At 60.4% G+C, this 57,671-nt stretch carries 45 protein-coding genes and 4 tRNA genes (1 of these 49 running past the window's edge); 20 read left to right on the top strand and 29 right to left on the bottom strand.

Going from position 1 to position 57,671, the window contains the following annotated elements; translation table 11 throughout:
• A protein-coding gene (locus tag KL786_RS15210) for an FNR domain-containing protein (protein WP_215518138.1) crosses the window boundary here: on the bottom strand, window positions 1-755 show its 5' portion. It extends 523 nt beyond the left edge of the window; 755 of the gene's 1,278 nt are visible here — the first part of the coding sequence; the start codon lies at window positions 753-755; its stop codon lies beyond the left edge, outside the window.
• Window positions 752-2,359: an AMP-binding protein gene (locus KL786_RS15205; protein ID WP_215518137.1), complete on the bottom strand. Its 1,608-nt coding sequence runs from the start codon at window positions 2,357-2,359 to the stop codon at window positions 752-754. The genes KL786_RS15210 and KL786_RS15205 overlap by 4 nt, the downstream gene beginning before the upstream one ends.
• A 204-nt stretch (window positions 2,360-2,563) precedes the next feature.
• Between KL786_RS15205 and KL786_RS15200 the strand changes: the two genes are divergently transcribed.
• The 4 genes from KL786_RS15200 to KL786_RS15185 are packed head-to-tail and all read left to right on the top strand — an operon-like array spanning window position 2,564 to window position 6,277.
• Complete coding sequence (locus KL786_RS15200) at window positions 2,564-3,070, top strand: RNA polymerase sigma factor (RefSeq protein ID WP_215518176.1); 507 nt, start codon at window positions 2,564-2,566, stop codon at window positions 3,068-3,070.
• Window positions 3,067-3,813: an anti-sigma factor family protein gene (locus KL786_RS15195; RefSeq protein WP_215518136.1), complete on the top strand. Its 747-nt coding sequence runs from the start codon at window positions 3,067-3,069 to the stop codon at window positions 3,811-3,813. The genes KL786_RS15200 and KL786_RS15195 overlap by 4 nt, the downstream gene beginning before the upstream one ends.
• A 12-nt stretch (window positions 3,814-3,825) precedes the next feature.
• Window positions 3,826-4,938, top strand: coding sequence for a cell division protein ZapE (zapE, locus tag KL786_RS15190; protein WP_215518135.1), 1,113 nt, complete (start codon window positions 3,826-3,828; stop codon window positions 4,936-4,938).
• A gap of 34 nt (window positions 4,939-4,972) precedes the next feature.
• Window positions 4,973-6,277 (top strand): protein kinase, encoded by a 1,305-nt coding sequence (locus KL786_RS15185; protein ID WP_215518134.1) that lies wholly within the window; start codon window positions 4,973-4,975, stop codon window positions 6,275-6,277.
• 71 nt (window positions 6,278-6,348) lie between these two features.
• Here the strand turns inward: KL786_RS15185 and KL786_RS15180 are convergent, their stop codons facing one another.
• Both KL786_RS15180 and KL786_RS15175 read right to left on the bottom strand, forming a co-directional pair.
• Window positions 6,349-7,056, bottom strand: a complete 708-nt coding sequence (locus KL786_RS15180; RefSeq protein WP_032860264.1) for a YebC/PmpR family DNA-binding transcriptional regulator — start codon at window positions 7,054-7,056, stop codon at window positions 6,349-6,351.
• 118 nt (window positions 7,057-7,174) lie between these two features.
• Window positions 7,175-8,500 carry an MFS transporter gene (locus KL786_RS15175; RefSeq protein WP_215518133.1) on the bottom strand — a complete coding sequence of 442 codons (1,326 nt, stop codon included), beginning with the start codon at window positions 8,498-8,500 and terminating at the stop codon, window positions 7,175-7,177.
• A gap of 266 nt (window positions 8,501-8,766) precedes the next feature.
• Between KL786_RS15175 and KL786_RS15170 the strand changes: the two genes are divergently transcribed.
• Window positions 8,767-9,642, top strand: a complete 876-nt coding sequence (locus KL786_RS15170; protein ID WP_090290805.1) for a LysR substrate-binding domain-containing protein — start codon at window positions 8,767-8,769, stop codon at window positions 9,640-9,642.
• A 90-nt stretch (window positions 9,643-9,732) separates the two neighbouring features.
• On the opposite strand, the gene KL786_RS15165 is transcribed toward KL786_RS15170, so the two are convergent.
• Complete coding sequence (locus tag KL786_RS15165) at window positions 9,733-10,593, bottom strand: LysR substrate-binding domain-containing protein (RefSeq protein WP_215518132.1); 861 nt, start codon at window positions 10,591-10,593, stop codon at window positions 9,733-9,735.
• Between the two features lie 112 nt (window positions 10,594-10,705).
• Between KL786_RS15165 and KL786_RS15160 the strand changes: the two genes are divergently transcribed.
• The 3 genes from KL786_RS15160 (at window position 10,706) to KL786_RS15150 (ending at window position 13,452) form a co-directional block, all read left to right on the top strand.
• On the top strand, window positions 10,706-11,815 hold the full coding sequence (locus KL786_RS15160; RefSeq protein ID WP_215518131.1) for a 2-aminoethylphosphonate--pyruvate transaminase: 1,110 nt from the start codon (window positions 10,706-10,708) through the stop codon (window positions 11,813-11,815).
• 149 nt (window positions 11,816-11,964) lie between these two features.
• Window positions 11,965-12,792, top strand: coding sequence for a phosphonoacetaldehyde hydrolase (gene phnX, locus KL786_RS15155; RefSeq protein WP_032860269.1), 828 nt, complete (start codon window positions 11,965-11,967; stop codon window positions 12,790-12,792).
• 114 nt (window positions 12,793-12,906) lie between these two features.
• Window positions 12,907-13,452 carry a cytochrome b gene (locus KL786_RS15150; protein WP_032860270.1) on the top strand — a complete coding sequence of 182 codons (546 nt, stop codon included), beginning with the start codon at window positions 12,907-12,909 and terminating at the stop codon, window positions 13,450-13,452.
• Here the strand turns inward: KL786_RS15150 and KL786_RS15145 are convergent.
• Window positions 13,449-14,339, bottom strand: coding sequence for a 1-aminocyclopropane-1-carboxylate deaminase/D-cysteine desulfhydrase (locus KL786_RS15145; protein ID WP_215518130.1), 891 nt, complete (start codon window positions 14,337-14,339; stop codon window positions 13,449-13,451). The genes KL786_RS15150 and KL786_RS15145 overlap by 4 nt on opposite strands.
• A 57-nt stretch (window positions 14,340-14,396) precedes the next feature.
• Window positions 14,397-16,436 carry an NADPH-dependent 2,4-dienoyl-CoA reductase gene (locus KL786_RS15140; protein WP_215518129.1) on the bottom strand — a complete coding sequence of 680 codons (2,040 nt, stop codon included), beginning with the start codon at window positions 16,434-16,436 and terminating at the stop codon, window positions 14,397-14,399.
• Between the two features lie 211 nt (window positions 16,437-16,647).
• On the opposite strand from KL786_RS15140, the gene KL786_RS15135 reads away from it, so the two are divergent.
• On the top strand, window positions 16,648-17,778 hold the full coding sequence (locus tag KL786_RS15135; RefSeq protein WP_215518128.1) for a carbon-nitrogen hydrolase family protein: 1,131 nt from the start codon (window positions 16,648-16,650) through the stop codon (window positions 17,776-17,778).
• A 4-nt stretch (window positions 17,779-17,782) separates the two neighbouring features.
• Window positions 17,783-18,823: an AraC family transcriptional regulator gene (locus KL786_RS15130; RefSeq protein ID WP_215518127.1), complete on the top strand. Its 1,041-nt coding sequence runs from the start codon at window positions 17,783-17,785 to the stop codon at window positions 18,821-18,823.
• Between the two features lie 267 nt (window positions 18,824-19,090).
• Here KL786_RS15130 and KL786_RS15125 read toward each other — a convergent pair whose 3' ends face one another.
• Window positions 19,091-19,852, bottom strand: coding sequence for a DUF2242 domain-containing protein (locus KL786_RS15125; RefSeq protein ID WP_215518126.1), 762 nt, complete (start codon window positions 19,850-19,852; stop codon window positions 19,091-19,093).
• Between the two features lie 44 nt (window positions 19,853-19,896).
• A complete protein-coding gene (locus KL786_RS15120; RefSeq protein ID WP_215518125.1) occupies window positions 19,897-20,841 on the bottom strand; it encodes a LysR family transcriptional regulator in 945 nt (314 codons plus the stop codon).
• 127 nt (window positions 20,842-20,968) lie between these two features.
• Between KL786_RS15120 and KL786_RS15115 the strand changes: the two genes are divergently transcribed.
• Window positions 20,969-22,153, top strand: a complete 1,185-nt coding sequence (locus KL786_RS15115; protein WP_215518124.1) for an MFS transporter — start codon at window positions 20,969-20,971, stop codon at window positions 22,151-22,153.
• A gap of 156 nt (window positions 22,154-22,309) precedes the next feature.
• On the opposite strand, the gene KL786_RS15110 is transcribed toward KL786_RS15115, so the two are convergent.
• From KL786_RS15110 to KL786_RS15060, 11 genes are all read right to left on the bottom strand, one after another.
• The gene (locus tag KL786_RS15110) at window positions 22,310-24,181 is read right to left on the bottom strand and encodes a SurA N-terminal domain-containing protein (RefSeq protein WP_215518123.1); all 1,872 of its coding nucleotides are present in this window, start codon (window positions 24,179-24,181) and stop codon (window positions 22,310-22,312) included.
• 229 nt (window positions 24,182-24,410) lie between these two features.
• On the bottom strand, window positions 24,411-24,683 hold the full coding sequence (locus KL786_RS15105) for an HU family DNA-binding protein (protein WP_215518122.1): 273 nt from the start codon (window positions 24,681-24,683) through the stop codon (window positions 24,411-24,413).
• Between the two features lie 146 nt (window positions 24,684-24,829).
• Window positions 24,830-27,226, bottom strand: a complete 2,397-nt coding sequence (lon, locus tag KL786_RS15100; RefSeq protein ID WP_032860280.1) for an endopeptidase La — start codon at window positions 27,224-27,226, stop codon at window positions 24,830-24,832.
• A 160-nt stretch (window positions 27,227-27,386) separates the two neighbouring features.
• Complete coding sequence (gene clpX / locus KL786_RS15095; protein ID WP_159936188.1) at window positions 27,387-28,670, bottom strand: ATP-dependent Clp protease ATP-binding subunit ClpX; 1,284 nt, start codon at window positions 28,668-28,670, stop codon at window positions 27,387-27,389.
• Window positions 28,671-28,782: 112 nt separating this feature from the next.
• A complete protein-coding gene (gene clpP, locus KL786_RS15090; RefSeq protein WP_029298421.1) occupies window positions 28,783-29,418 on the bottom strand; it encodes an ATP-dependent Clp endopeptidase proteolytic subunit ClpP in 636 nt (211 codons plus the stop codon).
• Window positions 29,419-29,510: 92 nt separating this feature from the next.
• Window positions 29,511-30,821, bottom strand: coding sequence for a trigger factor (gene tig / locus KL786_RS15085; RefSeq protein WP_215518121.1), 1,311 nt, complete (start codon window positions 30,819-30,821; stop codon window positions 29,511-29,513).
• A 129-nt stretch (window positions 30,822-30,950) separates the two neighbouring features.
• Window positions 30,951-32,654, bottom strand: a complete 1,704-nt coding sequence (ltrA, locus tag KL786_RS15080; protein ID WP_060765696.1) for a group II intron reverse transcriptase/maturase — start codon at window positions 32,652-32,654, stop codon at window positions 30,951-30,953.
• A gap of 1,424 nt (window positions 32,655-34,078) precedes the next feature.
• A tRNA-His gene (locus KL786_RS15075) sits at window positions 34,079-34,154 on the bottom strand.
• Between the two features lie 76 nt (window positions 34,155-34,230).
• Window positions 34,231-34,315: transfer RNA gene (locus KL786_RS15070), tRNA-Leu, on the bottom strand.
• Window positions 34,316-34,376: 61 nt separating this feature from the next.
• Window positions 34,377-34,452: transfer RNA gene (locus KL786_RS15065), tRNA-His, on the bottom strand.
• Window positions 34,453-34,484: 32 nt separating this feature from the next.
• Window positions 34,485-34,561: transfer RNA gene (locus KL786_RS15060), tRNA-Arg, on the bottom strand.
• 280 nt (window positions 34,562-34,841) lie between these two features.
• On the opposite strand from KL786_RS15060, the gene folD reads away from it, so the two are divergent.
• Both folD and pbpG read left to right on the top strand, forming a co-directional pair.
• On the top strand, window positions 34,842-35,696 hold the full coding sequence (gene folD / locus KL786_RS15055; RefSeq protein WP_032860284.1) for a bifunctional methylenetetrahydrofolate dehydrogenase/methenyltetrahydrofolate cyclohydrolase FolD: 855 nt from the start codon (window positions 34,842-34,844) through the stop codon (window positions 35,694-35,696).
• A gap of 706 nt (window positions 35,697-36,402) precedes the next feature.
• On the top strand, window positions 36,403-37,326 hold the full coding sequence (pbpG, locus tag KL786_RS15050) for a D-alanyl-D-alanine endopeptidase (protein ID WP_215518120.1): 924 nt from the start codon (window positions 36,403-36,405) through the stop codon (window positions 37,324-37,326).
• Between the two features lie 48 nt (window positions 37,327-37,374).
• Here pbpG and KL786_RS15045 read toward each other — a convergent pair whose 3' ends face one another.
• Window positions 37,375-38,061: a peptidase C39 family protein gene (locus KL786_RS15045; RefSeq protein WP_215518175.1), complete on the bottom strand. Its 687-nt coding sequence runs from the start codon at window positions 38,059-38,061 to the stop codon at window positions 37,375-37,377.
• Window positions 38,062-38,273: 212 nt separating this feature from the next.
• Here KL786_RS15045 and KL786_RS15040 point away from each other — a divergent pair, with 212 nt between their 5' ends.
• Entirely contained in the window at window positions 38,274-38,435 is a 162-nt protein-coding gene (locus KL786_RS15040; RefSeq protein ID WP_215518119.1) for a hypothetical protein, read from the top strand.
• Window positions 38,436-38,471: 36 nt separating this feature from the next.
• Here the strand turns inward: KL786_RS15040 and KL786_RS15035 are convergent, their stop codons facing one another.
• Both KL786_RS15035 and KL786_RS15030 read right to left on the bottom strand, forming a co-directional pair.
• Window positions 38,472-39,752, bottom strand: coding sequence for a Zn-dependent hydrolase (locus KL786_RS15035; RefSeq protein WP_215518118.1), 1,281 nt, complete (start codon window positions 39,750-39,752; stop codon window positions 38,472-38,474).
• Between the two features lie 66 nt (window positions 39,753-39,818).
• A complete protein-coding gene (locus KL786_RS15030) occupies window positions 39,819-41,306 on the bottom strand; it encodes an NCS1 family nucleobase:cation symporter-1 (RefSeq protein WP_032860287.1) in 1,488 nt (495 codons plus the stop codon).
• 599 nt (window positions 41,307-41,905) lie between these two features.
• On the opposite strand from KL786_RS15030, the gene hydA reads away from it, so the two are divergent.
• The 3 genes from hydA to preA all read left to right on the top strand — a co-directional run bounded on the left by hydA (window position 41,906) and on the right by preA (window position 46,135).
• Entirely contained in the window at window positions 41,906-43,345 is a 1,440-nt protein-coding gene (gene hydA, locus KL786_RS15025; RefSeq protein ID WP_215518117.1) for a dihydropyrimidinase, read from the top strand.
• 147 nt (window positions 43,346-43,492) lie between these two features.
• Window positions 43,493-44,860 carry an NAD(P)-dependent oxidoreductase gene (locus KL786_RS15020; protein ID WP_215518116.1) on the top strand — a complete coding sequence of 456 codons (1,368 nt, stop codon included), beginning with the start codon at window positions 43,493-43,495 and terminating at the stop codon, window positions 44,858-44,860.
• A complete protein-coding gene (preA, locus tag KL786_RS15015; protein WP_215518115.1) occupies window positions 44,861-46,135 on the top strand; it encodes an NAD-dependent dihydropyrimidine dehydrogenase subunit PreA in 1,275 nt (424 codons plus the stop codon).
• Window positions 46,136-46,246: 111 nt separating this feature from the next.
• Here preA and KL786_RS15010 read toward each other — a convergent pair whose 3' ends face one another.
• The gene (locus tag KL786_RS15010) at window positions 46,247-46,867 is read right to left on the bottom strand and encodes a TetR/AcrR family transcriptional regulator (RefSeq protein ID WP_029298440.1); all 621 of its coding nucleotides are present in this window, start codon (window positions 46,865-46,867) and stop codon (window positions 46,247-46,249) included.
• Window positions 46,868-46,982: 115 nt separating this feature from the next.
• Between KL786_RS15010 and copC the strand changes: the two genes are divergently transcribed.
• Both copC and copD read left to right on the top strand, forming a co-directional pair.
• Window positions 46,983-47,348, top strand: coding sequence for a copper homeostasis periplasmic binding protein CopC (gene copC, locus KL786_RS15005; RefSeq protein WP_215518114.1), 366 nt, complete (start codon window positions 46,983-46,985; stop codon window positions 47,346-47,348).
• Window positions 47,349-47,351: 3 nt separating this feature from the next.
• Complete coding sequence (copD, locus tag KL786_RS15000) at window positions 47,352-48,200, top strand: copper homeostasis membrane protein CopD (protein WP_215518113.1); 849 nt, start codon at window positions 47,352-47,354, stop codon at window positions 48,198-48,200.
• Between the two features lie 111 nt (window positions 48,201-48,311).
• On the opposite strand, the gene KL786_RS14995 is transcribed toward copD, so the two are convergent.
• The 3 genes from KL786_RS14995 to KL786_RS14985 all read right to left on the bottom strand — a co-directional run bounded on the left by KL786_RS14995 (window position 48,312) and on the right by KL786_RS14985 (window position 52,749).
• Window positions 48,312-49,463: an HlyD family secretion protein gene (locus KL786_RS14995; protein WP_215518112.1), complete on the bottom strand. Its 1,152-nt coding sequence runs from the start codon at window positions 49,461-49,463 to the stop codon at window positions 48,312-48,314.
• Complete coding sequence (locus KL786_RS14990; protein WP_215518111.1) at window positions 49,460-51,121, bottom strand: MFS transporter; 1,662 nt, start codon at window positions 51,119-51,121, stop codon at window positions 49,460-49,462. Before KL786_RS14990 ends, KL786_RS14995 begins: the two co-directional genes overlap by 4 nt.
• A gap of 149 nt (window positions 51,122-51,270) precedes the next feature.
• Window positions 51,271-52,749, bottom strand: coding sequence for a DASS family sodium-coupled anion symporter (locus KL786_RS14985; RefSeq protein WP_065943647.1), 1,479 nt, complete (start codon window positions 52,747-52,749; stop codon window positions 51,271-51,273).
• Window positions 52,750-53,015: 266 nt separating this feature from the next.
• Here KL786_RS14985 and KL786_RS14980 point away from each other — a divergent pair, with 266 nt between their 5' ends.
• A complete protein-coding gene (locus KL786_RS14980) occupies window positions 53,016-55,178 on the top strand; it encodes a TonB-dependent siderophore receptor (protein ID WP_215518110.1) in 2,163 nt (720 codons plus the stop codon).
• On the opposite strand, the gene KL786_RS14975 is transcribed toward KL786_RS14980, so the two are convergent.
• Window positions 55,179-55,616, bottom strand: coding sequence for a carboxymuconolactone decarboxylase family protein (locus tag KL786_RS14975; protein WP_215518109.1), 438 nt, complete (start codon window positions 55,614-55,616; stop codon window positions 55,179-55,181).
• Between the two features lie 104 nt (window positions 55,617-55,720).
• Complete coding sequence (locus tag KL786_RS14970; RefSeq protein ID WP_215518108.1) at window positions 55,721-57,163, bottom strand: mechanosensitive ion channel family protein; 1,443 nt, start codon at window positions 57,161-57,163, stop codon at window positions 55,721-55,723.
• Window positions 57,164-57,671: the final 508 nt, after the last annotated feature.

Here is a 57,671-nt window from a genome sequence, read left to right as displayed (position 1 = left end):
CTGATCGCGGTGGACGACCCCGCAAAGGGCGTAGTGTGGCGCAATGTGCTGATCACAGCATGGCCACTAGGCCGCTGATGACTGACGGCCACTTTGCGCAAGCGTATCCAAGGCAGCGCAATACTCAGGGTCAGCACCAGCAATACCCAAACCGCCCCCGCGGGAGCCTCGGCCAGCAGTGTCTGCACCCAGAACAACAGCAAGGCCGCCCACCCCGCAAACCGGTGCACGCGCTCAAAGCCATTGTGAAAGCAGCGGCGAATCCCCGGCTGCGCCATCACCACCATCAACAGCAACACACCCAGCAGCGCCGCACTGACCAGCAACCACGGCACCGACACACTCGAAGGCTGTTGCAGATAGCGCCAGCCCTGGCTGCCGACCAGCACCACGAACCACACCGTGGCCGCCAGCGCACCACCGCTGTGCAGCCCGCCCAGGTGATAGACCTTGGCGGCGCGGCGGCGTATGTACAGCGGCCAGCTCACGGGAATACGCGTCGCCAGCCAGAACAGCCCGTTGATTACATACTGCTGGCGCACCAGGATCGCCAGGGACAGGTTAATCATCACCAGCAGCGACACCTGTTGCACGTCGATCAAGGGCAGGGTCAAGCCCGCCAGCGCAAACCAGCCGTTGCCCATCAGCACTAATGCCACCAGACAGTTGTAATGGGAAAATATCGGCCTGCCACGCCAGCGCCGCCACCCGCCAGGCCGGGCGGGCAGCACCGTGGCCATCCACCGTTCAATCATGCTCGGCCACCGGCGTTCAGGAGCAACTGGCGCCCCTCCTCACTGTCACGGGCCCATTGCAGCAGCAAAGCCTTGTCGACCTTGCCACGCGCCGTGAGCGGCAGGTGGTCCAGGGCGAAAATCACCGCGGGCACACAGTAGTAGGCCAGCCGTTGCGCGCAGTACTGCCTGGCTGCCGGGATATCCACCGTGGCCGGGGTCACGAATGCCACCAGGTGCTGGCTGTCGAATTTCAACGCCACCGCCCGGCTACAGGCACCGCAGGCCTCAAGCGTGGTGGCAAGCGCATCCAACTCCACGCGAAAACCGCGGACCTTGACCTGATCGTCAACCCGCCCCAGATGCTCCAACGCCCCTTCGTCCGTCCAGCGGCCCAGGTCGCGGGTCTGAAACATCATCCGGCCCGCCCCCAGGAATGGATCAGGTCGGTAGCGTTGCGCAGTCAACAACGGGTTGTGCAGATAACCGGCCGTCACCCCATCGCCCCCGGCCCACATCTCCCCCACGGCCCCTGGTGCGCAGGCCTGGCCATGCTCATCGAGCACATACACGGTGTTATTGGGCGTCGGCTTGCCGATGGTCAATCGCGCCCCTGGCACATGCCGATGCAGGGTATTGACGATGGTCGTTTCAGTCGGCCCGCAACCGTTGTAGAACGTGCAATGAGCCGCCCAGCGGTCCGCCAGGGCCTGGGGGCATGGCTCGCCCGCCACCGCGACCACCTCAAGCGTGGGGCATTGCTGGGGATCCAGGGTCGCGAGAATCGACGGCGTGGCGATCAGCACCTGGCAATGGCGTGCCGTTTCCCCGATGTCTTGCTGACGGATACGCAACGTCGCCCCATGGGCCAGACAACCGAGGATCTCCCAGGCCGCCATGTCAAACGCGATGTTGAGTATCTGCCCAACGCTCATGCCGGGCTTGATGCCGAGGTTTCCCGGCGCCGTCAGCAAGATATTGCAGACATTACGGTGGGTCACCCGCCCCCCATTGGGCCGGCCTGTGGTCCCGGAGGTAAACAGCACAAAACACAGGCTGGCAGGGTCTGACGCGGCGACGTCCAGCAGGCATTCCTCGGCCACCCAGGGCTGTTGCGCCAGAAACTCATCCAGGCACACGCACGGCTGGCCCGCCGCCAGCGGCAATCGGTCCTTGAGCCCGGACAGGGTCAGTACTACGGCACTCGACAATGTCTCAAGGATCATCGTCAACTGGGCCGGCGGAGTGATCCTGGCATCCTGCGGCACGTACGCCGCGCCGATTTTCAACACGGCCAGCATGCCCACCAGCATGGGGATCGACCGCTCGACAAACAGCGCCACCGTGTCTCCCGCCACCACGCCCTGCTCGATCAGATGCCGGGTCAGCCGATTGGCCTGGCGGTTCAACTGCTCATAGCTGATGCTCTGCTCCAGACAGAGCGCGGCTATCTGCTGGGGAGCTGCTGCGGCGTGCGCCTCGAAGGCCTGGTGTATACACGCGTACGGCAGTGGCCGTGCCGGCCCGCATCCCCAATTTTCAAGGTTATTACGTTGAATGATGGGCAAATGGCCCAGTGCCTTGGTGCAAGCAAATCCGCTATCTGCTGCTGTCGCCGATATCATGTGTCAACTCCTCATCTGGCGCCTGCCTCACAGTGATCGGGCAGGCTGGGAGCTGGACTGAGGACGATTCACGACATTACAGGGCTACGGGAGCCTACAAACGATAAAGACCAAGGCCATTTGTAGCGTTTATTTTTCCTACAAATGGAACAACCTTTGCCGGTAGGCGTCTCCCTCAACACCGCCCACGACACGCAGGCCCCCATGCACGAACTCGACGAACAGTTGCGTGAACTCCTTCCCAGGCTGCGGCGCTTTGCCCTGTCCCTGACGCGCAACCCCAGCAGCGCCGACGATCTGGTGCAGGCCAGCCTGGAGCGCGCCATCGTCAGTTGGCGTGACAAGCGCGTCGACGGTGATTTACGCGCCTGGTTGTTCTCGATCCTCTACCGGCAGTTTCTCGACGCGCACCGGCGTTCGCGACGCTATGCACGGATGCTGGAGTTCTTTACCGGGCGCGATGACACGCAACCCTCGGTCGAACGCGAGGTGATCGCCCAGTCGACCCTGCAAGCTTTCGACCAGTTGACCGGCGAGCAGCGCGCCCTGTTGCTGTGGGTCTCGGTGGAAGGCTTGAGCTACAAGGAAGTCGCCCATATCCTCGACGTGCCCATCGGCACCGTGATGTCACGCCTGTCCCGCGCCCGCCAGGCCTTGCGCCAGCTCAGCGACGGCGACATCAACCGCCCCTCCCTGCGGATACTCAAATGATCAGCCTGCCCCCCAACGAACGCGACCTGCACGCTTACGTCGACCACCAGCTCTCGGAGGTGGACCGACGCCAGTTGGAGATCTGGCTCGCCGCCCACCCCGAGGTCGCGGCCCAGGTCCACGCCTGGCAACAGGATGCCCAGCACCTGCGCGCGGCACTCGGCGCTGCGCCAGCGGCTAATCCGCAGCTGGATCCGGCACTGATTCGCCAGCGTCTCAAGCACCAGTCGCGCCGCCAACTGGCCACTGCCGCCATGCTGGTGCTCGCCGTCAGCCTGGGCGGCCTGGGTGGCTGGCAAGCACGGCAGGCAACCCTTGTGGCCACGGCACTGCCGATGACCGACGCCATGCAGGCCTATCGCCTGTTCGCCCAGGAGCGGATCATGCCCGCCGATTACCAGGTGCAAGGCAGCGGCGCTATGCAAGCCTGGCTCGACCGTTACTTCACCCAGGCCCATCGCCTGCCAGACCTGAGCCAGGCCGGTTTCAACCCGGTCAGCGGGCGCCTGCTCACCACCGACCAGGGCGCAGCGGCGATGGTGCTCTACGAGAACCCGCAGGGCCGGCGCATCAGTTTCTACATTCGCCCGCCGGGCCCGCAGAACACCTTGCTGCCACCGGGCAGTCGCAATGCCGACGGGCTCCAGGCCCAATACTGGTCCAGCCCCGGCTACAACTATGCGATGGTCAGCCAAGAGGACGAGCCGACCACCCAATTGCTCAAGCAGACCACAAGGTTCTAGGACGCCAACGCCATGCCTTTTCGAGATAGCCGCCCCCGTCGCCTGCCCTTGTTCAAACGGCTGCTGGGCAAAACAACCACCACCGATAATGCCCCAGCCATTCAGCGGTTCTTTGAAGACAAGGCCCGGCAACAGGGCTACACCCTCAGCCCCAGCCAATTGCAGGTGATCGCAGCCATGACCCGGCAAACCGCGCACTTGCAGGCCCGGCGTCCGACCCGCAGCCTGTACCTGCACGGGGCCGTCGGCCGGGGCAAAAGCTGGTTGCTCGACGGGTTTTACCAGGCCTTGCCGTGGCCGGACAAACAGCGGGTGCATTTCCACGACTTTTTCGCCCGCCTGCACCGAGGCATGTTTGCTCACCGCCAGCAGGCCGACGCCCTGGCCGCCACCCTGGATCAATTGCTCGACGGCTGCCGGGTGCTGTGTTTCGACGAATTCCATGTGCATGACATCGGCGATGCGATGTTGATCACCCGGCTGTTCAAGGCGTTGTTCCAACGGGGCATCCTGGTGCTGCTCACCTCCAATTACCCGCCACAGGGCTTGCTGCCCAACCCGCTGTATCACCAGCGTTTCAAGCCAGTGATCGACTTGATCGGCGCGCGCATGGACGTCATGCAAGTCAGCGCGCCCCACGACTATCGAGGCTTGGCACAGAACCATCGGCAACAGCGCTTCACCCATGGCCTGTACGTTTGGCCCGCCACCCCGGCCCAACGCAGTGAGCGGGGGCTGCCCGACACCGATGGCCCGCCCCTGGCCCTGGCAGTGGGAGCACGGCAACTGCAGGTGCGCTGGCATCAGGCGCGCACCCTGGGCGCCACCTTCAACGACCTGTGTGAACAACCCACTGCCGTGATGGATTACCTGCTGCTGTGCGAGGACTTCGACCACTGGATCATCGACGGCCTGCCCCGGCTGGACGACTGCCCGATTGCCGTGCAACAGCGGTTTATCAACCTGATCGACGTGCTGTACGACCAGGACAAGCACCTGACACTGCTGGGCCAACAGCCACTGGACGATGCCCTGGAGGGCCAGGCGATCGACTTGGCGCGCACCCGCAGCCGCCTGGGCCAGTTGCAACAAATCAGCTCGATCGCGCCCAAGCCGTTATCATGAGCGCCTTTGCCTTTGTCGAGTGATGCTGCTGTTCATGGATACCCTTGCCCAACTCAAGGCTGGCCAACTGGCTGGCATCAAGCGCCTGGACCTGTCCTGTGGCCTGACGCAGTTCCCCCGGGAAATCTTCGACCTGGCCGACTCCCTGGAAATCCTCAACCTCAGTGGCAATGCCCTGAGCAGCCTGCCTGACGATCTGCACCGCCTGCCCCACCTGCGCGTGCTGTTTTGCTCGGACAACGCCTTTACCGAACTGCCGGTATGCCTGGGCCAATGCCCGCAATTGAGCATGGTCGGCTTCAAGGCCAACCAGATCGAGCATGTGCCCGCTGCCGCGCTGCCGCCGCAGCTGCGCTGGCTGATCCTTACCGATAACCGCATCAGTCACTTGCCGGACGAACTCGGCGAGCGGCCGCGCCTGCAAAAACTCATGCTGGCCGGCAACCGCCTGGAGCAACTGCCGGCGAGCCTGGCCCAGTGCCATAACCTCGAACTGCTGCGCATCGCCTCCAACCGTCTGGCGCAATTGCCGCAATGGCTGCTGACGCTACCGCGCCTGACCTGGCTGGCCTATGCCGGCAACCCGGTGGAAATGGCGGTGGACGTGGCCAATGACGACGACACGCCGACTATTCCCTGGGCCGAACTGGCGCTGGGCGAAGTGCTGGGCGAAGGCGCCTCAGGCGTGATCCGCAAGGCGCTCTGCAAACCTTCGAATGCGCCTGTCGCCGTCAAACTCTATAAGGGCAGCATCACCAGCGACGGTTCGCCGCTGCACGAAATGCAGGCCTGTATTGCCGCCGGGCTGCACCCCAACCTGATCAGGGTGCAAGGCCGCGTGGTCGGCCACCCCGATGACCAGGCCGCACTGGTGATGGACCTGATCGAACCGAGCTACCGCAACCTCGCCGGCCTGCCAAGCCTGGCGTCCTGCACCCGGGACATCTACGACCCCGCCACCCGTTTCAGCGCCAAGGTGGCATTGCGCATGGCGCGGGGCATCGCCTCGGTGGCCGCCCACCTGCACCGGCACGGCATTACCCATGGCGACCTGTATGGCCACAATATCCTGTGCAATGCCGAGGGCGATTGTTTGCTCGGGGATTTTGGTGCGGCATCGTTCCACGCCACGGCAGACACCTTGGAAACCAGGGCGCTGCAACGCATTGAAGTGCGCGCGTTCGGGGTGTTGCTGGGGGAGTTGCTGGAGCGGATTGACGAAGGCTTGAGCGATGAACAGCGCCAAGTGCTGGAGGCGCTGCGTGACAGTTGCTGCCAACCGCAGGTGCTCACGCGCCCGGCGTTCCAAGAGATCGAGACACTGCTGTCCTCACTCTGAAACGCCATGCAAATGTGGGAGCGGGCAAGCCCGCTCCCACACTAGCCCGCGTCCATGATTACAGGCCGGTGTCAGCCCGCCAGGCCGACGAACATATCCTGCACGTCGTCATGGTTGTCCAGGCCTTCCAGGAAGGCTTCGACTTCAGCCATCTGCTCGTCGCTCAAGCCAGTGACCGGGTTTTTCGAGATGTAGCCCAACTTGGCCGACAACACGGTGAAACCCTGCTCCGGCAAGGCTTTCTGTACCGCGTCCAGGTCAGTGGTCTCGGTGATGAACAGGGTCGAACCCTCTTCTTCGCCTTCTTCAAAATCCTGGGCGCCGGCTTCGATGGCGGCCATTTCCGGATCGGCATCCGGGGTATCCGGCGAGGCCTCGATCAGCCCCACATGGTTGAAGTCCCAGGCCACGGAGCCCGAAGCCCCCAATTGCCCCTTGCGGAACGCCACGCGGATTTCCGCCACGGTGCGGTTGATGTTGTCGGTCACGCATTCAACGATCAACGGCACCTGGTGCGGGGCGAACCCTTCATAGGTCACGCGATGGTACTGCACGGTCTCGCCCAGCAGGCCCGCGCCTTTCTTGATCGCGCGTTCCAGGGTTTCCTTGGGCATCGAGGCTTTCTTGGCCTGCTCGACCACCAGACGCAGGTGGGCGTTGGTCGCGGTGTCTGCACCGTTGCGGGCGGCAATGGTGATCTCTTTCACCAGTTTGCCGAAGATCTTGCCCTTGGCATTGGATGCCGCTTCTTTATGTTTAACCTTCCACTGTGCGCCCATGACTCACTCTCTTGATATCCGTGGCGCCGAGACGTCTAGTGGCCGGCGCTTTGGCGGCAGAGTTTATAGGGCAAAAACACTCTCTTCCACCAAAAAACCGGCCAGCGACACAGGTGGCTCAGGTGCGCAGGGGTTTGATTGCCATGGCGCGATCCGGCACAAAGTCCCCGACTTGCGCCAATACCGCAGGCCGAGCGTTCCAGTAAGGCATCAGCACCAGCGAAGAGAACAACGCGCAACCGGCAAATACGATAAACACCGTCACCGTGTCGAAGTAACCCGGCAGCAGGCCACCGAGGATCGCCCCCACCGAACCGCAGCCGTTGACGAACCCGGCCGCCGTGGCACCGGCCTTGGCGGTGCCGAAATCGATCGCGGCGGTGCTGCTGATCATCGAGTCCGGCCCGTACAGGGTCAGGCCCATGACAAACAGCAAGGCCATCACCAGCAACACACTGCCGGTGTGCAACGCGCCCATGAACAACGCCAGTGACACAGTCAGCGCCAGCAGGCTGAGGACACAGGCCGGCATGCGCCGCGCACCGAACAGCTTGTCGGACGCCAGGCCAATCATGATCGGCCCCAGCAGCCCCGCCAGCTCGAACGCGGTGGGCACAATGGCTGCGCCGACCTTGCCCACCGACGGCATCTGCTCGTAGACGATTACCGGGCCCCACAACAGGATCGCGTAACGCGCCGGCTTCAACAGGAAATACGCCAGGCCCAGGGTCAGCACCGTGCGGTTGCGCAAGATCTCGCGCAACGGTTCAAGAATGCTGACCTTGCTGGCTGCTGCCGCCTCTTCTGCACTCAAGGCGGGCTCCGGCTCCACGGCGGGCAAACCGACATCCTGCGGGGTGTTGCGCTGGAAGATGAAAAACAGCACCGCCACCACTGCCACCACCGCCGCGCTGGAAATAAACGCTGCGTGCCAGCTACCGATCAGGGTATAGGCCCACCACCCGGCAAACGGTGACGCCACCAGGCCGCCAAAGGCATAGCAGGAACTCCAAAGCCCCAGCACCCGCCCACGCTGTTGCGCCGGGAAGAAACTGCCGAGGTTCTTGCACAGGCCCGACCAGCCGGTGGACTGCGCCAGGCCCTGGATCAGCATGCAACTGATAAAGATCGGCAACGTGGCAAAGGTGCCCATCACCAACGCGGCCAGCGCGGAAATCACCAGGCCACCGAGCACCACCACCCGTGGCCCGAAACGGTCGGCCAACATGCCCCAGGTGAACTGGCCGACGGCGTACGCCGCCAGGTACAGGCCATCGAGGTTGGCCATCATCATCTTGTCCAGCGGGAAGTTCGGGTCGTCGACGATGCCGAGCTTGGCCACGGAAAACGCTTTGCGGGTGAAATAGAAGGCGGCATAGGCCAGCCAGGTGATGGCGAAAATCTGCACGCGCCAACGCTTGATGCTACCCATAGGGATATTCATGGTGGTTCTGACCTCAGGTGTGAGTGTGCCGGCAGAATCGAGAAGCAATTGCCTGTGTTTTTATTGTTTTGCACTGCAGTACCGGGTCGCAGGGCGCCGGGTACTGGTCAGATGAGTCCTGCAAGGTTGCACGCAACGACCCATGATCGCCGAAGTTGTAGGACTCAACCTACGGCGACTGAGGGCTATCAAAGCAATGGCTGACTAATAGGTAAAATCGATTTATCGTATTTCAAATATAAGCTCAGCTTGTAAGAGGTCATGCGATGTCGGTTTCCCATGCACAACTCAAAGCCTTCCATGCGGTAGCGGTCCACGGCAGCTTTACCCTGGCAGCCGAGCGACTGTTCCTCACCCAGCCGGCCATTTCTGACCAGGTGCGCAAACTCGAAGAGCGCTTCGGCGTGCTGTTGTTCCACCGCAACAAGCGCTCCGTGCGCCTGACCGACCTGGGCGAGCGCCTGCTGAGTATCACCCAGCGCCTGTTTGTGATCGCCGCCGAGGCCGAGGAACTGCTGCAAGACTCCAAGGCCTTGCAGACCGGCAGCCTGACCCTGGCCGTGGATGCGCCGGTGCATGTACTGCCGCAGATCGCGCAGTTTTGCGAGCGTTATCCGGGCATCACGGTAAAGATCGAGACCGGCAACACCGATGATGCGCTGTATCGCCTGTACAACTATCAGGCTGACCTGGCGCTGGTGGGACGCGACGTCGACGATGAACGCCTGCTCTCGATCCCGCTGCGCGATGACCCGATGCTGGCCTTTGTTGCACGCAACCACCCGTGGGCCGGGCGTGAATTCATCGAACTGGCGGACCTGGATGACACACCTCTGGTCCTGCGGGAAACCGGCTCGGTAACCCGTCAGACCCTGGAGCGGGAGATGCACCAGGCCGGGCTGCGGATTCGCCCGGCGATCCAGGTAGAAGGCCGCGAGGCCGCCCGTGAAGCGGTGGTGGTGGGGATTGGCGTGGGCGTGGTCTCGGCGTCGGAATTCGGTGCGGACTCACGGGTGTATGCCATGCCGATTCGCGATTGCACCCAGCGCATGAAGGAAACGTTGGTGTGCCTCAAAGAGCAGAGTTCGCGGCGGGTGGTGGCAACCTTTCTGGAGATTGTCCGCGAGAGCCTCGATACCTGAGCGAACACAATGCTCAAAGCAGCAAAGATCAAATGTGGGATCTGCGCTTAATTGATGGCCCCCCTCGCCACAGAGTCTGATCAACACCCATCAACTGGAGGCCAGTTCGAAAAACGCCTGAATCAAGCGCAACTCCCGGCGCCGCTCCATGCAGCCGAGCATATGCTGGTTCAGCAAGCCCTCGCCCTGGATAGGAATCGCATGCACCCGCGGGTCACGGCTGACTTCTACCGACGACACCACACCCACCCCCAACTCGGCGGCCACCGCTTCCGTCACCGCCTCACGACTGTCCAGCTCCAGCAGCACCCGGGGATTGATGCCCGCCTCGGCACAGGCGTCGTCGAAAGTCCGGCGCGTGATGGAACTGGGCTCACGCAGCACCATGATCACTTGGTCCAGTTGCTCCAGGCGGATACCGGCCGGGTCTGCCAGCCATGAGTGGCCGGCGGGCACCAGCGCGCAGATCCGTGACTCGCTCAACGGCTGCAAATGCAAGCCCTTGCGCGGTTCAACCTCAGTCAACACCGCCACATCCGCATGCTCGGACAGCAGCGCCGCCAGGGTTTCCTGGGCATTGCCCAAACGCAGGTTGACGGTAATCCCCGGGTAGCGCGCACGCAGGCGCGCCAGCATCGGCATGACCATGTGTGGCCCATCCGCCGCCACTTCCAGGCGCCCAGTCAGCAGTTGCCGGTTGGCTTCAAGCAGCGTCTGCGCTTCATCCACCTGGCCGAAGATACTGCGGGTGATGGCCGCAAGCTTGATCCCCTCTTCCGTCAACTCGACCCGCCGCGCGGTACGCCGCAGCAGAGTGATCTGGTAGTGCTCTTCCAGCGCCTTGATATGCCCGGTCACGGCGGGCTGGCTGATAAACAGACGCGCGGCGGCACGGGTAAAACTGCCGTCCCGGGCCACGGCGTCAAATGCACGGAGTTGGAAAAGATTCATAGCTATCGGCCTCACTGATGGCTGGCATAACAACAAACAATTTGATTGATGACAAGCCAAACTGCAATTTATGTCCCGTAGCTTCATCCCACTGCTTTGCGAGGACATGAGAATGAGTACTGCCGCGCCGATCCTGCTCACACCTGGGCCCCTGACCACGTCCGCCCGCACCCGCCAGGCGATGATGGTTGACTGGGGTTCGTGGGATGACCGCTTCAACCAACTGACCGCCAGCCTCTGCGAGCAACTGCTGGCGATCATCAATGGTGGCGACAGCCATCACTGCGTGCCCTTGCAGGGCAGCGGCACCTTTGCCGTCGAAGCCGCGATCGGCACCCTGGTGCCACGGGATGGCAAAGTGCTGGTGCTGATCAACGGTGCCTACGGCAAGCGCCTGGCGAAGATCTGCGAAGTGCTCGGCCGCCCGTTCAGCACCTTCGAAACCGCTGAAGACCAGCCCACCACCGCCGCTGATGTGGATCGGCTGTTGCAGGCTGACAGCAGCATCACCCATGTCGCGCTGATCCACTGCGAAACCAGCACCGGCATCCTCAACCCACTGCCGGAGATCGCCCAGGTCATCCAGCACCACGGCAAACGCCTGATCATCGACGCCATGAGTTCCTTTGGCGCGCTGCCCATCGACGCGGCCCAAGTGCCGTTTGACGCCCTGATCGCGGCATCAGGCAAGTGCCTGGAAGGCGTGCCGGGCATGGGCTTTGTCTTTGCCAAAAAACAAGCGTTGGCCGCCGCCCAAGGCAACTGCCATTCCCTGGCCATGGATCTGTTCGACCAACACGCCTACATGGCCAAGACCGGCCAATGGCGCTTTACTCCGCCGACCCATGTCGTAGCGGCGCTGCATGAAGCGCTGCTGCAATACAACGAGGAAGGCGGTTTGCCGGCCCGCCATCAGCGCTATGCAGACAACTGCCAGACGCTATTGGACGGCATGGCCAAGATCGGCGTGCACAGCTTCCTGCCCGCAGCAATCCAGGCGCCGATCATCGTCACCTTTCATGCGCCGAACGATCCGCGCTACCAGTTCAAGGACTTCTACGAGCGGGTCAAGGCCAAGGGGTTCATTTTGTATCCGGGCAAATTGACCCAGGTCGAAACCTTCCGCGTCGGCTGCATCGGTCACGTCAACCAGGCCGAGATGCAAGCGGCGGTGGCGGCGATTGCCCAGGCGCTGCAAGAGATGGAAGTGCTCGCTATCTAATCCACCCCATTCCAATTGTAGGAGCGAGCTTGCTCGCGAAGATCGTTAACGATAACGCGGGCAGCCTGGTTCACAGCGGCGCCCTCAGGTTTTTCGCGAGCAAGCTCGCTCCTACAAAAAAACGCCCCATTAGCCATAGGATTTTCACCATGAACTATCAAAACCCCAACACCCTGCAGGCCGCCATCCTTGACTGGGCCGGCACCGTGGTCGACTTCGGCTCCTTCGCCCCCACGCAGATTTTTGTCGAGGCCTTCGCCGAGTTCGACGTGCAGGTGTCCATCGAAGAAGCCCGTGGCCCGATGGGCATGGGCAAGTGGGACCACATCCGCACCCTGTGTGATCAGCCGCAAGTGGCCGAGCGCTATCGCAAGGCCTTCGGCCGTACGCCGACCGACGCTGACGTGACCGCCATCTACGAGCGCTTCATGCCGCTGCAGATCGAGAAGATCGCCGAACACTCGGCGCTGATTCCCGGTGCCCTGGAGACCATCGCCGCACTGCGTGCGCAAGGGATCAAGATCGGCTCCTGCTCCGGCTACCCCAAGCAAGTGATGGACAAGGTGGTCGAACTGGCCGCCACCAACGGCTATATCGCCGACCACGTGGTGGCCACCGACGAAGTGCCCAATGGCCGCCCTTGGCCGGCCCAGGCCCTGGCCAACGTGATTGCCCTGGGTATCGATGACGTGGCCGCCTGCGTGAAGATCGACGACACCGTGCCGGGCATCCTCGAAGGCCGCCGCGCCGGGATGTGGACCGTGGCGCTGACCTGCTCGGGCAACGCCCTGGGCCTGACCTACGAGCAGTTCCGCGCCCTCGACCCTGCAACACTGGCCAGCGAACGCAAGCGTATCGAAACGCTATTTGCCGGCTCGCGCCCGCACTACCTAATCGACACCATCACCGACCTGCCCGGCGTGATCGCCGACATCAATCAGCGCCTGGCCCGCGGTGAAATGCCGCAAGGCATCTGATAGCGGTCAATACATCGCCCCTCACTCGGGCAAACCTTGCATAACAGGGTTAGGCTGAAGGGACTTCGTCGCCAAAGAACGGAGGTTTGCCCCTGATGAGTGAGGAAAGACGCGATGCCGTGGAAAAACAGTGAATCCCGTTACAGTACGATGTCCATCGCCCTGCACTGGCTGATGCTGGTGCTGCTGGTCGCGGTCTACGCCACCATTGAATTTCGCGGGATTTTCCCCAAAGGCAGTGGCGGACGCACGTTAATCAAGGAGTTGCACTTCATGTTCGGCCTGACCGTGTTCGTACTGGTCTGGCTGCGCCTGTTTGCTCGCAGCCTTGGCGTGGCGCCGAAGATTTTGCCCGCGCCGCCGCAATGGCAAACCTTGCTGGCGACCCTGATGCACGTGGCGTTGTATGTGTTCATGATCGGCATGCCGATCTTCGGCTGGCTGATCGTCAGTGCCGAAGGGCATTCGGTGTGGTTCTACGGGCTTGAGTTGCCACCGTTGATCGGCGAAAACAAAGACCTGGCCAAGCAGATCGAAGGCTGGCACGTGCTGGGCGGCACCATCGGTTACTGGCTGATCGGCCTGCACGCAGCTGCTGGCCTGTATCACCACTACTTCATGCGCGATAACACCGTGTTGCGCATGTTGCCCAAGCGTTAGTCCGCAAAACCCCGGCGGCCTTGCAGGCCGCCGGTGTGCACAAAGATCAAGCGAGTGCCGGGGGCAAAACGCCCGGCTTCGATCTGCTGCTTGAGCGCCAGCAGTGCCTTGCCGGTGTACAGCGGCTCCAACGGCATGCCGCTGGCCTGTTCAGTAGTGGCGATAAACTCAAGCAATGGCTGATCGACCTTGGCAAAGCCGCCACGGCTGGCATCCAGTAGTTCATACCCGCCCTGCACGATGGCCTGCACGTTCTGCGCAACGCCGTGATCATCCGGCACCGCCAGTGCCCCATACACAGGGTGGGCACCCGCCTCCGCCAGCACCAACCCAGCCAGTGTGGTGCCCGTGCCAGCCGCCAACCACCAGGCGTCGTAATCAGCCCAACCCAGGGTATGCAACTGCCGTCGGGCCTGCTCGACCAACACCCCGCAGCCCAACGCCCCGGCCAATGCGCCGCCGCCTTCAGGCACGGGATGCAGATGCGGGTAGCGCTCGCACCACGGCAACCAGAAGTCCGGCGCATGGCGCGCGCGGTAGCCGCCGTAGCCCAGCCAGTGCAGTTGCATGCCCAAAGCTTGCAGGTCAAGAACCGTCGGAGTGTCTTGGGGATGCCCGCGTAACAGGCCGACAGTGGCAAAACCGAAGCGTTTGCCGGCTGCCGCCAGGGCGTGCAAGTGATTGGAGTAGGCCCCGCCCAGGCTGATGATGCCCGTGGCGCCAGCCTGTTGCGCCTGGGCCAGGTGCTCGGTGAGCTTGAACCACTTGTTGCCGCTGATCAGCGGGTCGATGCGGTCCAGGCGCAGCACGGCCACCTCGACCCCGTTCAGCCAATCCAGCTGCAAGGGTTCAAGGGGAGCCTGGGGAAGCCAATCGAAAGGACCCATCAGGGCATGTCTGCATGAAAAAAGGGGCGGTAGTCTAACACCGCCCCTTCCCGGGTCTTACAGCTCGGCGGCGAGACGCGAGCCCTGGTTGATGGCGCGCTTGGCGTCCAGCTCGGCGGCCACATCGGCACCGCCGATCAGGTGCACGTTCTGGCCAGCGGCGACCAGGCCGTCCTGCAGTTCGCGCAGCGGGTCTTGGCCTGCGCAGATGACGATGTTGTCCACCGCCAGCACTTGGGGCTCACCCTCGGCGCCGATACGGATATGCAGGCCCTGATCGTCGATCTTCAGGTACTCGACGCTATTGAGCATCTGCACCTGCTTGTTCTTCAGGCCCGTGCGGTGGATCCAGCCGGTGGTCTTGCCCAGGCCATCGCCGACCTTGGAAGCCTTGCGCTGCAACAGGAATACTTCACGGGCCGGGGCATGGGGCTGGGGCTTGATGCCGGCCACACCGCCGCGCGCTTCAAGGTGGGTGTCGATGCCCCACTCTTTCCAGAACGCTTCGCGGTCCAGGCTGGTGGACACGCCCTGATGCACGAGGAACTCCGAAACGTCAAAGCCGATACCGCCAGCACCGATCACCGCCACGCGCTGGCCGACCGGTTTGCGCTGCAGGAGCACGTCCAGGTAACTGAGCACCTTGGCGTTTTCCACGCCGGGGATTGCCGGGGTACGTGGCGCAATACCCGTGGCGAGAATGATCTCGTCGTAACCACCGGCCGCCAGTTGCGCCACATCCACACGGGTGTTGAGGCACAGTTCGACATGGGTGGTCTGCAACTTGCGCTTGAAGTAACGCAGGGTTTCGAAAAACTCTTCCTTGCCCGGCACGCGCTTGGCCACGTTGAACTGGCCGCCGATCTCGCTGGCCGAATCAAACAGCGTCACTTGATGGCCACGCTCGGCGGCGACGGTAGCGGCTGCCAGACCGGCAGGGCCGGCACCCACCACGGCGATCTTCTTGACCTGGGTGACCGGCAGATAGTTGAGCTCGGTCTCGTAGCAGGCGCGCGGGTTGACCAGGCAGGTGGTCAATTTGCCACCGAAGGTGTGGTCCAGGCAGGCCTGGTTGCAGCCGATGCAGGTGTTGATTTCGTCGGCACGGCCAGCGGCGGCCTTGTTGACGAACTCCGGGTCGGCAAGGAAAGGACGGGCCATGGACACCATGTCGGCATCGCCTTCGGCGAGGATCTGCTCGGCCACTTCCGGGGTGTTGATGCGGTTGGTGGTGATCAACGGGATCTGCACCGCGCCACGCAGCTTGGCCGTGACTTTGCTGAATGCTCCGCGCGGTACTTTGGTGGCGATGGTCGGAATACGCGCTTCATGCCAGCCGATGCCGGTGTTGATAATCGTCGCGCCCGCCTGCTCGATGGCCTTGGCCAGTTGCACGATTTCTTCCCAGGTGCTACCGCCTTCCACCAGGTCGAGCATCGACAGGCGGAAGATAATAATGAAGTTCGGCCCCACGGCTTCGCGCACCCGACGCACGATTTCCACCGGCAGGCGCATGCGGTTTTCGTAGGCACCGCCCCAACGGTCGGTACGATGGTTGGTGTGGGCGGCGAGGAACTGGTTAATGAAATAACCTTCCGAGCCCATGATTTCCACACCGTCGTACTCGGCGACCTGGGCCAATACGGAGCAGGTGACAAAATCACTGATCTGCTTTTCGATGCCTTCCTCGTCCAGCTCCTTTGGCTTGAACGGGTTGATCGGCGCCTGGATCGCGCTTGGCGCGACTTGTTTGGGGCTGTAGGCATAACGCCCGGCATGGAGGATCTGCATGCAAATCTTGCCACCCGCCTCGTGTACCGCCTGGGTGACGATCTTGTGCTTGAGCGCCTCGGCTTCGGTGGTCAGCTTGGCGGCCCCGGAATACACCCCACCCTCATCGTTCGGGCCAATGCCGCCGGTGACCATCAGGCCCACACCGCCACGGGCACGCTCGGCGAAATAAGCAGCCATGCGTTCGAAGCCACCGGGCTTTTCTTCAAGGCCGGTGTGCATCGAACCCATCAAGGTGCGATTGCGCAAGGTAGTAAAACCCAGGTCCAACGGGGCCAGCAGGTGCGGGTAGGCAGCAGCGGTCATGGTACAGCTCCACAACGGATCATCACGGGACGTGGCAGGCTCGAATGGCAGGCCATCGGTTTATGTCCCACAGACTAAGAGCCATACCCTTGGCGCTCAATGACTGAAACTGACAAGTTATTGATCCAAATGTGCAACGCCCCTTGGCAAGCGTGACAACGCGCCCTACCCTAGAGGGCGAACCCTGCACACGGCCTGTTGTCTGTTCTCCATGCGTAAATTACTTGCCTTGACCCTCACCATGGCCCTGGTCGCCGCCGTTTCCGCCTATCTGGTCTGGACCCAGGAGCGCCCCGTGGGGCATTACCTGTCGGACCTGCGGATCAACCTGGCCGTCAACCAGGGTACGCCCGCCGATCACGGCAACCTGCTGGGCATCCAGCCAGAACTGTTCCCCGCTGACTACCAGAGCCTGGAGCGCTTGCACCTCAAGCTCTCGGCGTACCTGCGCAACGCCCGGGACATGGGCCTGCTCAACGACAAAACCATCGTGGTCCTGCCGGAACATGTCGGCACCTGGTTGATGGTCAGTGGCGAAAAAAACGAGCTGTACCAGGCCACCAGCCTTAAAGAGGCGATGAACTGGCTGTCGGCAAGCAACCCATTGCTGTTCCTGCGCGCACTGATCAGTGCCCAGGGCGACAACCGCCTGGACGACGCCTACCTGCGCATGAAAGCCCCGGCCATGGCCCGCGATTACCAGGTGCTGTTTGGCGGCCTGGCCAAGGAATTCGGGGTGACGCTGGTGGCCGGCTCCATCGCCCTGCCCAACCCGAGCGTCAGCCAGGGCCAACTGCAGGTTGGCCATGGTGCGCTGTACAACACCAGCCTAGTGTTCGACCGCGATGGCCTGCCCCTGGGCCAGCCCCAACGCCAGCTCTACCCGATCTTTGATGAGCGCGGCTTTATCGCGCCGGGTGACGAAGGCGTGGTCAATGTCATCGACACCCCTGCCGGGCGCCTGGGCATCCTGATCGGCAGCGACAGTTGGTACCCGGACAACTACCGCAAGCTCAACGAACAAGGCGCGCAATTGGTCGCGGTGCCGGCGTTGGTGATTGGCCGGGATACCTGGGACAAGCCGTGGCGCGGTTTCAAGAGCGTATCCACGCCACCGGAAGTCAGCCTCAAGCCCGAAGAACTCAGCGAAGGCGAGGCCTGGCATCGCCTGAGCCTGATCAGCCAGGCGCCGATCAGCCTGGCCGGCGCGGGCATCAGCGTGTTCATGCGCGGCCAATTCTGGGACCAGGGCACCAGCGGCCAGAGTTTCCTCAGCGCCCAGGGCCAGGTCTTCGCCGATGGCAACGCGCGTGGTGCGCGCTTGCTGAACGTGTGGCTATAAGCCCATGAAACCGGCACCGATGCGCCTCGGGGATTTATCGGTGGGCATCGTGCATACCGTGGCCGATGCCATCCTCAGCCATGGCCTGGACCCGCAGCCGCTGCTGTTGCAATACGGCCTCGACCCGGCACGTTTGAGCGAACCCGGTGCGCGCCTGTCGATCCCCCGCTACATGCGCCTGGGCCATGCGGCCATCCAGTTGACCAACGATCCCGGCCTGGGCCTGCGCATGGGCCAATTCAGTCGCATGAACCAGCTCGGCCTGGCCGGTGTCACCGCCGCCCAGGCCCCCACCGTGCGCGAAGCCGTGCGCACCCTGACGCGCTTCGAGGCGCTGTACGGTGCCAATTACCGTGGCCAATCCAGCTTTCATGAGGACGCCCAGGGCGCCTGGTTGCGCTTCTATTCCATCAGCCCCTACAACGCCTATAACCGCTTCGTGGTGGATTCGATTCTCGCTGGCTGGCTGCATCAGATGGCGACCTTGTGCCAGCAGCCGGTGCTGGCCGAGCGGATCGAAATCGAATTCGCCGCGCCAGACTACAGCGCCAGCTATAGCGTGCTGGGCGATTGCCCGGTGCAGTTCGGCGCCGAACTCAATCAACTGCGCCTGAGCCAGCACAGCCTGGGCCTGCGCAACCCGCAGCACTGCCCGAGTACCTGGCACTTGTTGTTGCAACTGTGTGAAAGGGAATTGGAACAACTGACGCGCACCCGCAGCCTGCGCGAGCGCATCACTCGCTTGCTGGGGCCGATGCTCAATGGCGGCCGGGAGCCCGACCTGGAAGAAGTGGCCGCGCGCCTGAAGCTGCCGACCTGGACCTTGCGGCGCAAACTGGCCGAGGAAGGCACACAGTTTCGCGCGATTCTCAACGACACCCGCCGCGACCTGGCCATGACCTACATTCGCGACACGGAACTGGCGTTTGGGGAAATTGCCTATTTGCTCGGTTTTGCCTCAGCGGAAGCCTTTCAACGGGCCTTCAAGCGCTGGAACAGCCAGACCCCAGGGGAATTTCGCCGCAGTCAGCGGCATTCCGCCTGACGTCTGTCCTACAGCTCGGTGGCATCATCGGCCGGATCCAGGGGATCGAGCTCGAATGCCTGATACTCCAACAGCTCTTCTTGATAATCGTCCATTCTCGGCTCCTTACATTGAGGTGGGTGACTGCTTAGTGACCCGCATCACCAGCCTAAAGTGCCTTCATGACGGAAAAATGTATGCGTCAAGATGTGTAACCGCACTTAAGGATTAAACGTAGCAACGTCTTGAGAATTTATGCAGGAGCCGGCTTACCAGCTCCTGCAGGGATTATGGGGTTGGCAGTGGCGGGATGGCTTCGGTCGGAGCCGGCAAGGTGGGCGTGGTGTCCACGGGGACGGCCGGTTGCTCTGGCGCAATCGGCGCTGCATCGGCTGGCGGTGCCAACGGCTGCGAAACCTCGGGCTCGACTAGCGGTGCAATCGGCGCAACCGGCTCGGCCGCCTTCGGCTCCGGCACGCCCAATTCGGCCTTGGGTGCTTCAGGCACCGGTGCCGCTGGTTTCTCCTGCGGCAGGAACACGTCCACCAACGCAAAGTAGCGGTCATAGAACTTCGGCGATGTAACCGTCTCGCTGGCCACCTTGACCATGGAATCATCGGTGGAACCAATCGGCATCGATACCGAGCCGAGCACGCCGACCCCGAGACTGGCGGAGTTGTTGACCTTCTTCAGCGCATAGCGATCCTGCAGGGCGTTGGCAAACATGGTCGCATGATGCTCACCGCTGCCATCTTCGGCACAGACCACATTGAAACTGATCTGCAGATGGGTCTCACCGGTCTGCTGGAAACTCTTGTTACCGCTCACCAGCTTGGGGTCGCTGCTGGTGATGATATAGCCCTGGCTGAGCAACGCCCGGCGTGCCGCTTCGCAGGCCGCGACATCGCTGACCGGGTAATTGCGTGAAAACGTACCGGAGTCGTCGAAATTCTCATGTTCGTAGATAGCGGTCTTGGGCGACGAGCAGCCCGTGGCGCCTGCCAGCACCAGCGCAAGCGCAAGGCCACGCAAGTGAAATGAAGTCGACATTGATGATCCTGAGGAAAACGGTCAGGGCGGTATTGTGCAACAGATCATGTGGTCTGCGCGCGGATTCCTGTGGGTAAAACGCCAGTGGCAGACGTGACGCCTGGCGTAGGAAAAAGCCTGGCACTCATATGATCGATAAACACCCGCAGTTTGGCCGAGGCATGCCGACTTGACGGCCATAGCATCCAGAAGCTGCCGTGGTGCTCCAGGTAATCGTCCAGTACCCGTTGCAGGCGGCCCTGTTCCACGGATTCACGAACCATGAAGTCCGGCAGGCAGGCGATCCCCAGGCCTTCATGCACCACATGGTTCAACGACTCGATGGTGCTGCTGACCAGCGGCGCGCGCAACACCGGCTCGGGCTCACCCGGCAGAAGGCGCAATGGCCAGGCTTCCAGCTTGCCCGTGGCGCAGAATTTGTGGCGCAGGCAGGCGTGGCGATTCAAATCCGTAGGACAAACCGGTGTGCCATGTAGGGCGAAGTACTGTGGCGATCCCACCAACACCAACCGATAGTGCCCCAGCAGTCGGGCCGTCAGCCGCGAATCCTCGGGCTTGCCGGTGCGCACCACGGCATCGAATCCCTCTTCGATCACATCCACCATGCGGTCGGAAAAATCCACGTCCAACTCGATATCCGGATAAGCCCGCATGAACTCGGTCAGCACCGGCATCAACAAGCCCCTGACCTGGGGCAAGCTGATCCGCAATTTGCCACGGGGGATGGCCGTCGCTTCGATCAATTCCTGCTCCGCCGCGTCCACCTCAGCCAGGATCCGCCGCGATCGTTCGAGGAACAGTGCGCCCTCGGCAGTCAGGGTGATACTGCGGGTGCTGCGATGAAACAGGCGCACACCCAGGCGTTGCTCCATACGCGCAATACTTTTGCCGACGGCCGATGAAGACACCCCCAACACGCGACCGGCCTGGGTAAAGCTGCGAGTTTCCGCGACCTGCACAAACACCGAAATACTGCCCAGGCTGTCCATAGTCCCTTCCTGCTGATTACGGACATAAATATCCGATAAGTTCGGAACCTTAGCCTATTTTTCCCAACGCTTCAGCCCCCTACTCTGCCCCCAATGCCCTGATGCCTTGAATACGGAGCCGAGCCACATGAACGACAGCAGTACAACCCAATGCCTTTCCAGCCCCCACGAACGCCTGCCCATGATGGGTTTGCTGGCGCTGGCCACCGCCGGTTTCATCACCATACTCACCGAAGCGATGCCCGCCGGCCTGCTGCCCCAGATGAGCGCCGGCCTGGGGGTTAGCGAGGCGCTGGTCGGCCAACTCGTGACGCTGTATGCCCTTGGTTCGTTGCTGGCCGCCATCCCCTTGACCATCGCCACCCGTGGCTGGCGGCGCCGGCCCTTGCTGCTGATCGCCATTGGCGGCTTTGCGCTGGCCAACAGTGTCACGGCGCTTTCCAGTGTCTATTGGCTGACCCTGGTTGCGCGCTTGCTGGCCGGAGTCTTTGCGGGCTTGCTCTGGGCGCTGCTGGCGGGATATGCCAGCCGCATGGTGGCACCACACCTGCAAGGCCGGGCGATTGCCGTGGCGATGCTTGGTGCCCCCCTGGCGCTGTCCCTCGGGGTGCCGGCCGGGACCTTTCTCGGCACGACGGTAGGCTGGCGCTTGAGCTTTGCGATCATGACCGGGCTGACCGTGGTGCTGTTGGCGTGGGTACGCTGGCAGGTGCCCGATTTTGCCGGGCAAGGGGCGCAACAGCGTCTGGGCTTACGCCAGGTCCTGCGCTTGCCGGGGGTGCGTCCGGTGCTGTGGGTGACCTTTACCTACGTGCTGGCGCATAACATTCTGTACACCTACATCGCGCCGTTCCTGGTGCCCGCCGGGATCGCCGCTGACATTGACCAGGTGCTGCTGGTGTTTGGCCTGGCCGCACTGATGGGGATCTGGATCGTCGGCCTGTTGATTGATCGCCTGCTGGCGGCCTTGCTGGTGATCAGTTGCGCGCTGTTTGCGGCTGCGGCGTTGGCCTTGGGCCTCTGGACCGCGTCTACCGAAGTCGTCTACCTGTCAGTGGCCATCTGGGGCCTGGCATTTGGCGGCTTGCCTGCCTTGCTGCAAACCGCACTGGCCAAGTCGGCAGATGACTCGGCGGACGCTGCACAGTCGATGCTGGTAACGGTGTGGAACCTGGGGATTGCCGGCGGAGGGCTGCTAGGCGGCGTACTGCTTCAGGGATGGGGCGTGATGTCGTTTCCCTGGGTGGTCGCGGGCTTGGCCATGTTGGCGTTGATCGCAACCTTACAGACCCGAAGCGCCAAGCTTATGTAGGAGCGAGCTTGCTCGCGAAAGACGTTAACGATCACGGCGCTCTCAGGTTCTTCGCGAGCGAGCTCGCTCCTACATCAGCTTGGCGGGGCTGATGAGCAGGCAAAAAAAGACCCCGGCTTTCAGGCCGGGGTCTTTTTTTGAAGCGGTATCACACCATCAGAACCGCTTGATATCAGCCTTGGCTTCCAGTTCCTTGCGGAACGCAGCGAAGTCTTGCTGACCAACCCGCGAAGCGAGGAAGCGACGATACTGCTCCTTCTCTTCATCGGTCGGCGCAGCCCCTTCGTTGACGCTGTTCAAGCGTACGATCATCAAGCTGCCGTCAGGCAGGGTCACGTCGGCAAAGGTCGGTTTGTCCTTAGCCGCCGGCTTGGCCATGCGGAACAGAGCCTGCAGCACGGCAGGTTCAACGCCTTCCTGGCCACGGGTGGCTGCTTCAGTGACTTTCCAGGCCTGGCCATCAACCGGCTTATCCAATGGCAACTTGCCATCGCGCAGGCTGGCGATCAGTTCGTCAGCGTGAGTCTTCGCCGCAGCGCTTGCACGCTCCTTGGTCAACTGTGCACGGATGGCCGTTTCCACGCTTGCCAGTGGCAGTTGCTCAGGCTTGCGGTGCTCTTTGGCGCGCAGGACCACGATGGTTTCCGGATCCAGCTCGATAGCGGTGCTGTTGGCACCTTCATCCAGCACTTCAGGACTGAAAGCAGCCTGGATCACGGCACGGTTGGCCGCGATGCCTTCACCACCTTCACGGCCAAACGGCGCCGAGGTGTGTACGGTCAGCTTCAGGTCCGATGCCGGCTGGGCCAGATCGGAGGCTTCAAATGCCGCATCTTCCAGTTGCTTGGTCGCCTCGACGAAGCGTTGCTCCACTTGCTGGGTCTTCAGCTCGCGGGTCAGCTTGTCTTTCAAGCTGGCGAACGATGGCACTTCAGGTGCTTCAACGCCCAACAGCTTGATCAGGTGCCAGCCGAAGCTGGAACGTACCGGCGCCGAGACCTGGTCCTTGTTCAAGGCGTACAGGGCGGTTTCGAAGTCAGGATCGTAGACGCCAGGGCCTGCAAAACCCAGGTCGCCGCCATTGTTGGCCGAACCTGGATCCTGGGAGAACTCCTTGGCCAGGGCCTCGAAGCTTTCGCCCTTGGCCAGGCGCGCCTGGACTTCTTCGATCTTGGCCTTGGCTTGCGCCTCGGTCATCTTGTCGTTGACTTCGATCAGGATGTGCGCGGCACGACGCTGTTCAGCGAGGTTGGCGGTTTCTTTCTCGTACAGGGCCTGCAGCTCATCGTCCTTGACCGTTACCTGGTCAAAGAACGAAGCCTTCTTCAGCTCCAGGTAATCGATGACGACCTGGTCCGGGGTCATGAACTCCTTGGCGTGCTGGTCGTAGTAAGCCTTGACCTCGTCGTCGGTGAGTTTCACGGCAGCCGGGTCGGCCTTGACGCTGACGGTGGCGAAATCACGGGTCTGTTTTTCCAGACGCGCGAAGTTCAGCACTTCCTGGTCGGTAACAAAACCGCTGCCGGCAATGCCTGCGCGCAGTTGGCCGATGAGCATTTCCTGGGTCAGCATCTGACGGAACTGCATCCGGCTGTAGCCCAGTTGACGGATCACCTGGTCGAAGCGTTCAGCGCTGAACTTGCCGTCTTCCTGGAATTCCGGCGTCTGCAGGATCACTTGGTCCAGTGCAGCTTCCGAGAAGGAGAACTTCGAATCGGCCGCGCCTTGCAGCAGCAGCTTACGATCGATCAGGCCCTTGAGGGCCGCTTCGCGCAGCATTTTTTCATCCAGCAAGGACGCGTCAAAGTCCTTGCCCAATTGTTGCATCAGCTGCCGACGTTGCATGTCGACGGCCTGGCTCAGCTCGTTCTGACTGATTTCTTCACCATTGACCTTGGCCGCGTCCTGGCTGTTGGTCGTAGCCTGGAAAATGGCCTCGATACCGGTGAAGGCCATCAGTACAACGATGAGCCCGATAATGGTCTTGGCAATCCAGCCTTGTGAATTGTCCCTGATATTCTGCAGCATGCGTCCCCCAGAAACGGTTGAACTTCAAAATTAGGCAACCGTGGAGCGTGGGTAGAATCCGGATAGAAGAAAGGCGCATCCGAGGATGCGCCTTCTCGTAACTGGCGGAACGGACGGGTGTTGAACCCGCCCCCCGGCGTAGCGACCCAATGGATACTTGGGTCAGTTGCCGCTCCGCTGCCAGGCCAGACCTGCGTCCGGCCCGGATAGGCAAAGGCTTGAACGAAGCTTAGTTAACGGCTTCTTTCAGGGCTTTACCGGCTTTGAAACCTGGTTTCTTGGCAGCCGCGATTTGCAGTGCTTTGCCAGTCTGTGGGTTACGGCCAGTGCGAGCTGGACGATCGGCCACAGAGAAAGTACCGAAACCTACCAGTACCACGGAGTCGCCGGCCTTGAGAGCGCCAGTGACGGATTCGATTACTGCGTCCAGCGCACGGCCAGCAGCGGCTTTCGGGATATCAGCAGATGCGGCGATAGCATCAATCAGTTCCGACTTGTTCACTCTAAGTCCCCTTATATCTATTGAGTATGATTCTAAGTTTTTTGGTGAAAGCAAAAACCAGTGCTGAATGGCCTACAGACACTTAAGAGCCGCTTTATAACAAGGGCTCTAAAAATCTGTCAAGGAAGCCCCCAGGCTTAAACGTATTAATGCGTGCTAATTCTTTCCTTAGAGTCAGTCTCGCGCTTTTCGTCCTTCGCGACTATCTCGGGAGCCACATCCGGCAAGGGCTCCGGCGCGTATTGCAGCGCAATTTGCAGGACCTCGTCAATCCATTTAACCGGTTTAATCTGCAGATCCTGCTTAATGTTGTCAGGAATTTCCTTCAAATCGCGAACATTCTCTTCCGGAATGATCACGGTCTTGATACCACCGCGGTGTGCAGCAAGCAATTTCTCTTTCAAGCCACCGATGGCCAATACCTGACCACGCAGGGTAATTTCCCCGGTCATGGCCACATCAGCGCGTACCGGGATGCCGGTCAGGGCCGAGACCAGGGCCGTGCACATGCCTACGCCAGCGCTAGGGCCGTCTTTGGGTGTAGCCCCCTCAGGCATGTGGATGTGAGTGTCGTGCTTCTCGTGGAAGTCCAGGGGGATTCCCAGGCTACGGGCGCGACTGCGCACCACGGTCTGCGCGGCGGTGATGGACTCGACCATCACGTCACCCAAAGAACCGGTCTTGATCAATTGCCCTTTGCCAGGAATCACTGCGGCTTCGATAGTCAACAATTCGCCGCCTACCTGGGTCCACGCCAGGCCAGTCACCTGCCCTACCTGGTCCTGCTGCTCGGCCAAACCGTAGCGGAATTTACGCACACCCAGGTAATGCTCCAACGAGTCGGCCGTAGCCTTCACGGAGAAGCGTTTTTCCAGTGCATGTTCCTTGACCGCCTTGCGGCAAATTTTCGCAATCTGGCGCTCAAGCCCCCGCACACCGGCCTCGCGAGTGTAGTAGCGCACGATATCGCGGATCGCCTCGACATCGAATTCGATCTCGCCCTTCTTCAGGCCATTGGCCGAAATCTGCTTGGGCGCAAGGTATTTGACCGCGATATTGATCTTCTCGTCTTCGGTGTAACCCGGCAGACGAATCACCTCCATCCGGTCCAGCAAGGCTGGCGGAATGTTCATGGAGTTGGAGGTGCACAGGAACATTACGTCAGACAAGTCGTAATCGACTTCCAGGTAATGATCGTTGAAATTGTGGTTCTGCTCGGGGTCGAGTACTTCCAGCAGGGCCGATGCTGGATCGCCACGCATGTCGCTGCCCATTTTGTCGATTTCATCGAGCAGGAACAGCGGGTTGCGCACCCCGACTTTTGTCATCTTTTGAATCAATCTTCCCGGCATCGAACCGATGTAAGTCCGGCGATGACCGCGAATTTCCGCTTCGTCACGCACACCACCGAGGGCCATACGCACGAATTTACGGTTTGTCGCACTGGCGATCGACTCGGCCAACGAGGTTTTACCCACGCCAGGAGGACCCACCAGGCACAACACCGGGCCGCGAATCTTCTTCACCCGCTTCTGCACGGCGAGGTATTCGAGGATGCGCTCCTTGACCTCTTCAAGGCCGTAGTGATCGGCATCAAGGATGTCTTCGGCACGCGCCAGGTCCAGGCGTACCTTGGTCTGGGCTTTCCACGGTACCTGCACCAGCCAGTCGATGTAGGAACGAACCACGGTGGCTTCGGCCGACATCGGCGACATTTGCTTGAGCTTGTTCAGCTCGGCAGTGGCTTTGGTCAGGGCGTCTTTCGGCAGGCCAGCGGCGTCGATGCGCTTTTTCAGCTCTTCGATTTCGTTGTGGCCTTCCTCGCTATCGCCGAGTTCCTTCTGAATGGCCTTCATCTGCTCATTCAGGTAGTACTCGCGCTGGCTGCGCTCCATCTGTTTCTTCACGCGGCCACGAATGCGCTTCTCGACCTGCAACAGGTCAATCTCGGCATCCAGCAGGGCCAGGACGTGCTCGACCCGGGTCGACAGGTCGATGATTTCGAGGATGTCCTGCTTCTGCTCGATCTTCAGCGCCATGTGCGCGGCCATGGTGTCGACCAGGCGGCTTGGCTCATCGATGCTGTTGAGGGAGGACAGGACTTCAGCCGGGACTTTCTTACCCAGTTGCACGTATTGCTCGAACTGGGACAGCAGGCTACGCACAAAGACTTCGGATTCACGCTCAGGTGCATCGACTTCGTCGATCAATGCCACTTCCGCGCGCAGGTGGCCATCCACCTCCATGAAGCGCTCGACCGCCCCGCGCTGCTCACCTTCGACCAGCACCTTGACGGTGCCATCCGGCAGTTTGAGCAATTGCAGAACGGTTGCAATAGTACCGACACGATACAGGGCGTCTTCGCCAGGATCGTCGTCAGCCGGGTTTCTCTGGGCCAACAGCAGGATCTGCTTGTCGCCCGTCATCGCTGCCTCAAGGGCTTCGATAGACTTCTCGCGCCCCACGAACAGCGGGATAACCATGTGCGGATACACAACCACATCACGCAATGGCAGGAGAGGCAATTCAATGGTTGTCTTCATGATTTCGCCTCTATGACAGATGAAAGTAAGCTTGAAACCAAGATGGGGGCTATGTGTAAAAAAAACAAGCTCAATGCTGGCAGTTACACACAGTAAAAATTCTCATGAAAAACAAAGGGGCCCCTAGAGGCCCCTTGTTTGTACCGAAACTGCGCAACGCTTATGCGTCTGGCGCAGCCTTGGCAGCCGGCTCACTGTTTTCGTAGATATACAGTGGCTTGGACTTACCTTCTATAACGCTTTCGTCGATCACCACTTTACTCACCTCGGACTGCGAGGGGATTTCGTACATGGTGTCGAGCAGTACGCCTTCGAGAATCGAACGCAAACCGCGTGCACCGGTCTTGCGCTCCAGTGCCCGCTTGGCCACCGACTTGAGCGCGTCAGAACGGAACTCAAGGTCCACGCCTTCCATTTCGAACAGCTTGGCGTATTGCTTGGTCAGGGCGTTTTTCGGCTCGGTGAGGATCTGAATCAGAGCAGCCTCATCCAGCTCGTCCAACGTGGCCAGAACCGGCAGACGACCAACGAATTCCGGGATCAGACCGAACTTGACCAAATCGTCAGGCTCGACTTCACGCAGGGACTCGCCCACCTTCTTGCCTTCTTCCTTGCTGCGCACTTCTGCACTGAAACCAATGCCGCCCCGAGTGGAACGCTGCTGGATAACCTTTTCCAGACCGGAGAACGCGCCGCCACAGATAAACAGGATGTTGCGCGTATCAACCTGCAGGAACTCCTGCTGCGGGTGCTTGCGGCCGCCTTGGGGCGGTACGGAAGCGACCGTGCCTTCAATCAGCTTCAGCAGGGCTTGCTGCACGCCTTCACCGGAAACATCCCGAGTGATCGACGGGTTGTCGGACTTGCGCGAAATCTTGTCGATTTCATCGATATAGACAATACCCATCTGGGCTTTTTCTACGTCGTAGTCACACTTCTGCAGCAGTTTCTGAATGATGTTCTCGACATCCTCACCCACGTAGCCAGCCTCGGTGAGGGTGGTGGCGTCGGCGATGGTGAACGGAACGTTCAGCAGGCGAGCGAGGGTTTCTGCAAGCAGGGTCTTACCCGAGCCTGTAGGACCGATCAGCAAGATGTTGCTCTTGCCGAGTTCGACTTCGTCACCTTTCTTGTCACGCTGGTTCAAGCGCTTGTAGTGGTTGTACACCGCTACGGCCAGAACCTTCTTTGCACGCTCTTGACCAATCACGTATTGGTCAAGGATGCCGCTGATTTCTTTAGGCGAAGGCAATTTATGCGCGCTGCTTTCAGCCTGTGCCTCCTGCACCTCCTCACGGATGATGTCATTGCACAGGTCGACGCACTCGTCGCAGATAAAGACCGAGGGGCCGGCAATCAATTTGCGCACTTCATGCTGGCTTTTGCCACAGAAGGAGCAATAGAGCAGCTTGCCGTTGTCCTCGCCGTTGCGGGTGTCAGTCATTCGTTCGATCCAAATCCGATAGGCTTGCAACACAAGATGAAGGCTTATGCGGGCTTTTTCAAGCCCGCCTGTGGTCGGACATGCCGACCAGCCCTATTTTGAGCTGCTTATATTAAGCGGGGCGCTTGTCGATCACGGCGTCGATCAGCCCGTATTCACGCGCGGCCTCGGCACTCATGAAGTTGTCGCGGTTGGTATCGCGCTCGATTTCTTCCAGGGTGTGCCCGCTGTGCTTGGCCATCAGCGTGTTGAGACGCTCGCGGATAAACAGGATTTCCTTGGCGTGGATCTCGATGTCCGATGCCTGCCCCTGGAAACCGCCCAGTGGCTGGTGAATCATCACGCGCGAGTTGGGCAGGCAGAAACGCTTGCCTTCGGCACCGGCTGTCAGCAGGAATGCACCCATGCTGCAGGCCTGGCCAATGCACGTGGTGGATACATTCGGCTTGATGAACTGCATGGTGTCGTAGATCGACATGCCCGCCGTTACCGAACCGCCTGGGGAGTTGATGTAGAGATGGATGTCCTTGTCCGGGTTTTCCGCTTCAAGGAACAGCAGTTGCGCACAGATCAGGTTGGCCATGTAGTCCTCTACCGGACCAACCAGAAAGATCACTCGTTCCTTGAGCAGGCGCGAGTAGATGTCATAGGCGCGTTCGCCACGAGCAGATTGCTCGACAACCATCGGGACCAGGCCGCCTGCGGCCTGGATATCAGAGTTCTGCTGAATATACGAATTACGGAACATGCTCTGCAGTTACTCCCAAATAGTCATGTCTTGAATACGCATAAGCCAGCGCGAGGCTGGCTTATGGGTGTATTTTCAAACGAGTTGGACAATCAGTCGGCTTGTGCTGCTTCAGCCGGCTTGACTGCTTCTTCGTAAGAGACCGCTTTGTCGGTCACCTTAGCCTTCTGCAGAACAGTATCCACAACTTGTTCTTCCAGCACAACCGAACGGACTTCGTTCAGCTGCTGGTCATTCTTGTAGTACCAAGCCACGACCTGCTCAGGCTCCTGGTAGGCCGAGGCCATTTCCTGGATCATTTCGCGAACGCGGTCTTCGTCAGGCTTGAGGTCGAACTGCTTGACCACTTCAGCCACGATCAGGCCCAGCACGACACGGCGCTTGGCTTGCTCTTCGAACAGCTCGGCCGGCAGTTGGTCAGGCTTGATGTTGCCACCAAACTGCTGAACAGCTTGTACGCGCAGGCGATCCACTTCGTTGGACAGCAGAGCCTTAGGCACTTCGATCGGGTTGGCGGCCAGCAGACCATCCATAACCTGGTTCTTGACCTTGGACTTGATGGCCTGGCGCAGCTCACGCTCCATGTTCTTGCGAACTTCGGCGCGGAAACCTTCGATACCGGTTTCCTTGATACCGAACTGGGCGAAGAACTCTTCGTTCAGCTCTGGCAGCTTAGGCTCGGAAACGCTGTTGACCGTCACGGTGAACTCGGCAGCTTTGCCAGCCAGGTCCAGGTTTTGGTAGTCAGCAGGGAAAGTCAGGTTCAGGACACGCTCTTCGCCGGCTTTAGCGCCAACCAGGCCGTCTTCGAAACCCGGGATCATGCGGTTGGAACCCAGAACCAACTGGGTGCCCTTGGCCGAGCCGCCAGCGAATACTTCGCCGTCAACCTTGCCAACGAAATCGATGTTCAACTGGTCTTCGTTCTGGGCGGTGCGATCGGCCACTTCAAAACGGGTGTTCTGCTTGCGCAGGATTTCCAGCATGTTGTCCAGGTCGGCATCAGCCACTTCGGCGCTCAGGCGCTCGATTTCGATACCTTCGAAACCAGCCACTTCGAACTCTGGGAACACTTCGAATACGGCAACGTATTCCAGGTCCTTGCCAGCTTCCAGGGACTTAGGCTCGATGGAAGGCGAGCCAGCCGGGTTCAGCTTTTGCTCGACAACAGCTTCGTAGAAGGAAGCCTGGATCACGTCGCCTACGGCATCTTGACGCGCATCAGCACCAAAACGGCGCTTGATTTCGCTCATCGGCACTTTGCCTGGACGGAAACCAGCGATCTTGGCCTTCTGGGCAGTCTGCTGCAGACGCTTGTTGACCGCGGTCTCGATGCGCTCTGCCGGCACGGTGATGCTCATGCGGCGCTCGATAGCAGTAGTATTTTCAACAGAAACTTGCATGGATATTCCTCGTTGCACAGACGTTAGCCGGCCGTTTCCGACCCAAGAATGTCGGGTAGAGATGGGCCATTACTGGCCCACCTCCCCCTAAGAACCGTACGTGCGAGTTTCCCCGCATACGGCTCGGGCCTAATCAAAACCCCCGGTAAGGGGAGCCGGTTTGTTCACTGTCAATCCGCGAGCGTGTAGCCGCTGGTGACAAAGGGGGTGCAATAGTACCCGGTTATTTAGGGAGTCTCCACCGCCTTTTGTGCGGTACAGAATGTGGTGATCATGCCACCCCGTCTCCTTCGTAATCGGTAACTTACATATTGGACACAATCCTTTCTGACTCTGGAAAAGGCTCAAGATTTGCTTACGGTACGCCAGCCTTTTGAGCATCTGTTCCATACGCCTTTTCTCACCCATTTCCTCCATAGAAGGATCGAAGGGGTTGTACTCCCCACTCACCTTCTTGTGTCGTTCGATCGGAGTGCTCGCTAGCGAGTACAACTCGATCGTTCGCATCTCTCCCTTGTCATTCATCGTCGCGGTAGCAAACACCCCTTTGCGCCCCTTCATGGGTTTAAAGTATTTCGCTCCGATCCACTGGAGTGTTTTCTTAGGGTGTCGCCGTTTTGCCCAACGCCATAGAGCCAGAAAGATCATGTAATCCATGCGGCTATACGCTTTCTTGGCTACCACAGGCTGGTGATAGAACGCCCAGCCACGCAGTATCGGATTCAGCTGTCGGATCAGATCCTCCTGCCTTACCGTTTTGCTGGTACTGATGATCTCCCTTACCTTGCTATAGAACGCTTTCACGTTTTTCTTGCTTGGCTTGATCAGAAGCTTCCCATCGTACTTGCGGAAATTCCAACCTAGAAAGTCAAAGCCTTCCTTTATATGGACGACACGCGTCTTCTCGAGTGACAACTGCAGCCCCCGCACTGCTAGGAACTGCTCTACCCAAGGTCTGACTTCAGTTTCCAGCACCTCTCGCGAGGTTCCGGTTATCACAAAGTCATCCGCATAACGCACCACATTGATTTTCAGCTTCTTGGCCTTGGTCACACCCAGATGTTGCTTAAGTTGTGACTCCAGCCCATCCAGCACCAGATTCGCCAAGCTGGGCGAGACAATCCCGCCCTGTGGCGTACCGGCATCCGTTGCCTGTAGCTGGCCTTTATGAATCACGCCAGCTTTCAACCATTTTCGGAGAACCACCTTATCCGTTGGGACGCTGGTGATAAGCCAGTCATGATTGATATGGTCAAAGCAGCCTTTGATGTCCGCCTCCAAAACCCATTGGGCCGAAACCTTCTTGGATAGGCATACGAACAACTGCCCCATTGCATCCGCCGTAGATCGCTCGATCCTAAAGCCGTAGCTGTTTGGATCGCCGGTGGTTTCTGCAATGGGTGCCAGAGCAAGCAAATACAACGCCTGCATTGCCCTGTCCGTCATGGTCGGAATGCCCAGAGGGCGCTCCTTTCCATTTGACTTCGGAATAAACACACGCCGTAAAGGCCGTGGTTTATAACCGTGGCGCTTCAACCCATTTGCCGCCTTCCATTTGGCATCGGGTGTATCCCAGAGCACGCGGTCGACTCCCGCCGTGCGCTTACCCTGGTTTTCAGTGACTCGCCGTACGGCCAAGTATCTGGCCGAGCGTGAGCGGGTCAGCATCCGCTGCAAGGCTTTCACCCTGCGCCAGTTGCCTTCCCGACAAGCCTTCGCAATCCGTATCTGCATCGCCCGGACATTCCGCTGAACACGCCACCAATCGATGTCATGCCATTGTTGCGGAGCGCCGGAAGGCGCAGACACGGCCAATTGGCTATGTTCTAACATGCTGCCTTCCTCTCAAGTTGCCCCAAGCGAAAGACGCACACATCCCCTGACGGGAATGGACGCTCCCGCCAGGGTTGGATTAATAGAAGATCCGTTACAGCTGGATCTCTAGGTTTATTGAGACAGGTTCACTCAGAGTTCATGCGACGAAAGACCACGCAGAAGTCTGCCCGGTTTCCCGTGGAGCGATGTTCCAGCCCCTATCCGGGCCATTACAGCCCGGCTTTCGCTTTCTCTGCGATCCCATACCCGCACAGCCAACGGATCACCTTGCGGTTCACCTGCCCGAAGGCAGCCATACGGGCTTACCACGTTCCCTGCCTGTCACACGACTGGGTTAGAGTCTGCCTATTCGCCGGCGACCTTATGTGACGACGTGTTCCGACCCTTGACCAGAACAACCGGTCGCATCACCTTTTTGGTTAATGCCTATCAGCAGATTAGGCACCGTAATGCTGACGACGTTTATTAGCAGTTCACTTGTGTTACCCATACCAGCCAGCCTAGCGCCTCAACCCGGTACTGCTCCGAGCATCTGCGCTCCGCCTCACGGCGAAGACGCACCCATACGGGGGCTACATTGTTGGAAGAGCTTCACACCCCACCGTTACCAGTGACGCATGTCTTCCTAGGCTATCGTTGGTCGCACAACGAGTCCGCTGCCACTCCAAACAGGCAATGGTTGGACAATGACAGACAGAGCTTTCGCTCATGTCTCCGGTTTGATGTGAACAGGGACTGCCGAGGCAGCATGCTCAAAGAATTGTTACCTCCTGTTTCAAAAGCAGGAGGGAACCCCAGCGGGGATTCTCTCCCGCATGGGTTTAGCCCTGAATAGGGCTGATGTGTAGTAGGCACTCCAATACCGGAAATCCAGTACTGCGGTCGAGCCACCGAGCGCTAATCGACCTTGAGTTTGCCACCGCCGCTGCGGCAAGTCCTTGAAGGCATTGGACTTCTGGGAGGGTTTTGTTTCTTGGGATTGGGCACCCAAGCTCTCGGCTCTCTTTCGAAAACCCTTCAAGATGACTCTACACCTCGAAGTTTAGGAGACACGCCACGCGTGTCGCACCAAGGGCATGCATTCTAGTGGGTCAAACTCAAGAAGTCACCCTACTGAAAACGGGTTAAAAAACAGCAGGCATTTTACAGGTACGAATGCACGAATGCTCTTCGCCCCAGTGACAAATACAGCCAATCACGCCAGGGCTCTGTGCCAACCCTTCTATATATAGAAGAAGCTGCCAACCATCTCCCCGGCTGCCGACCTTGCACACAAGGCCGACGGGCAGAACGGCATCATCGAGAAACAAAAATACGACGAAACGCCCCACCCCTGCGACCCAAAACCTGCAGTCGCCGAATACGCAAACCGCTAAAACAAAAAAGGCGCCAGACTGTTAAATCTGGCGCCTTTCGGAATATGGGGTGGACGAAGGGGATCGAACCCTCGACAACGGGAGTCACAATCCCGTGCTCTACCAACTGAGCTACGCCCACCATATTGCGTGACAAAGAAGCCAACTGCCTTCTCTGCTGAGCACCAACCCAGCCAATGCAGGGGTGACGCTTTATTTGGTGCGGATGAAGAGACTCGAACTCTTACGCCTCGCGGCGCTGGAACCTAAATCCAGTGTGTCTACCAATTCCACCACATCCGCGGCTTGAAGCTTTTTTTAAAACAAAGGCGCCAGACCGTTAAATCTGGCGCCTTTTCAAATATGGGGTGGACGAAGGGGATCGAACCCTCGACAACGGGAGTCACAATCCCGTGCTCTACCAACTGAGCTACGCCCACCATCTTGCGCTACTTGTGCCAAAGCTGCCTAATGGCGCACCCGGCAGGACTCGAACCTGCGACCATCCGCTTAGAAGGCGGATGCTCTATCCAGCTGAGCTACGGGCGCCTGATTAATCTGTACTCTTGGAGGACTACAAACTAAATGCTTCCAGCCTTACACAATAAAACGACTATTGCGCTCGACCTTCTTAACCAGTGCTAGGCTGTGCCCGACAAGTGCGACGAATAGTATAGACGCCCCCGGGGGCCGTCAAATCTTTTTTGAAAAAAATTCATTTTATTTAAGGGGTTAGGGGAATTTGCAGACCAAGCGCCTTTGCCCTCACGTCCTGGCGTGCGAGAATGCGCGCACTTTTCCTCCCCCTCTCGATGGTTAATCACGCGTAATGACTGCACAACTTATCGACGGCAAATCAATCGCCGCCAGCCTGCGCCAGCAGATCGCCAAACGTGTCACCGAGCGTCGCCAGCTTGGCCTGCGCACGCCGGGGCTCGCGGTGATCCTGGTCGGCAGCGATCCTGCCTCCCAGGTTTATGTCTCGCACAAGCGTAAAGACTGTGAAGAGGTCGGCTTTATTTCCAAGGCCTACGACTTGCCTTCCGACACCACCCAACAGGCCCTCACCGACCTGATCGACGGTCTCAACGACGACCCGAACATCGACGGCATCCTGCTGCAATTGCCGCTGCCAGAGCACCTGGACGCCTCCCTGCTGCTGGAGCGCATCCGCCCCGACAAAGACGTGGACGGCTTCCACCCTTATAACGTCGGTCGCCTGGCCCAGCGCATTCCCCTGCTGCGCCCCTGCACACCGAAGGGCATCATGACCCTGCTGGAAAGCACCGGCGTCGACCTGTACGGCCTGGATGCAGTGGTGGTTGGCGCGTCCAACATTGTAGGTCGCCCGATGGCCATGGAGTTGCTGCTGGCCGGCTGCACCGTGACCGTTACCCACCGCTTCACCAAGGACCTGGCAGGCCACGTTGGCCGCGCCGACCTGGTCGTGGTCGCCGCCGGCAAGCCAGGCCTGGTCAAGGGCGAGTGGATCAAGGAAGGCGCCATCGTGATCGACGTGGGCATCAACCGTCAGGATGACGGCAAGCTGGTGGGCGACGTGGTGTACGAAACCGCCCTGCCCCGCGCCGGATGGATCACCCCAGTACCTGGTGGTGTTGGCCCGATGACTCGTGCATGCCTGCTGGAAAACACGCTGTACGCAGCCGAAACGCTGCACAGCTAAAAGGGCCCCGCCTTGACGCAATGCTGTTAGGTCACGCCGGGCTTCCTGAAAAATCCGCTGTCAGATATCTGGCAGCGGATTTTTTTATTCCTGCCCGAGAGATTTGACTTGCGCCGTGTCAGCAGGAACAGCACGCCGCGGTTTCCTGAAAATGATGCCTGCGCGCTTAAAGGCCACACCTATAAGGAGCGCAATCCCCAAACTCCATAACCCTATGATGGTTAATGCCATACATCCTCCTCAAGTATTGCCACCACGTACGACACGACGATTACAAAAAAACTGACAATCGCCATTGTCGCACTGACTCTCAGCGTATTGGCATCAGCGGCTCCAGCGATCAACAACGTTGTAGTACCCGTCACCATGAAGCCTGTGCCCACACACAGTAATAAATTGGTCGCCCATCGGATCGTTTTGCCGTTCATCTACGTCCCTGTTTTCAACAACGCCTCCTCGATTCAACGTTAACAAAAAGCCCATATCAAAGGCTCTGAGGTTTTTGTATCAGTCCTACACACCCAGGACCGCTTTTACGGAGCCTTATCGCCAACGCGCTTGCGCTACAACCCTAACCAATCATCGGCTTACAGCCTTTATTTAAAGGCTCTCTATCAGTTTGTGATCCATACTAATAATATGTAACGTCATTTTTCATAAACCGGCTGCATCCGGTATTTTTCTACCTTTTAGCGAGTTCATCCGCGTGAAAATTCATCTTTCTCTCATCAGCCTGTTCTTCGCATTCGCAGGCACTGTCGCCAACGCCAGTGAAACCACCCAGGCCCCACGGGACACCTCGCAACTGCACATAGCCTCAGGCAGCGCGATGCTGGTGGACTTGCAAACCAACAAAGTCATCTATTCCAGCAACCCCGACGTGGTCGTACCGATCGCCTCCGTCACCAAGCTGATGACCGGCATGGTGGTGCTGGATGCCAAGCAGAATATGGATGAGTACATCTCCATCAACATCAGCGACACCCCGGAAATGAAAGGCGTGTTCTCGCGAGTCAAGCTCAACAGCGAAATGCCGCGCAAGGAAATGCTGCTGATTACCCTGATGTCCTCGGAAAACCGCGCAGCGGCCAGCCTGGCCCACCATTATCCGGGCGGCTATGCGGCGTTTATTGCCGCAATGAACGCCAAGGCCAAGGCCCTGGGCATGACCAGCACCCGCTATGTCGAGCCCACCGGTCTGTCGATCCATAATGTGTCCACCGCCCGCGACTTGAGCAAACTGGTGCAGGCCGCGCACAAATATCCGCTGCTCACGCAATTGAGCACCACCAAGGAAAAGACCGTGTCGTTCCGCAAGCCCAGTTACACCCTGGGTTTTTCCAACACCGATCACTTGGTCAACCGCGCCAACTGGGATATCAAGCTGACCAAGACCGGTTTCACCAACCAGGCCGGTCACTGCCTGGTGCTGGTGACGAGCATGGGCAACCGCCCAGTGTCGCTGGTAATCCTCGATGCCTTCGGCAAATTCACGCACTTTGCCGATGCCAGCCGTATTCGCAAGTGGATTGAAACGGGCAAGAGCGGCTCGGTGCCGGATGTGGCCCTGCAATACAAGGCCGACAAGAACCTCAAGGGCCGCCAGACCGGGGTCGCCCAATCGCACTGATGCACGGCTGACAGGCACAAAAAACGGCGCTCTCGGGCGCCGTTTGCGTTATGGCTGCCTTGGCCTTTCGGTCATCACCTTAAGCGCCTGGGCCGCCGCCTGCTCTTGACCGGCCTGGGCGGTGGCGTTGGCGGCCTGCTGCCACCTCGCCGTATCCAGGTTGACCGGCAACTGGCTCGGACGCTGCACCAGCACCGCCCACTGCCCGGCGCTTTTCCAGGCGGACTCGAAGTCGCTGAACGCCACCGGGCGTCGCCGATCCCTCGCCACGCGCAACAACACCGTACTGTTTTGCTGGTTAAAGCCCACCAGCACCGCATAACGCGGCTCGGCCCAGAGTGTCGAGCCTTCGGTAATCCGCACCATCACCGGATACCCCGCCGCCACCTGCGCCAACAGCGCCGTCAGCCTGGTATCCAGCGGATACACCAACATCCCGTATTCGCGCGCCAGCACTTGCATGTTGCGCTCAAGGTCGACTTCCCCACCGGGTAGATGCAATGGCTTATCCAGCAAGCCCGGTGTAATCACAATGCCTTGTTGCGACAGCATGCTGGCCAGGGCAGCCGGACCGCCCTGGTACGTGTCGCCACGAAACGCCGGCACGCCGTTGAGCTCTACACGTTCGGGCAGGCCCTTGATTTTTGAAGGTGTGGGATGCCCGGCACACGCGGCCAAGCCAAGGACGCAGGCAGCCACGAGCAAGGAGGCTTTGAGGTTCGACCGTAAACGCAACTTCTTCACTCTCTTGATCATCTGCGGGCTGGGGCGTTGATCATAGGACGCTCTTGGGCGCGGGTATAGCCTTGGGCAGCAGTAAAAAGCCCGGGATAGAGCAAACAAGTTGGACGCACACGACCATTGGTCAATAGCGCGCAACCGGGAGGCAGCTAGACTGTCCATTGCAAAGACAGTGTGTGCCCTGCACAGGGCAAAAGGAGGCACTCATGAGCCTGACAACCACGATTTTCCTGTTGGTGCTTGGCTGGCTGGCCGTCGCCGGCGCCATGCTGTGGGGCGTGTTGCGCGTGACCCGCCGGCACCATCATCCACAGCCCAAGGCCGAGGCACGCGCCAAGACCCACAAGCCAGTCGCGCATCACGCCTGACCGAATCCAGGAGCCGGCAAGCCGGCTCCTGCAGATCTACGCCACCTGCTTGCGGGCCACCGCAGCCGAAGCCGCCACCATCGCCCGCAGCAACACCGCGCACCCCGCCGCCAGGTCATCGGGTGCGGCGTTTTCGATTTCGTTATGACTGATCCCGCCTTCACATGGCACGAATATCATCCCGGCCGGCCCCAACTCAGCGACGAAGATCGCGTCGTGCCCGGCGCCACTGACAATATCCATGTTCGACAGGCCCAGGCCATTGGCCGCCTCACGCACGGCATCGACACACCCCTTGTCGAAATACAGCGGCGGGAAGTCAGCAGTAGGCACCATCTCGAAGCTCAGGCCGTGCTTGGCGCAAGTGTCGTCGATCACCTTGCGCACCTGGGCAATCATCGAATCCAGGCGTTCCGGTTCCAGGTGACGGAAGTCCAGAGTCATGCGTACTTCGCCAGGGATCACATTGCGCGAGCCGGGATAGGCTTGCAGGCACCCCACCGTGCCACAGGCATGGGGTTGATGGCCGAGTGCGGCAGCGTTAACTGCGCCAACCACTGCCGACGCACCGACCAGGGCGTCCTTGCGCAGGTGCATCGGCGTCGGACCGGCATGCGCCTCGACACCGCGCAGAGTCAGGTCGAACCATTTCTGACCGAGCGCCCCCAGCACCACGCCGATGGTTTTGCGTTCATCTTCCAGGATCGGGCCCTGCTCGATATGGGCTTCGAAGTAAGCCCCAACCTTGTGCCCGCTGACTGGCCGGGAGCCCGCGTAGCCAATCGCGTTCAGCGCATCACCCACCGTGATGCCCTCGGCGTCGGTTTTGGCCAGAGTGTCTTCAAGGCTGAATTTTTCGGCGAACACCCCGGAGCCCATCATGCAGGGAGGGAAGCGCGAGCCTTCTTCGTTGGTCCACACCACCACTTCCAGCGGCGCTTCGGTTTCGATCTTCAGGTCATTGAGCGTGCGCAACACCTCCACGCCCGCCAGTACCCCGAAGCAGCCATCGAACTTGCCGCCCGTTGGCTGGGTGTCGATATGACTGCCGGTCATCACCGGTGGCAATGCCGGATTGCGCCCCGCGCGACGGGCAAAGATATTGCCCACGCCATCGATGGTCACCGTGCAGCCCGCCGCCTCGCACCACTGCACAAACAGATCGCGAGCCTGGCGATCGAGATCGGTCAGGGCCAGGCGACACACGCCGCCCTTGGGCGTGGCGCCAAGCCTGGCGAGGTCCATCAACGACTGCCACAGGCGGTCACGGTTGATGTGCTGATGGGTGGATTGCAGAACGTCGATGGCAGCGTTCATGGTGATCTCCTCAGGTAATATTTCTTATGATTGACGCGGCCCACAGTTGATTGCATTTCACCTCGACTACAGGGTTGTCTTCGCGGCGACAGGGTTTGTTTTGCGCTTGCTGCACAGGCCGTAATACAACAACCCTCCCAGCGCCGACCCGGTGAACCAGCCGTAGCTGTAGAACCAACTGAACGCATCGCTGCCCAGCGACAACAGGGTCAGCAGCACCGGGACGCCAAAGGCGATGAACCCCGCGACATTCCACGCCGGATACACGTCATCGCGATACAAACCTGCCAGATCCAGTCGCTGGCGGCGAATCAGGAAATAGTCCACCACCATGATCCCGGCAATCGGCCCCAACAGGCTCGAATAGCCGAGCAGCCAGTTGGAATAGACCGTTTCCAGGCTGACATCGGAAACGATCAGGCCGAGCTTTTTCAGCAGTTCATGCGCCATCAGCGCCAACCCCACCAGACCGGTGAGCACCACCGCGGTGGTGCGATTGATCAACTTGGGCGCGATGTTCTGGAAATCATTGGTGGGCGAGACAATATTCGCCGCGGTGTTGGTCGACAGTGTGGCAATGATGATCAACGCCATCGCTACCGCTACCCACACCGGGCTCTGGATATGTCCGATCAGGGTCACCGGGTCGGAGACGCTGACGCCCACCAGTTTCACCGAGGCCGCCGTCATGATCACGCCCAATGCGGCGAACAGGAACATGGTCAGCGGCAGGCCGAAAATCTGCCCCAGGATCTGGTCCTTCTGGCTTTTGGCATAACGACTGAAGTCGGGAATATTCAGGGACAGGGTGGCCCAGAAACCGACCATCGCGGTCAGCCCGGCCATAAAGTAACCCGTCAGGCTCGCGCCTTCGGGACGCTTGGGTGGGATGGCCATCAATTCGCTGATCGACACATTGGGCAACGCCCACACCAGCAAGCCGATACCCACCGCCACCAGCAGCGGTGCCGACAGGGTTTCCAGCCATTTGATCGACTCGGCGCCGCGCAGCACCACCCACAGGTTCAACACCCAGAAGATCATGAAGCCGATCACCTCGCCGGTGCCGCCCAGGCTCTTCCAGCCCTCGAAGATCGAGCCGAGGAACAAGTGGATCGCCAGCCCGCCGAACATCGTCTGGATGCCGAACCAGCCACAGGCCACCAGCGCGCGGATCAGGCACGGCACATTGGAACCGAGAATGCCAAAGGATGAGCGCAGCAGCACCGGGAACGGAATGCCATATTTGGTGCCGGGAAAGGCATTAAGCGTCAGGGGCACCAGCACCACGATATTGGCCAGCAGGATTGCCACCAGCGCCTCGCCCACTGACAAGCCGAAGTACGCGGTGAGCACGCCGCCCAAAGTGTAGGTCGGCACGCAGATCGACATACCGACCCACAATGCCGTGATGTGCCACTTGTTCCAGGTTCGTTCGTGCACCTTGGTCGGTGCCATGTCGTGGTTGTAACGGGGGCTGTCGAGGACGTCGCTGCCGGCGTCGAGTTCATACAGGCCGTCGCGTTCTATGACTTGCGATCTGTTCTGTTGCATGGCCGCTCCACGGTTTTTTTTAAAATTATTGTTGCTCATCCGGCGCTCAACGCTGGATGGCCGTAGTCCCGCATGAACATGACATCACGGACCCGGCCAACCGGCAGCGCACTCAATTACCGTGCCGCAAGCCATCGCCCCATCCGTACCGCTTATATAACTTGCTGATGTTTATCAGCTTTATTGTCTTAACCGAAAAGTCCCACGCCACTTGCAACGTTACTCAGGCCAAATAACGCAGAAGTTGTCCGAACCATCAGGACTCAATCTGGTGCAACACAATTATTTTTATTGCTGCCTGCCGTCAAGAGGCAACTCTCAAGCGTCTGATTTGCAATAGGAAATGTTGCTCATATTACGAACCTGTCAAGTGCGTCAAAATGGTGAGAGGGCGCTACATTTTGGTGAATTTACGTTTTTATCCTTATATATCAATAAGTTAATAAATATATATGCTTATAAAAAATAATCTTGATCATTCGAAAAACTCGGGCTAGTTTCTATTCCTGTCACCACTGACAAGAATAAACCTTGCACAGTGTGCAGCACTACAACACTTAGAACTGGCATAAGCCGGTCAAGCCTCTGAGGAACTCGGCATGTCTCTGTTGATCCGTGGCGCCACCGTTGTTACCCATGATGAAAGTTATAAAGCCGATGTCTTGTGCACAGACGGTCTAATCCGCGCCATTGGCACTGATCTGAATATTCCTGCTGGCACCGAGATACTCGATGGCAGTGGCCAATACCTGATGCCCGGCGGTATCGATCCCCATACCCATATGCAACTGCCCTTCATGGGTACCGTGGCCAGTGAAGACTTTTTCAGCGGCACGGCAGCGGGCCTGGCAGGCGGAACCACATCGATCATCGACTTCGTGATTCCCAATCCGCAGCAGTCGTTGATGGAGGCCTTCCACCAGTGGCGCGGCTGGGCCGAGAAGTCGGCGGCCGACTACGGGTTTCATGTGGCGATTACCTGGTGGAGCGAACAGGTCCGCGAGGAAATGGCCGAGCTGGTGACCCATCACGGCATCAACAGCTTCAAGCACTTCATGGCCTACAAGAACGCGATCATGGCCGCTGACGACACCCTGGTCGCCAGCTTCGAACGCTGCCTGGAACTGGGCGCGGTGCCCACCGTGCACGCAGAGAACGGCGAGTTGGTGTATCACCTGCAACGCAAGCTGTTGGCCCAGGGCATCACCGGGCCTGAGGCCCATCCACTGTCCCGCCCCTCGCAAGTGGAAGGTGAAGCCGCCAGCCGCGCGATTCGCATTGCCGAAACCATCGGCACGCCGCTGTACCTGGTACACGTTTCGACCCAGGAAGCCCTCGACGAAATCACCTACGCCCGTGCCAAGGGCCAGGCAGTCTATGGCGAAGTCCTGGCCGGGCACCTGTTGCTGGACGACAGCGTCTACCAACACCCCGACTGGCAAACCGCCGCAGGCTACGTGATGAGCCCGCCCTTCCGCCCGCGCGGGCATCAAGAGGCCCTGTGGCGTGGACTGCAATCAGGCAACCTGCACACCACCGCCACCGATCACTGCTGCTTCTGCGCCGAACAAAAGGCTGCCGGGCGTGACGACTTCAGCAAGATCCCCAATGGCACCGCCGGCATCGAAGACCGCATGGCGTTGCTGTGGGACGAAGGGGTCAACACCGGGCGCCTGTCGATGCAGGAGTTCGTTGCACTGACCTCCACCAACACCGCGAAGATCTTCAACCTCTACCCACGCAAGGGCGCGATCCGAGTCGGTGCCGATGCCGACCTGGTGTTGTGGGATCCCCAGGGCACACGGACCATCTCGGCCAAGACCCACCATCAGCAGGTGGACTTCAACATCTTCGAAGGCAAGACCGTACGCGGCGTGCCCAGCCACACCATCAGCCAGGGCAAGCTGGTGTGGGTCGACGGCGATTTGCGCGCCGAGCGCGGTGCCGGGCGCTATGTCGAGCGGCCGGCGTATCCGACGGTGTTCGAGCAGTTGCGCAAGCGCGCGGAGCGTTCCAAGCCAGCCGCGGTGAAACGCTGACATCGCCGATCGCAGGCAAGCCAGCTCCCACACTTGATCGGGTTCACACAGTTCAAATGTGGGAGCGGGCTTGCCCGCGATGAGGCCAGTGCAAACCACAAAAAAACCAATGCCCGTCAGAGGCAAAAAAACCGTGAGGCCATTACCGTGATCCAGACCCTGAACCACCTCCCCCACCCCGACGAAGACGGGGCGACCCTCGCCAGCCACTTCACCGACCTGGCGCCGCCCCTCAATGCCCGGCAAGCCCACCTGGAAGCCTCGCGCTGCCTGTATTGCTACGACGCACCCTGCGTCAACGCGTGCCCCAGCGAAATCGATATCCCATCGTTCATCCGCAATATCCATACCGACAACGTGCAGGGCGCGGCGCAGAAGATTCTCTCGGCCAACATCCTCGGCGGCAGTTGTGCCAGGGTCTGCCCGACCGAGATCCTCTGCCAGCAGGCCTGTGTGCGCAACAACAGCGAAGAATGCGCCCCGGTGCTGATTGGCCTGTTGCAGCGCTACGCCATCGACAACGCGCACTTTGATCAACACCCGTTCCAGCGCGCCGCGTCGACCGGCAAGCGCATCGCCGTGGTCGGTGCCGGGCCTGCGGGCTTGTCCTGCGCCCATCGCAGCGCCTTGCATGGGCATGACGTGGTGATTTTCGAAGCCCGGGAAAAGGCCGGTGGCCTCAATGAATACGGGATCGCCAAATACAAACTGGTGGATGACTTCGCCCAGAAGGAGCTGGATTTCCTGCTTCAAATCGGCGGTATCGAAATCCGCCACGGCCAGCGCCTGGGCGATAACCTGAGCCTGAGCGACCTGCACCAGCACTTCGACGCGGTCTTCCTCGGCCTCGGCCTGGCCGCCAGCAAGCACCTGGGCCTGCCCCACGAGGATGCGCCCGGCCTGCTCGCCGCCACCGACTACATCCGCGAACTGCGCCAGGCCGACGACCTCAGCCAACTGCCCCTGGCCGACCGCTGCATCGTGCTCGGTGCCGGCAACACCGCCATCGACATGGCCGTGCAAATGGCCCGCCTGGGCGCGCGCGATGTCAACCTGGTGTACCGCCGTGGCTTTGCCGACATGGGCGCCACCGGCCATGAACAGGACATCGCCAAGGCCAATCAGGTACGCCTGCTGACCTGGGCCCAACCCGAAGCTGTGCTACTCGATGACCAAGGCCAGGTGCGCGGCATGCGTTTTGCTCGCACACGCCTGGAAAACGGCCGTCTGCAAGCCACCGGCGACACCTTCGAACTGGCGGCAGATGCGATCTTCAAGGCCATCGGCCAAGGCTTCGACGACCACGCCCTGCACGACCCGCTGGCCCAGCAGTTGCAACGCCAGGGCGAACGGATCTTTGTCGATGCACAACTGCAAACCAGTATCCCCGGGGTGTATGCCGGTGGCGACTGCGTCAGCCTCGGGCAGGACCTCACCGTCCAGGCCGTACAACACGGCAAGCTGGCCGCCGAAGCCATGCACACTCAACTCATGCTCAATGTGGAGGCTGCGTAAATGGCCGATCTATCGATTGTGTTCGCCGGTATCAAAGCCCCCAATCCATTCTGGCTGGCCTCCGCGCCCCCCACCGACAAGGCCTACAACGTGGTCCGTGCCTTTGAAGCCGGCTGGGGCGGCGTGGTCTGGAAAACCCTCGGCGAGGACCCGGCAGCGGTCAACGTCTCGTCCCGTTATTCAGCGCACTTTGGCGCCAACCGTGAAGTCTTGGGCATCAACAATATCGAGCTGATTACCGACCGTTCCCTGGAGATCAACCTGCGGGAAATCACCCAGGTGAAAAAGGACTGGCCGGACCGCGCCCTGATCGTGTCGCTGATGGTGCCATGCGTCGAAGAATCATGGAAAAACATCCTGCCGCTGGTGGAAGCCACCGGTTGCGATGGTATCGAGCTGAACTTCGGCTGCCCCCATGGCATGCCGGAACGAGGCATGGGGGCGGCGGTGGGCCAGGTGCCGGAATATGTGGAACAGGTCACACGCTGGTGCAAGACCTATTGCTCGCTGCCGGTGATCGTCAAGCTCACGCCCAATATCACCGATATCCGCGTGGCGGCCCGGGCGGCCTATCGCGGTGGCGCCGATGCGGTGTCGCTGATCAACACCATCAACTCCATCACCAGTGTCGACCTGGAGCGCATGGTCGCCCTGCCGGTGGTCGGCACCCAGAGCACCCATGGCGGTTACTGTGGTTCAGCAGTCAAGCCAATCGCCTTGAACATGGTCGCTGAAATTGCCCGCGATCCCCAGACACAGGGCCTGCCGATCTGCGGGATTGGCGGCATCGGCAACTGGCGCGACGCGGCAGAATTCGTTGCCCTGGGTTGCGGTGCCGTGCAGGTGTGTACGGCGGCGATGCTGCATGGTTTTAGGATTGTCGAGGAAATGAAGGATGGCTTGTCGCGATGGATGGACAGCCAGGGCTACAGCAGCTTGCAGGATTTTTCCGGGCGCGCGGTGGGCAACACCACAGACTGGAAATACCTGGACATCAACTACCAGGTCATCGCCAAGATCGACCAGGCGGCATGCATCGGTTGCGGACGCTGCCATATTGCCTGCGAGGACACCTCGCACCAGGCAATTGCCAGTTTGAAACAGGCCGATGGCACGCATAAATATGAAGTGATCGATGATGAGTGCGTGGGCTGCAACCTGTGCCAGATCACCTGCCCGGTGGCGGACTGCATCGAGATGGTGGCGATGGACACGGGCAAACCGTTTTTGAACTGGACCCAGGATCCGAGGAATCCCTACCGGGAGGCTGTGTAGCTTTTTAAATTGCTATCGCAGGCAAGCCAGCTCCCACATTTGATCGGGTTCACACAATTCAAATGTGGGAACTGGCTTGCCTGCGATGAGGCCCTCAACCTCATCACAAGCTCAGGGCTCCAAGCCGATCCCCCGCAAAATCACACTGGTCACTGTCTGCACCGCCCGCTCGAATTGCATATCCGACAGCGCCTGATGGTCGTTGAGGATCATCACCTGATGGTCAAAATCGGCATAGTGCTGGGTCGAAGCCCAGATCATGTACAGCAGGCTCGACGGTTCCACCGCCAGGATGCGTTTGTCTTCCACCCACTGGCGGATTTTCGCTTCCTTCATCTTGGCCCAGTCATACAGGCTCGCGTCCAGCGCTTCGCCAAGGGTTGGTGCGCCGTGGATGATTTCGTTGGCCCAGACTTTCGAACCATAGGGACGGCTGCGCGAATGCTGCATCTTCGCCCGAATGTAACTGCTGAGCACCACGCGCGGATCATCGAACATCTCGAAGCACAACGCATCCTGCTTCCACACCTCCAGCAGGTCGAACAACACCGCGCTGTATAGCTCGCTCTTGGTGCTGAAGTAGTAATGCAGGTTGGAGCGTGGCAGTTGCGCCTGTTCGGCGATGTCAGCCATGGCGGTGCTGCCATAGCCTTTTTCAGCGAAAACCTTTTCTGCCGCCAGCAGAATCTTTTCGACGTTGACCCGACGAATACCGATCTTGTGATTGCCCATGGGGGCTCCCTGACCACGACATGTCCCGAAGACTACCATCCGCTCTAGATCGGGGCGACAGCCTGAGCTGAAACTTCGTACACTGCCCGTCCTGTTCATTGATTGGGATTGCACAATGTTGATCAAAAACACCCTGACAATCGCCGCCCTGCTGGCCTCTCTGCTCGGCGCCCAGGCAGCCCTGGCCCACGCCCACCTGAAAAGCGCCACGCCGGCCGCCAACAGTACCGTCGCCGCGCCCGCCGACCTGCGCCTGGTGTTCTCCGAAGGCGTCGAAGCCACGTTCACCAAGGTTTCCCTGAGCAAGGACGGCACCGAAGTCGCGGTCAAAGGCCTGGAAACCCCAGACGCCGACAAGAAAACCCTGGTTGTGACCCCAGCCGCACCCCTGGCCGCTGGCACCTATAAAGTCGAGTGGCACGCGATCTCCGTCGATACCCACAAGAGCGCAGGCAGCTACAGCTTCAAGGTCGTCCAGTAACCCATGGCAACCCTGCTGGTGCTGTGTCGTTTCCTGCACTTTATGGTGGTTTTGCTGATGTTCGGGGCCTGTGCCTTCAGGCCCTGGTTATTGGGCGCAAGCCCCAGGCCGGCCCTGGACCGGCAACTGTCCCGCATCACCAGGCTACTGGCCTGGCTGGCCCTGGGCTCTGGCGTGAGCTGGCTGCTGTTGATCAGTGCCAGCATGGCCGGCAGTGAACTGGCGACGCTGGATCTGGCGACGGTGCAGTTGGTGTTGGGCAGGACCTTCTTCGGCCAGGTGTGGAGCATCCACCTGCTGCTCAATGGGTTGCTGGTCCTGAGCCTGTTGACGCCCTGGAATCAGCTGCGCCTGCCCCTCAGCGCGCTGCTGCTGGCAACCCTGGCCCCAGTGGGGCACGGCGCCATGCTCAGCGGCCTCAGCGGGCAATTGCTGATCCTCAACCAGATCGTGCACCTGCTTTGCGTCGGTGCCTGGCTCGGTGGTTTGTTGCTATTGGTGTTGATCCTGCGGCACGCGGCGCTGTACCCGCTGGAGACAATCCTTCGGCGCTTCAGCGGTGTCGGTTACGTGTTGGTGGCCGGCCTGCTGATCAGCGGGCTGATCAATATCCGCGTACTCACCGGACAATTCTGGCCGACCCCACTGTTCAGTGGGTTTGCCTTGATCCTGTTGATCAAGGTAATGCTGGTCGCGGGGATGTTGGGGTTGGCGTTGCTGAACCGGCTGCGGATCAAGGATTGCCAGCAGCGAGTGGGCCCATTGCAGGCCAGCGTGAAGCTCGAATGGTTGCTAGGCGTGGCCGCGGTGGCGGCAGTGTCCCTGCTGGGCACCCTCCCCCCGATGCTGTAGGAGCGAGCTTGCTCGCGAAAGTCGTCAACAATAACGCGGGTTGCCTGGGTAAACGCTTTGTCGTTAAGTTTTTCGCGAGCAAGCTCGCTCCTACAAGGGGTGTGTTGAATATCAGGGCGGGCTGTTTTTCAGGCGGCCTACCGTGTCGATACTGACCACCACCGACAACCCCGGTCGCAGGCGCTCGCTCTGTTCCTGATCCGGGTCCACCGTAATCCGCACCGGCACCCGCTGTGCGATCTTGACGAAGTTGCCGGTGGCGTTGTCCGCCTGCAACAGGCTGAACTCGGCGCCCGTGGCCGGCGAGATACGCTGGACCGTGCCATGAAACTTGCGGTGGTTCAGAGCATCGACGGTAAACGTCACCGGTTGGCCCACCTGTACGTTGTCCATCTGGGTTTCTTTCATATTGGCGATCACCCACAGTTGGTTTGGCACCAGCGCCATCAACTGCGCACCGGAGTTGACGTAGGCGCCCAGGCGCACGCCGATCTGCCCCAATTGACCATCCCGTGGCGCCAGCACGCGGGTGTTGGACAGGTCAATGCGCGCCAGCTCCACGGCCGCATCAGCGCTGGCAACAGCCGCTTCCAGTGAGCCGCGATTGACAATCACCGTCTGCAAATCCTGGCGAGCGATTTCCAGGCTGGCCTGGGCCTGGGCCACGGCTGCAATCGTCTGCGCGTTGGCCGCGCGGGTCACATCCAACTCACGGCGCGACACCGAGCCGTCGCTGATCAACTCTTCATTGCGCCGCAAGTCGGCGGTGCTTTTGCGCGCCTGGGCCTGGCTGTCGGCCAAGGCGGCCTGGCGTAGCTTGATGGTCGCCTCGGCGCTGTTGCGCTGCTGCACCACGTTGGCCAGGGACGCCTGCTGCACCGCCAGTTGCGCCAGGGCCTGGTCCAGGCGCTGCTTGTAGATCCGGTCGTCGAGGCGCACCAGCAAATCCCCGGTCTTGACGTGCTGGAAGTCCTGCACCGGCACTTCGAACACATAACCGCTCAGTTGCGGGCCGATGATCGTCACCTGGCCACGCACCAGGGCGTTTTCCGTGGTTTCTACCGCGCTGCTGAACGGTGGCAATTGCCAGGCGTACAACACGATCAACACGCCAACGATAGCAATCGCGGCAAAGCCCAGGGACGAGATGATGCGCACACCCAACGAGCGCGGTTCGGTGACCGTGGCGCCGGGTGGCGTGGTGCCTTCCGGGGTGGAAGCAATGGCGTTGGTGGTCGTGGTGGTAGCCGTAGGTTCGGTCATGAAGGAAGTGCGCCGCTAGGTTGAACGGAAGGCGCTGCACTGGCGGCAGCTTTCTGGGTGGTACTCATTAGCCACAGGCTGCGGGTAAAGATCCACAACATGGTCAGGATCGCGATGATCGCGATCAGCATGAACACGTCGTTATAGGCCATCACATTGGCTTCGCGGGTGGCCGCCGTGGCCAGGCTGCGGATGCCCATCAGGTTGCGCAGTTCCGGGTCGGCAATCACCGAGCCATAGGCCGAGCCGCCGCTCTGCACGCGGGCGGCCACGCGCGGATCCAGCAGCGTCAGGTGTTCGACAATCATGCTGGAGTGAAACTTCTCACGCACGATCTGGAACGTGCCGAGCAACGCTGCCCCCAGCAGCCCGCCAAGGTTCTGGCAAATACCGAACAGCACCGAAAAACTCACCAGGTTGCGCGGGTTGGTCAGCACATTGCGCATGCCCAGCACCATGGTCGGCCCGAGGAAAAACGTGCCGCCAAACCCCAGCAGGAACTGACTCAAGTACATGTTCTGCGGCCGGGTCAGGTTGCTGGAAAAGCTGTCCATCACGGAGCCTGCGGCCATCAGGGCCAGGGAAATCACCAGCGGCATCAGCAAGTGGGCCGGGTTGATGGTCAAGGCGCTGATCACCAAGCCACTGATCGCTCCCAGCAGCATCACCAGGTACAAGGTGCGCATCTGCTCGCTGCTCATGTTCAGCGCCTGCAAGAAGCCCACTGCGCCGGTGGACTGTTCGGACAGCACCATACGGATCAGGATCACCGCCAGGGCCAGGCGAATCATCACCCCGCCGCCCAGCCAACGAGTCATCAGCAACGGGTTGGCACGGTTATGTTCGATGGCCAATCCGGCCATGATCAGCACCAGCGAACAGGCCGAGGCGACCCCGATCCACGGCGCTTCCAGCCACCAGTCGATACGCCCCAGTGACAGCACCGCGCAGAGCAACGCCACGCCCGAGGCGAGCAAGCCGAAGGTCAGGAAGTCGAGCTTTTCAAAGGTCTTGAAACGGTCGCCCGGCGGCAACTTGAGCATGAATACGCAGCCCAGGCAGGTCAGTGCCATGCCCAATTCAAACAGATACAGGCCACGCCATTCGGCAATTTGCAGCAGGTCTTCGGAGAACAGCCGTGCCAGCGGCAAGGCCAGTTGCGCCGTGCCCAGGCCCAACACCAGGGCCTTGAGCCGCCACTTCGCGGGGAACGCCTGCACCATGTAGTACAAGCCCAGGGAACTGAGCGCCGCACCGACCATGCCGTGGGCGGCCCGCACGGCAATCGCCGAGCTGAGGTCGTTGACGAATAAGTGGCCAAAGGTCACCAGCGCATACAGCACCAGGAACACTTCGGTAAACGCGCGCAAGCCGAACTGTTGGCGAAACTTCACCAGCAGCAGGTTCATCGACACGTTGGTCATCACATAGGCCGCAGGCAGCCAGGCCATTTCAGCGGTGGTCGCGCCCAATGCGCCTTGCAGATACGGCAGGTTGGCGATCACCAGCGCATTACCCAGGCCGCCGGTGATCGCCACCAGTATGCCGACCAGGGCAAAGGCCCAGCGTTTGAGCGTGGGGTGATGGGGTGTCGACGGCGACCCCGGCAAGCTCGGGCGCTCGTGGGGTTGCCAGGTGTGCGGGGTGTATTTATCCATTGCCTGACCTTGATGACCGACGCACAAGGCCGGTAAAACCATGACTCAGAGCGTAGTAGACCTGAGCTAAGTTCATCTTGTCATCTTTGCGGCACCTGGCTCTTGTGGGAGCTGGCTTGCCTGCTCCCACAGAGGATTGGGTCAACTCATCAGATCCAGCCCAACCAGCTCCAGTAGGTGGCTGCAAAAACCAGCATCAGCAGGTAGCCGATCAAGGTCACCAGCAGGCCCACCTTGGCAAACTGGCGGGCGGTAAAGGTGCCGGTGCCCAGGCACACCATGTTCTGCGGCGCGTTGATTGGCAGGATAAAGCCATAGCTGACCACAAACCCCAGCAGCATGGTCATGCCCAACCGGCTGAAATCCCCCGGCAGGGTTTGCAGTACGGCAATCAGGATCGGCAGCAAGGCCGAGGTCAGCGCAGTGGCGCTGGCAAAGCCCAGGTGGATCACGATCAGGAACGCACCAAGGATCGCAAACACCCCCAGCGGCCCCAGTTGATCCAGGCCGGTATGCCCCACCACCTGCGCGCCCAGCCATTGCCCGGCCTGGGTGGTCAGCAGTGCCGTACCGAGGCTGATGCCCACCCCGAACACAATCACCGTGCCCCATGGAATGCGCGACTGCACATCCTTCCAGGTCATCACCCCGATCCCCGGCATCAACAGGAGCACCAGGCCGGCATACGTGGTGGAGGTGGTGTCGAAGCTGTGCAGGCGCCCTTCAGTGGCCCAGGCCAGCAACAGCAGGATCGAGACCGTCAGCAAGCGCTTCTGCGGGCCGGTCATCGGGCCGATATCGGCCAAAGATTGCGCAACGGCTTCCTTGCCGCCCGGGATGCTATTGCTTTCCGGTGGCAGCAACTTGAGCACCAGAAACAGCAGCACCGCCGACATGATCACGGCCCACGGCGCCCCGGCGATCAGCCAGTCGATCCATGACACACGCTGGCCGAGCATTTTGTCCATAAAACCCACGGTCAACAGGTTCTGCGCGGCGGCGGTCTGGATCCCGACGTTCCAGATGCTGGTGCCCTGGGCGACGACAATCATGATCCCGGCGGCGATATTGGAGCGTTTATCCACGCCAAACGCGGCAATCACCCCCATCATGATCGGCACCACACAGGCGCTGCGCGCGGTGGCGCTGGGCACCACCAGGCTGAGCAGGATAGTCACTGCAATCGCCCCCAGCAGAATCCCGCGGGTGCTGGTACCGACCCGAGTCAGGGTCACCAGGGCAATGCGCCGGTCCAGGCCGGTGTGAGTCATGGCGGCGGCGATAAACAACGCACCGGCCACCAGGGCCAGGGCCGGGTTGGCAAAGCCGGTGAGCGCCATGCTGATGGCCGGGCTGGAACCGATCAGGTGCGTCGGGTCCTGCAATGACGGTGCGGTGCCCAGCAGAAAGGCCATCAGCGAAGTGATCATGATCGCACTGGCTTCATAGGACACCGCTTCGGTGATCCACACCACCACCGCAAACGCGAGGATCGCCAGCATCCGGTGGCCGGCTACCGGTAAATCAGCCGGTAGCGGCAACAGCAAGACGCCGACCATTACCAGCACGGCAATGACCAGGCCCATGGGCAATTTGAAGGAAACAGCGGGTGTTGCGGGGGCGTTCATGGGGAACTCCGTGAGCCATGACAATCAGGCGTGCAGCATGAGGCAAAGCGTCACGGCGGGTTTTGACAGGTATCAAGGCACGGCCGATAAATCAAGGAGCGAGCTTATCTGCGGACGGCGGTCCGACGAAAATCCCACAGGCACCTCGGGTTACTTTTTAGCACTGCGTTATCGTTAACGATGTTCGCGGCCAAGGCGAGTGCTTGTAAAGGCGCGCACTTATGCCTAGCTTATGCGCCCCCGCCCGCGCTTTAAGGCCTTGCCCCATGGTTTTGCGTTTTCGTCCCGTCGTCACCTCACGTTTGGCCCTCGGCCTGCTGCTCAGCGGCGGCATCGGCAACAGCCTGGCGGCTGAGCTGGAACTGCCGGCGCTGAAGATCCTAGGCCAGGATGAGTCCGGTTATCGCAGTGAAAGCGCATCGGTCGGCGGCTTCGAAGACGCGCCGCTGCTCGACACCCCGGCTTCGATTACCGTGATCAACGCCGCGCTGATCAAGGACCAGCAAGCCCGCCTGCTCAGCGAAGTGCTGCGCAACGACGCCTCGGTGGGTGAAAGCTACGCGCCGATCGGCTACTACGAAAATTTCGTGGTGCGGGGGTTTTCCCTGAATGCCGCCAGCAGCTATAAGATCAACGGGCGCACCATCACCGGCGAGCAGAACGTGGCCCTGGAAAACAAGCAACGGGTGGAATTGCTCAAGGGCCTGGCGGGCCTGCAAAGCGGGATCTCCGAGCCCAGCGGCGTGATCAACTACGTGACCAAGCGCCCGGAAGACGTGCGCTCGGTCACCGTGTCCACCGATGATCGCGGCAGCGGCTATATCGCCACCGATGTCGGCGGCTGGTTTGGCAGCGAACAGCAGTTCGGCCTGCGCGCCAACATCGCCCATGAAGACCTCAACTCCTATGTCGAACACGCCAATGGCCAGCGCGATTTCCTGTCCCTGGCGTTCGACTGGAACATCAGCCCCGACGCTGTGCTGCAACTGGATGCCGAATACCAGGACAAGCAACAGCGCTCGGTGCCCGGTTACCAGTTGCTCGGCGGCACCGAAGTGCCCCATGACGCATCACCGAAAAAACTGCTCGGCCACCAGAGTGGTTCCAAGCAGGTGGGCATCGACTCGCTGAACCTCAACGGCAAGTTCGAATACCGCTTCAGTGACCAGTGGAAAGGCAATATCAGCGCAGCGCGTAGCAAGGTGGTGATTGATGACTACAGCTCGTTTGCCTGGGGGTGCTACGGCTCCCCTAGTTGCGCTGGCGTCAAAGTACCGAACTACTTCAGCCCGGAAGGCAACTACGACATCGCTGACTACCGCAGCCCCGACGACACCCGGCGCAATGATGAAATCCAGGCGGCCATGACCGGCCTGTTCACAACCGCAGGGATAGGCCATGAGCTGACCTTCGGCACCAGCGCCTTTCGCCGGGTGATCGACAAGCGCAAGTCGGTCAACGAATACATCGGCACCGCCAATATCGATCAGGACCCACCAGCCTTCACGCCTACCGACAAGCCGTTGAACGACAGTCATCGACGTCTCGACAGCCGCCAGTACGGGCTGTTCGTCACCGACCGCATCAGCTTCAACGAGCAGTGGCAAACCGTATTGGGCGCCCGCGAAGTGCGTCTGGATGAAAAAGCCTTCGATCAGACTGGCGTCCAGGAACGCCATACCCAGCAATACGAGTTCCTGCCCAACGCTGCGCTGATCTACAAACCGATGGACAATCTCTCGCTGTACACCAGCTACAGCAAAGGCCTGTCCCTGGGCGGCGAGGCGCCGTGGTATGCGAGCAATGATGGGGAAATCCTCACGCCGACCGTCTCGCGCCAAATCGAAGCCGGGGTCAAATACGACTGGCGCCGCATCAGCTTCGCCGCCGCCGTATTCCAGACCCGCCAGGCTTATCAATACGCCAAGCCCGATAGCGCCGGTGACTTCACCTATGTGCAGCAAGGCCAGCAGAAAAACACCGGCCTGGAACTGTCGGCCAACGGCTGGGCCACCGAGCGCCTGCAGATCGCTACCAGCGTGGCAGCCATTCGCGCGCGGGTGAACGGCAGCGGTACGCCACAATACGAAGATCACCAGACGATCAACGTGCCCAAGCTGCGCGCCAGCGTGTACGCCGACTATGCCCTGCCGTGGGTCAACGGCCTGGCCGTTCTCGGCGGCGTGCAATACAGCGCCAGCAAGAACGCCAATCGCACCGGCAATGTGGAGGTCGGGGATTATGCGGTGGTCAATGTCGGCAGCCGCTACAGCACCAAGGTCGACGGCTACGAAACAGTGTTTCGCCTGAGCGTCGACAACCTGTTCGACAAGCGCTACTGGCGCGACGCGGGCGAGTATATGGGCGATGACTACTTGTTCCAGGGCGCGCCGTTGACGGCGCGCTTGAGTGCATCAGTGAATTTCTGATTACTTGGGCATCTTGCGAAAGCCCACCGCCAGGCGGTTCCAGCTGTTGATGGCGGCGATGGCCACGCTCAGGTCCACCTGCTCAGCCGGGCTGAACTCGGCATTGAGCAACGCATAATCTTCATCCGAAGCGTGGGTCTGGCTGATCAGGGTCAGGCTTTCGGCCCAGGCCAGGGCGGCACGTTCGCGCGGGGTGAAGAATGGCGTTTCACGCCAGGCCGACACGGTGTACAGACGACGCTCAGTCTCGCCGCCCTTGCGTGCATCGGCGGTGTGCATATCCAGGCAGAACGCGCAGCCGTTGATCTGCGACACGCGCAGGCGCACCAGTTCCAGCAGGGGCAGTTCGATGGACAGTTTGCCGACGGCCGCTTCCAGGGCGAGCATGGCTTTCATCGCGTCTGGGGAAGCGGTGTAGAAATCGATACGGGCAGACATGGTGTTACTCCAGGACAGTGGGGATTGGTGCCTAGCTTAATCACCCCACTGCGGCGGACAAATAGCCAATCCGGGCGAAGAACAGGTAGCCAATGCCAGACCGTTCAGGCCCGGTTGCGCAGCCAATGCAAGAAGCCCTTTTTCACCGGCACAATCGGCGCGTCCTGGGTCAGGTGCTGGGCGGCGTGCAGGCGGAAATCCAGGAGGTTCTGCATGGCTTCACTGATATCGTGGCGCGCGTCCAGGCACGGCTTGAGGTATTCCTTTTCGATGCGGTAGAGGGTGCAATAGGTCTTGGCCACAAAATCCGCCGGTACGCCCTGCTCACCGAGGATCCCGGCTTCGCCGATCACTTCCCCCGGCCCCATGCGCCCGGCTTCGAACGCGTGCCCGGCCTTGGCCAGCATCACCGAAACCACCCCGGACTCGATGATGAACAGGTGATCGCTGGCCTCCCCCGCCGGCAGGATCATTTCACCTGCACGGAAGGTTTGCGCCGTCATGTTCTGACTGAAGGTTTCCTTCTCTTCCTGGCGCAGGGTGGAGAAGATATTTGAGCTTTCCAGCAATGCCCGCGCTGGCGACGTGGTCGGCGAGGTCGGGCTTTCGGCGCTCGATAGCAAACTCACGCCAGCCGCCTGCAAATGCCGGTAGGCCAGGTCGTAAAGCTGGTTGCGCACCTCGCGCTTGAGGCCCATGGCCGGCACAAAGCCGCTGATTTCATACTCCACGCCACCGCCAGTGGACGTCTTGAAAGCCACGCTCGGCGCAGGTTTTGCCAGCAATTGCCGGCAACCTTGCATGGCGCGCTCCAGGGCTTCGAGCACCGTTTGCGGGCGCGCATGCGGGCTGACTTGCAGGCTCACCGCCAGGCCGAACATGTCCGCCGGGCGCGAAAAGTTGATGATCTTGGCCTTGGCCGCCAGCGAATTGGGGATTACCGCCATGCTGCCCTGGGAGGTTTGCAGGCGCGTGGCGCGCCAGTCGATGTCGGTGACCCGGCCTTCGGTGCCGTCGATGGAAATCCAGTCATCGAGTTGATAGGGCTTGGTGGTGTTGAGCACGATCCCGGAGAACACATCGCTCAAAGTACTTTGCAGCGCCAGGCCGACGATGATCGCCACCGCGCCGGAAGTCGCCAGCACGCCCTTGACCGGCAGGTCCAGCACGTAAGCCATGGCGGCGATGATCGCGATCAGGAAAATCACCGCGCCCATCAGGTCTTGCAGCAACCGTCCGGTGTGGCCGACCCGCTGCATCATCAACGCACCGAGCAACACCGTCAGGGTGCGGGCGGCAAACAGCCACCAACCAATCTGCAAGGCGGTGGCGGCCATGTGCAAGGGGGTGTTGTCGGCATAAGGCGCGATTTGCATCGGGTTCATGCCGTCGTTGAACAGCACCGCGCTGTAGGTGGCAAAGATCACCAGGCGGGCGACCAGTTTCCAATTGCCGGAGCTGGCAGAAAACAGACGCCAGACGACGATATCGATAAGGATCAGCGCCAGGGCGCACAACATCGGGTGATCGGAGATAAAAGGCAGCATCCAGGCGACTCCAGGGCGAATGCCGTGAAGATCGCACGAAACGGGATTGGCGGGTATAGGGCCTGACAAACGAAACGCAAACCCTGTGGGTCCAGATACAGGGGATTGGCGGTGTGCCCGAGTTTTGGCATCGACAGAAATCAAGTGTGGGAGCTGTCGAGCCCTGGCGAGGCTGCGATGGCGGTGGGTCAGGCAATAGATCTCTAGCGCCTGTGCCGCCGTCATCGCAGCCTCGCTAAAGCTCGACAGCTCCCACAGGGATTGGTGGCAGGTCCGGGATTTTGGCCGCGACATGGATCAAATGTGGGAGCTGTCGAGCCCCGGCGAGGCTGCGATAGCGGTGGATCAGGCAATAGATCTCTAGCGCCTGTGCCGCCGTCATCGCAGCCTCGCTAAAGCTCGACAGCTCCCACAGGGATTGGTGGCAGGTCCGGGATTTTGGCCGCGACATGGATCAAATGTGGGAGCTGTCGAGCCCCGGCGAGGCTGCGATAGCGGTGGGTCAGGC

This window comes from Pseudomonas sp. TAE6080, assembly GCF_018732265.1.
Lineage (GTDB): Bacteria > Pseudomonadota > Gammaproteobacteria > Pseudomonadales > Pseudomonadaceae > Aquipseudomonas > Aquipseudomonas brenneri.
This window is presented reverse-complemented; position numbering and strand designations above follow the sequence as displayed.

What these genes read in the sequence shown, in the direction of transcription:
- KL786_RS15205 (WP_215518137.1), bottom strand. Translation starts at nt 2,359, where the DNA reads ATGATATCGGCGACAGCAGCAGATAGCGGATTTGCTTGCACCAAGGCA.
- KL786_RS15200 (WP_215518176.1), top strand. Translation starts at nt 2,564, where the DNA reads ATGCACGAACTCGACGAACAGTTGCGTGAACTCCTTCCCAGGCTGCGG.
- KL786_RS15195 (WP_215518136.1), top strand. Translation starts at nt 3,067, where the DNA reads ATGATCAGCCTGCCCCCCAACGAACGCGACCTGCACGCTTACGTCGAC.
- zapE (WP_215518135.1), top strand. Translation starts at nt 3,826, where the DNA reads ATGCCTTTTCGAGATAGCCGCCCCCGTCGCCTGCCCTTGTTCAAACGG.
- KL786_RS15185 (WP_215518134.1), top strand. Translation starts at nt 4,973, where the DNA reads ATGGATACCCTTGCCCAACTCAAGGCTGGCCAACTGGCTGGCATCAAG.
- KL786_RS15180 (WP_032860264.1), bottom strand. Translation starts at nt 7,056, where the DNA reads ATGGGCGCACAGTGGAAGGTTAAACATAAAGAAGCGGCATCCAATGCC.
- KL786_RS15175 (WP_215518133.1), bottom strand. Translation starts at nt 8,500, where the DNA reads ATGAATATCCCTATGGGTAGCATCAAGCGTTGGCGCGTGCAGATTTTC.
- KL786_RS15170 (WP_090290805.1), top strand. Translation starts at nt 8,767, where the DNA reads ATGTCGGTTTCCCATGCACAACTCAAAGCCTTCCATGCGGTAGCGGTC.
- KL786_RS15165 (WP_215518132.1), bottom strand. Translation starts at nt 10,593, where the DNA reads ATGAATCTTTTCCAACTCCGTGCATTTGACGCCGTGGCCCGGGACGGC.
- KL786_RS15160 (WP_215518131.1), top strand. Translation starts at nt 10,706, where the DNA reads ATGAGTACTGCCGCGCCGATCCTGCTCACACCTGGGCCCCTGACCACG.
- phnX (WP_032860269.1), top strand. Translation starts at nt 11,965, where the DNA reads ATGAACTATCAAAACCCCAACACCCTGCAGGCCGCCATCCTTGACTGG.
- KL786_RS15150 (WP_032860270.1), top strand. Translation starts at nt 12,907, where the DNA reads ATGCCGTGGAAAAACAGTGAATCCCGTTACAGTACGATGTCCATCGCC.
- KL786_RS15145 (WP_215518130.1), bottom strand. Translation starts at nt 14,339, where the DNA reads ATGGGTCCTTTCGATTGGCTTCCCCAGGCTCCCCTTGAACCCTTGCAG.
- KL786_RS15140 (WP_215518129.1), bottom strand. Translation starts at nt 16,436, where the DNA reads ATGACCGCTGCTGCCTACCCGCACCTGCTGGCCCCGTTGGACCTGGGT.
- KL786_RS15135 (WP_215518128.1), top strand. Translation starts at nt 16,648, where the DNA reads ATGCGTAAATTACTTGCCTTGACCCTCACCATGGCCCTGGTCGCCGCC.
- KL786_RS15130 (WP_215518127.1), top strand. Translation starts at nt 17,783, where the DNA reads ATGAAACCGGCACCGATGCGCCTCGGGGATTTATCGGTGGGCATCGTG.
- KL786_RS15125 (WP_215518126.1), bottom strand. Translation starts at nt 19,852, where the DNA reads ATGTCGACTTCATTTCACTTGCGTGGCCTTGCGCTTGCGCTGGTGCTG.
- KL786_RS15120 (WP_215518125.1), bottom strand. Translation starts at nt 20,841, where the DNA reads ATGGACAGCCTGGGCAGTATTTCGGTGTTTGTGCAGGTCGCGGAAACT.
- KL786_RS15115 (WP_215518124.1), top strand. Translation starts at nt 20,969, where the DNA reads ATGAACGACAGCAGTACAACCCAATGCCTTTCCAGCCCCCACGAACGC.
- KL786_RS15110 (WP_215518123.1), bottom strand. Translation starts at nt 24,181, where the DNA reads ATGCTGCAGAATATCAGGGACAATTCACAAGGCTGGATTGCCAAGACC.
- lon (WP_032860280.1), bottom strand. Translation starts at nt 27,226, where the DNA reads ATGAAGACAACCATTGAATTGCCTCTCCTGCCATTGCGTGATGTGGTT.
- clpX (WP_159936188.1), bottom strand. Translation starts at nt 28,670, where the DNA reads ATGACTGACACCCGCAACGGCGAGGACAACGGCAAGCTGCTCTATTGC.
- clpP (WP_029298421.1), bottom strand. Translation starts at nt 29,418, where the DNA reads ATGTTCCGTAATTCGTATATTCAGCAGAACTCTGATATCCAGGCCGCA.
- tig (WP_215518121.1), bottom strand. Translation starts at nt 30,821, where the DNA reads ATGCAAGTTTCTGTTGAAAATACTACTGCTATCGAGCGCCGCATGAGC.
- ltrA (WP_060765696.1), bottom strand. Translation starts at nt 32,654, where the DNA reads ATGTTAGAACATAGCCAATTGGCCGTGTCTGCGCCTTCCGGCGCTCCG.
- folD (WP_032860284.1), top strand. Translation starts at nt 34,842, where the DNA reads ATGACTGCACAACTTATCGACGGCAAATCAATCGCCGCCAGCCTGCGC.
- KL786_RS15040 (WP_215518119.1), top strand. Translation starts at nt 38,274, where the DNA reads ATGAGCCTGACAACCACGATTTTCCTGTTGGTGCTTGGCTGGCTGGCC.
- KL786_RS15035 (WP_215518118.1), bottom strand. Translation starts at nt 39,752, where the DNA reads ATGAACGCTGCCATCGACGTTCTGCAATCCACCCATCAGCACATCAAC.
- KL786_RS15030 (WP_032860287.1), bottom strand. Translation starts at nt 41,306, where the DNA reads ATGCAACAGAACAGATCGCAAGTCATAGAACGCGACGGCCTGTATGAA.
- hydA (WP_215518117.1), top strand. Translation starts at nt 41,906, where the DNA reads ATGTCTCTGTTGATCCGTGGCGCCACCGTTGTTACCCATGATGAAAGT.
- preA (WP_215518115.1), top strand. Translation starts at nt 44,861, where the DNA reads ATGGCCGATCTATCGATTGTGTTCGCCGGTATCAAAGCCCCCAATCCA.
- KL786_RS15010 (WP_029298440.1), bottom strand. Translation starts at nt 46,867, where the DNA reads ATGGGCAATCACAAGATCGGTATTCGTCGGGTCAACGTCGAAAAGATT.
- copC (WP_215518114.1), top strand. Translation starts at nt 46,983, where the DNA reads ATGTTGATCAAAAACACCCTGACAATCGCCGCCCTGCTGGCCTCTCTG.
- copD (WP_215518113.1), top strand. Translation starts at nt 47,352, where the DNA reads ATGGCAACCCTGCTGGTGCTGTGTCGTTTCCTGCACTTTATGGTGGTT.
- KL786_RS14995 (WP_215518112.1), bottom strand. Translation starts at nt 49,463, where the DNA reads ATGACCGAACCTACGGCTACCACCACGACCACCAACGCCATTGCTTCC.
- KL786_RS14990 (WP_215518111.1), bottom strand. Translation starts at nt 51,121, where the DNA reads ATGGATAAATACACCCCGCACACCTGGCAACCCCACGAGCGCCCGAGC.
- KL786_RS14985 (WP_065943647.1), bottom strand. Translation starts at nt 52,749, where the DNA reads ATGAACGCCCCCGCAACACCCGCTGTTTCCTTCAAATTGCCCATGGGC.
- KL786_RS14980 (WP_215518110.1), top strand. Translation starts at nt 53,016, where the DNA reads ATGGTTTTGCGTTTTCGTCCCGTCGTCACCTCACGTTTGGCCCTCGGC.
- KL786_RS14975 (WP_215518109.1), bottom strand. Translation starts at nt 55,616, where the DNA reads ATGTCTGCCCGTATCGATTTCTACACCGCTTCCCCAGACGCGATGAAA.
- KL786_RS14970 (WP_215518108.1), bottom strand. Translation starts at nt 57,163, where the DNA reads ATGCTGCCTTTTATCTCCGATCACCCGATGTTGTGCGCCCTGGCGCTG.